Origin of the sequence: Pseudomonas sp. RIT-PI-o (assembly GCF_001297215.1) — a bacterium.
In the GTDB taxonomy this organism is placed as follows: domain Bacteria; phylum Pseudomonadota; class Gammaproteobacteria; order Pseudomonadales; family Pseudomonadaceae; genus Aquipseudomonas; species Aquipseudomonas moraviensis_A.
Genome location: NZ_LHPA01000048.1, coordinates 1 through 44,694, shown reverse-complemented (window position 1 = coordinate 44,694; position 44,694 = coordinate 1). Strand labels below are relative to the sequence as shown.

General features: G+C 59.6%; 32 protein-coding genes. 20 read left to right on the top strand and 12 right to left on the bottom strand.

The features are described 5' to 3' along the window. Positions 1-258: 258 nt before the first annotated feature. Positions 259-2,151: a penicillin-binding protein 2 gene (gene mrdA / locus AEQ63_RS26100; RefSeq protein ID WP_064365377.1), complete on the top strand. Its 1,893-nt coding sequence runs from the start codon at positions 259-261 to the stop codon at positions 2,149-2,151. 42 nt (positions 2,152-2,193) lie between these two features. On the opposite strand, the gene AEQ63_RS26095 is transcribed toward mrdA, so the two are convergent. Further along, a complete protein-coding gene (locus AEQ63_RS26095; RefSeq protein WP_064365376.1) occupies positions 2,194-2,598 on the bottom strand; it encodes a lysozyme inhibitor LprI family protein in 405 nt (134 codons plus the stop codon). Between the two features lie 42 nt (positions 2,599-2,640). Beyond that, a complete protein-coding gene (locus AEQ63_RS26090) occupies positions 2,641-3,561 on the bottom strand; it encodes an ADP-ribosylglycohydrolase family protein (RefSeq protein ID WP_064365375.1) in 921 nt (306 codons plus the stop codon). A gap of 175 nt (positions 3,562-3,736) precedes the next feature. Here AEQ63_RS26090 and AEQ63_RS26085 point away from each other — a divergent pair, with 175 nt between their 5' ends. After that, a complete protein-coding gene (locus AEQ63_RS26085) occupies positions 3,737-4,225 on the top strand; it encodes an SRPBCC family protein (RefSeq protein WP_064365374.1) in 489 nt (162 codons plus the stop codon). Positions 4,226-4,547: 322 nt separating this feature from the next. On the opposite strand, the gene acnA is transcribed toward AEQ63_RS26085, so the two are convergent. After that, positions 4,548-7,289 (bottom strand): aconitate hydratase AcnA, encoded by a 2,742-nt coding sequence (acnA, locus tag AEQ63_RS26075; RefSeq protein WP_064365373.1) that lies wholly within the window; start codon positions 7,287-7,289, stop codon positions 4,548-4,550. A gap of 222 nt (positions 7,290-7,511) precedes the next feature. Between acnA and rlmM the strand changes: the two genes are divergently transcribed. Together rlmM and tusA are read left to right on the top strand one after the other, a co-directional pair. Continuing rightward, positions 7,512-8,585: a 23S rRNA (cytidine(2498)-2'-O)-methyltransferase RlmM gene (gene rlmM, locus AEQ63_RS26070; RefSeq protein WP_064365372.1), complete on the top strand. Its 1,074-nt coding sequence runs from the start codon at positions 7,512-7,514 to the stop codon at positions 8,583-8,585. Positions 8,586-8,745: 160 nt separating this feature from the next. Next, the gene (gene tusA / locus AEQ63_RS26065) at positions 8,746-8,994 is read left to right on the top strand and encodes a sulfurtransferase TusA (RefSeq protein WP_042609023.1); all 249 of its coding nucleotides are present in this window, start codon (positions 8,746-8,748) and stop codon (positions 8,992-8,994) included. A 48-nt stretch (positions 8,995-9,042) separates the two neighbouring features. Here the strand turns inward: tusA and AEQ63_RS26060 are convergent, their stop codons facing one another. Beyond that, entirely contained in the window at positions 9,043-10,452 is a 1,410-nt protein-coding gene (locus tag AEQ63_RS26060) for an MATE family efflux transporter (RefSeq protein ID WP_064365378.1), read from the bottom strand. Between the two features lie 160 nt (positions 10,453-10,612). Between AEQ63_RS26060 and pdxB the strand changes: the two genes are divergently transcribed. Then, entirely contained in the window at positions 10,613-11,755 is a 1,143-nt protein-coding gene (pdxB, locus tag AEQ63_RS26055; RefSeq protein ID WP_064365371.1) for a 4-phosphoerythronate dehydrogenase PdxB, read from the top strand. Between the two features lie 167 nt (positions 11,756-11,922). Here the strand turns inward: pdxB and AEQ63_RS26050 are convergent, their stop codons facing one another. Beyond that, on the bottom strand, positions 11,923-12,102 hold the full coding sequence (locus tag AEQ63_RS26050) for a PA1571 family protein (RefSeq protein WP_042609025.1): 180 nt from the start codon (positions 12,100-12,102) through the stop codon (positions 11,923-11,925). 258 nt (positions 12,103-12,360) lie between these two features. Between AEQ63_RS26050 and AEQ63_RS26045 the strand changes: the two genes are divergently transcribed. Further along, on the top strand, positions 12,361-14,145 hold the full coding sequence (locus tag AEQ63_RS26045; protein ID WP_161806105.1) for an ABC transporter transmembrane domain-containing protein: 1,785 nt from the start codon (positions 12,361-12,363) through the stop codon (positions 14,143-14,145). Between the two features lie 56 nt (positions 14,146-14,201). Further along, positions 14,202-15,230, top strand: a complete 1,029-nt coding sequence (locus AEQ63_RS26040) for a Fic family protein (RefSeq protein ID WP_064365369.1) — start codon at positions 14,202-14,204, stop codon at positions 15,228-15,230. 103 nt (positions 15,231-15,333) lie between these two features. On the opposite strand, the gene AEQ63_RS26035 is transcribed toward AEQ63_RS26040, so the two are convergent. Further along, positions 15,334-17,262, bottom strand: a complete 1,929-nt coding sequence (locus AEQ63_RS26035; protein WP_064365368.1) for a transglycosylase SLT domain-containing protein — start codon at positions 17,260-17,262, stop codon at positions 15,334-15,336. A 214-nt stretch (positions 17,263-17,476) separates the two neighbouring features. Here AEQ63_RS26035 and AEQ63_RS26030 point away from each other — a divergent pair, with 214 nt between their 5' ends. Beyond that, positions 17,477-19,399, top strand: coding sequence for an ATP-binding cassette domain-containing protein (locus AEQ63_RS26030; RefSeq protein ID WP_064365367.1), 1,923 nt, complete (start codon positions 17,477-17,479; stop codon positions 19,397-19,399). A 190-nt stretch (positions 19,400-19,589) separates the two neighbouring features. Here the strand turns inward: AEQ63_RS26030 and AEQ63_RS26025 are convergent, their stop codons facing one another. Further along, the gene (locus tag AEQ63_RS26025) at positions 19,590-20,027 is read right to left on the bottom strand and encodes a universal stress protein (RefSeq protein ID WP_042609030.1); all 438 of its coding nucleotides are present in this window, start codon (positions 20,025-20,027) and stop codon (positions 19,590-19,592) included. A gap of 103 nt (positions 20,028-20,130) precedes the next feature. Between AEQ63_RS26025 and AEQ63_RS26020 the strand changes: the two genes are divergently transcribed. From AEQ63_RS26020 to AEQ63_RS25990, 7 genes are all read left to right on the top strand, one after another. Further along, on the top strand, positions 20,131-20,568 hold the full coding sequence (locus AEQ63_RS26020; RefSeq protein WP_064365366.1) for a hypothetical protein: 438 nt from the start codon (positions 20,131-20,133) through the stop codon (positions 20,566-20,568). A gap of 525 nt (positions 20,569-21,093) precedes the next feature. Next, positions 21,094-23,241, top strand: a complete 2,148-nt coding sequence (gene fadB / locus AEQ63_RS26015) for a fatty acid oxidation complex subunit alpha FadB (protein WP_064365365.1) — start codon at positions 21,094-21,096, stop codon at positions 23,239-23,241. A 29-nt stretch (positions 23,242-23,270) separates the two neighbouring features. Then, positions 23,271-24,446 (top strand): acetyl-CoA C-acyltransferase FadA, encoded by a 1,176-nt coding sequence (gene fadA / locus AEQ63_RS26010; RefSeq protein WP_064365364.1) that lies wholly within the window; start codon positions 23,271-23,273, stop codon positions 24,444-24,446. A 93-nt stretch (positions 24,447-24,539) separates the two neighbouring features. Continuing rightward, the gene (locus AEQ63_RS26005; RefSeq protein ID WP_042609033.1) at positions 24,540-24,776 is read left to right on the top strand and encodes a DUF1653 domain-containing protein; all 237 of its coding nucleotides are present in this window, start codon (positions 24,540-24,542) and stop codon (positions 24,774-24,776) included. A 114-nt stretch (positions 24,777-24,890) separates the two neighbouring features. Next, on the top strand, positions 24,891-27,524 hold the full coding sequence (topA, locus tag AEQ63_RS26000; RefSeq protein WP_042609034.1) for a type I DNA topoisomerase: 2,634 nt from the start codon (positions 24,891-24,893) through the stop codon (positions 27,522-27,524). A 144-nt stretch (positions 27,525-27,668) separates the two neighbouring features. Beyond that, positions 27,669-28,193 carry a DUF6586 family protein gene (locus tag AEQ63_RS25995; RefSeq protein WP_064365363.1) on the top strand — a complete coding sequence of 175 codons (525 nt, stop codon included), beginning with the start codon at positions 27,669-27,671 and terminating at the stop codon, positions 28,191-28,193. Between the two features lie 106 nt (positions 28,194-28,299). Continuing rightward, positions 28,300-28,533, top strand: a complete 234-nt coding sequence (locus AEQ63_RS25990; protein ID WP_003226592.1) for a hypothetical protein — start codon at positions 28,300-28,302, stop codon at positions 28,531-28,533. A 97-nt stretch (positions 28,534-28,630) separates the two neighbouring features. Here the strand turns inward: AEQ63_RS25990 and sulA are convergent, their stop codons facing one another. Next, on the bottom strand, positions 28,631-29,104 hold the full coding sequence (sulA, locus tag AEQ63_RS25985; RefSeq protein WP_064365362.1) for an SOS-induced cell division inhibitor SulA: 474 nt from the start codon (positions 29,102-29,104) through the stop codon (positions 28,631-28,633). 10 nt (positions 29,105-29,114) lie between these two features. Then, on the bottom strand, positions 29,115-29,723 hold the full coding sequence (gene lexA / locus AEQ63_RS25980; RefSeq protein ID WP_016775490.1) for a transcriptional repressor LexA: 609 nt from the start codon (positions 29,721-29,723) through the stop codon (positions 29,115-29,117). Positions 29,724-29,952: 229 nt separating this feature from the next. Between lexA and AEQ63_RS25975 the strand changes: the two genes are divergently transcribed. From AEQ63_RS25975 to AEQ63_RS25960, 4 genes are all read left to right on the top strand, one after another. Continuing rightward, entirely contained in the window at positions 29,953-30,660 is a 708-nt protein-coding gene (locus AEQ63_RS25975; protein WP_042609037.1) for a TetR/AcrR family transcriptional regulator, read from the top strand. 158 nt (positions 30,661-30,818) lie between these two features. Continuing rightward, positions 30,819-31,829: a beta-N-acetylhexosaminidase gene (gene nagZ / locus AEQ63_RS25970; RefSeq protein WP_064365361.1), complete on the top strand. Its 1,011-nt coding sequence runs from the start codon at positions 30,819-30,821 to the stop codon at positions 31,827-31,829. A gap of 12 nt (positions 31,830-31,841) precedes the next feature. Continuing rightward, positions 31,842-32,579, top strand: coding sequence for an S-methyl-5'-thioinosine phosphorylase (locus tag AEQ63_RS25965; RefSeq protein ID WP_064365360.1), 738 nt, complete (start codon positions 31,842-31,844; stop codon positions 32,577-32,579). Positions 32,580-32,588: 9 nt separating this feature from the next. Further along, the gene (locus AEQ63_RS25960) at positions 32,589-35,882 is read left to right on the top strand and encodes a DEAD/DEAH box helicase (protein ID WP_064365359.1); all 3,294 of its coding nucleotides are present in this window, start codon (positions 32,589-32,591) and stop codon (positions 35,880-35,882) included. Between the two features lie 126 nt (positions 35,883-36,008). On the opposite strand, the gene AEQ63_RS25955 is transcribed toward AEQ63_RS25960, so the two are convergent. From AEQ63_RS25955 to mfd, 3 genes are read right to left on the bottom strand one after another with little or no spacing between them, the layout of a single operon-like run. Next, the gene (locus tag AEQ63_RS25955; RefSeq protein WP_042609041.1) at positions 36,009-38,699 is read right to left on the bottom strand and encodes a DEAD/DEAH box helicase; all 2,691 of its coding nucleotides are present in this window, start codon (positions 38,697-38,699) and stop codon (positions 36,009-36,011) included. Positions 38,700-38,710: 11 nt separating this feature from the next. Further along, on the bottom strand, positions 38,711-39,292 hold the full coding sequence (locus AEQ63_RS25950; RefSeq protein WP_042609042.1) for a CsiV family protein: 582 nt from the start codon (positions 39,290-39,292) through the stop codon (positions 38,711-38,713). A 10-nt stretch (positions 39,293-39,302) separates the two neighbouring features. Beyond that, entirely contained in the window at positions 39,303-42,752 is a 3,450-nt protein-coding gene (mfd, locus tag AEQ63_RS25945) for a transcription-repair coupling factor (RefSeq protein ID WP_024013632.1), read from the bottom strand. Positions 42,753-43,106: 354 nt separating this feature from the next. Here mfd and AEQ63_RS25940 point away from each other — a divergent pair, with 354 nt between their 5' ends. Next, the gene (locus tag AEQ63_RS25940; protein WP_016775482.1) at positions 43,107-44,570 is read left to right on the top strand and encodes a glyceraldehyde-3-phosphate dehydrogenase; all 1,464 of its coding nucleotides are present in this window, start codon (positions 43,107-43,109) and stop codon (positions 44,568-44,570) included. The last annotated feature ends 124 nt before the right edge of the window (positions 44,571-44,694 follow it).

The window sequence follows — 44,694 nt, the reverse complement described above, 5'->3', positions numbered from 1 at the left end:
AGTGAAACGATGCATCGCCGATGGTAGTGTGGGGTTTCCCCATGTGAGAGTAGGTCATCGTCAAGATTAAATTCCGAAACTCCAATTGCGAAAGCAGTTGGGGTTTTGTTTTGCCTGCGAGAAAGTTTTTCACAGCGCCACCGGGGAAATACATCCTGAAGTGGACGGCCAGTTTTGGTATGGTGCAGCTCGTTTTTTAACGGACTGATGTCCTGCCCATGGATCGGCACTCATTTATGTCGAAGAGTTGCTGTAGAAATGCCTGAACCAATCCCGATCAAGGACCATGAAAAAGAGACGCGGCTGGTCAACAAACGCTTGATTGCCTGTGCTCTGTTCGTCTTTGCCATCAGCTGTGCTCTGGTGGTGCGTCTGTATATCCTTCAGGTGGTGGAATTCGACTACCACTCGACCATCTCCGAAAATAACCGTGTGCATGTCCTGCCGATTCCGCCGACGCGCGGATTGATCTATGACCGCAACGGTGTACTTCTCGCCGACAACCGTCCCAGCTACAACCTGACCATCACCCGTGAGCGTGCAACTGACGTCAATCAGGAATTGGAAGAAGTCATCAACTTGCTGCACTTGCCTGCTGAGGACCGCATGGTATTCGACAAGGCGATGAAGCAATCCCGGCATCCGTTCACACCGGTTACCCTGTTTTATGAGCTGACGGAAGAGCAGATTGCCGTCCTGGCGGTCAATGAGTTCCGCCTGCCGGGCCTCGATGTCGAACCGCAGTTTGTCCGGCACTATCCCCTTGGCGCGCATTTCGCCCATTCAATCGGTTATGTCGGTCGGATCAACGAGAAAGAATCGAAGGCTCTCGACTCCGTTGAATACCGTGGTACGCAATCCATCGGTAAAACCGGTATCGAGCGCTTCTATGAAGCGCAGCTGCATGGCCATGTCGGCTATGAAGAAGTCGAAACCAACGCTCAAGGAAGAGTGCTGCGGGTGCTCAAGCATACCGACCCGGTGCCAGGCAAAAACATCGTCCTCAGCCTCGATGTGAAACTGCAGGAGGCCGCCGAAGCTGCTTTGGGCGATCGTCGTGGATCCGTGGTTGCTCTTGATCCGTCCACGGGAGAAGTACTGGCGATGGTCAGCAACCCCAGCTTCGATCCGAATCTGTTCGTCACTGGCATCAGCTCAAAGGAATATTCGGCCCTGCGCGATTCCATCGACCGGCCGCTGTTCAACCGCGTATTGCGCGGCTTGTACGCCCCCGGTTCGACGATCAAGCCGGAAGTCGCCATCGCAGGTCTGGACGCAGGCGTCGTGACCCCGCAAACACGCGTATTCGATCCCGGCTATTACCAACTACCGGACTTCGATCACAAGTACCGCAACTGGAACCACAGTGGTGACGGCTGGGTGGATATGGACGCGGCGATCATGCGATCCAACGACACCTACTTTTACGATTTGGCGCACAAGCTTGGCATCGATCGCCTGCACGACTACATGGCGATGTTCGGTCTCGGTGAAAAGGTCTCGCTCGACATGTTTGAAGAGTCCCCCGGTCTGATGCCGTCGCAGGCTTGGAAACGCGCAACGCGGCGGCAGGCATGGTATCCCGGTGAAACCGTTATCCTGGGCATCGGCCAGGGCTACATGCAGGTCACACCCCTGCAATTGGCCCAAGCTACCGCACTGATCGCCAATAAAGGGATATGGAATCGGCCGCATCTGGCCAAATCGGTCGACGGCGTAGCGCCGGTTGACGAGCACCCGATGCCGAACATCCTGCTCAAGGATCCGCGTGATTGGGAGCAGGTCAACCACGGCATGCAGATGGTCATGCACGATGCTCGAGGCATTGCCCGAGCGGCCGCTGCGGGCGCGCAATACCGCATTGCCGGCAAAAGTGGTACGGCGCAAGTCGTGGCGATCAGGCAGGGGGAGCGCTACAACCGTGAGAAAACCCTTGAGCGCCACCGTGACAACGCCCTGTTCGTAGGATTCGCGCCGGCAGAGCATCCGAAAATCGCCATCTCGGTAATGATCGAGAACGGCGAGGCCGGGGGGCGGGTCGCAGGGCCGGTAGTCCGGCAGATCATGGATGCCTGGTTACTCGATCAGGATGGTCATCTCAAGCCGCAATACGCCGCGCCGAGCAAAGCCCCGGGCGACCCCCACGTCTAAAGCGTAATAGCTTCATGGCACAGGCTCCAGCGGAGCCTGTGATTACGCACCGGGTACCGGGCAACTCATGTCGCCTTCCTCACATTTCAAATATTGCTTGAGCGCCTCGACACGCGTCTTGGTCATGCCCGTCAGGCAATCGCTGTGAATCAATGGATAAACACTCCCGCCCGCCACTCCTGATGCCGAAAACTTGCATTCAGAGTCGCGGAATCCAATCCATGCCCGTTGCGCGCCCACCAGCAGCTTCTTGCCGTCCGGATTGTCTTTCAAGCGGCCGGTGATCTGCTGGTAAACCGCATTCAATTCCTTGTCTGCCGCTTTGAATGCTTGCCCCGCGCATTGATTCATTGTCGCTTGATCACTGGCGTTGGCGCAGTCAACGGCGGCGTGGACGAATGGGGAAAAAACAAAGGGCGCAAAGGCCAGAAGCAGTCGTACTGACATAAGGTTCTCGCTGTACCGAATGGAAAAGTGCAAACAGTGTAGCTAGGGTTGAGTGCGTAACCTGGAAGCTTCCAGCAGGCGATCCGCAGTGGCGGCGATTTCCTCGCGTTCATGCAGCCGCTCCAGCCAGTGCTCGGGAATCGCCCGAGTGCCGTAATAAGCACCTGCCAATTGACCCACGATAGCAGCGGTTGTATCCGCATCATCACCGAGATTGGCTGCTTGCAACACCGCGTCGGCGTAGGTCTGCGTGTGGTGGAAGCACCACAGCGCGGCTTCCAGCGATTGGACGCTATAGCCGCTGCCCTTGATTTCAGTTTCCCCTTTGTCGAGGTATTCACCCCGTGCGATCGCAGCCACCCCGGGCTGGGAAAGCGCTAGCAGTGGCGCCCGGCGAAGCTGGGTTTTCTCCGCACCCTCAAGGGCTCTTGCGATCAGATCAGCCAGCAATTGGCAGCACTCGATTGCCTCCGGCGCGGCATGGGTTGTGCGTGAGCTGTCGGCAGCGAACGTCTGTATCTGTCGAACATCGGGAAAATAAAACAGCACGACGGGGGCCAGTCGCATCAGCGACCCGTTGCCAGCAGTCAACGGATCAGTCGAGCCGGCAAAAGGCTCCCCGGTGCGCTGGTACTGTTGCAGCGCCTGGCTCACGGTCATACCGATGTCGAAACATTCACCGGTAGAACTCAGGTATCCCCATTTCCACCAATTGAGATAGCGGCCCATCTGATCAGCCGCATCGAAGCCGTTTTTGCTCAGCAGGCTCTCGGCCAGACACAGCGCCATTGAGGTGTCATCGGTCCATTGCCCCGGTTTGAGCTGAAACGGGCCACCGCCGACCATATCACTCATCGGCCGGAATGATCCTCGCGGTTGGAACTCGACCGTGGTGCCGACCGCGTCGCCGCAAGCCAGGCCTAGAAGGGCGCCGCGATAACGATCGGCTAGAGAGGGCTGCATGGTTCGTCCTTGTTTCTGCGAATTCGCTGGCAAGATAGCAGGTCAATCGGCGCTGATTACAGAGCGCAAACTACGGCAGAATGTGTCTGCACGAGTCAAAGCTGCAGCGCTTGGATACAACTTCCCATTGGACATGTGGTCATACAAGCCTAGTGTTCAGAACAGGAGGTGACGTATGAAACCAGTACCTAACAGTTTCGAACGCAAAATCAAGCTCAAGGCGTCGCGTTCCCACGTCTGGCGTGCATTAGTCGATGCCGAGGCGTTTGGACAATGGTTTGGCGTGGCGCTCGAGGGCCGGCGATTCATCGCTGGCGAATGGACGCAGGGCCAGGTCACGTACCCCGGTTATGAACACGTATTGTGGAACGTGCTGATCGAGCGGGTCGAGCCGCAGCAGTTGTTTTCTTTCCGCTGGCATCCGTATGCGGTCAACCCGAAGATCGACTATTCGCAAGAGCCCACCACCCTGGTCAAGTTCGAGCTGCAGGATTTCGAGGACGGTACGTTGCTCAAGGTTTCGGAATCCGGCTTCGCCCACATCCCCGATGTTCGCCAGAAAGAGGCGTATTACATGGACAGTCGCGGCTGGGAGGAACAATTGAGCAGGCTTGAACGGTTCCTCGCTGAAAGCGCCAAGGCCCGTGAAAGCGGTAGTGCCTGACAGGTCTAAGGGTTTTCGGAAGTGTTTGTATGGCGAATGTCTTACACGCGTTGGTAGCTTTTACGACTATTGCTGATTGGATCCACTGGGTAATCTACACACATCAACTGAGACACAGGGAGTGTTTCAGGATCATGGATGATCGACCATTTGCAAGGATCGCTACCGACAGGGAGTCGATAATGGTCTTGGGAAAAACCCGCTTCGGCGGGTTTTTTTTCGTCTGCACGTAGGAGCTGCCGAAGGCCGCGATCTTTTGATCTTGCTTTTAAAGCCCAATCTCAAAAGTCGCAGCCTTCTGCACTTACGCAAATGTCACCCGTTACGAAGCAATCAACTGCCGCAACACATAATGCAGAATCCCCCCGGATTTGAAGTACTCAACCTCGTTCAACGTATCAATCCGGCACAAGACCTCGACCTTCTCCTGACGCCCGTCCTCGCGAGTAATCACCAGAGGCAGATTCATCCGCGGCGTCAACTCGACACCGCTCAGCCCCTGAATCTCGAATGTTTCCTTGCCAGTCAGATTGAGACTCTTGCGATTCTGGTCAAGCTTGAACTGCAACGGCAGCACACCCATGCCCACCAGATTGGAGCGGTGAATGCGCTCGAAGCTTTCCGCAATGACCGCCTTGACCCCCAGCAGATTGGTACCTTTTGCCGCCCAGTCACGGCTTGACCCTGTGCCATATTCCTGTCCGGCAATCACCACCAGCGGAGTGCCCGAAGCCTGGTACTTCATGGCTGCATCATAAATGGCCATTTTTTCCCCGGTGGGAATGTAGAGGGTGTTGCCACCTTCCTCGCCCCCGAGCATCTCGTTGCGAATACGGATGTTGGCAAACGTGCCGCGCATCATCACTTCATGATTGCCGCGACGTGAACCGTAGGAGTTGAAGTCGCGAGGCTCGACGCCTTTTTCCTGCAGATAACGCCCGGCCGGGCTGTCGATCTTGATATTGCCGGCGGGGGAGATGTGGTCTGTGGTTACCGAATCACCGAGCAGGGCCAATACCCGTGCGCCTTTGACATCTTTGACCTCCGGCAGGGGGCCGGAAATGTCGTCGAAGAAAGGCGGATGCTGAATGTAGGTCGAATCGTCCTGCCACACGTAAGTGGCCGCTTGCGGCACCTCGATGGCTTGCCATTGCTCATCACCGGCAAACACTTCGGCGTATTCCTTGTGGAACATCGCCGTATTGACCTGATTCACCGCCTCGGCGATCTCTCGGCTGCTCGGCCAGATATCGCGCAGATACACCGGATTACCCTGCTGATCCTCACCCAGTGGTTCGCTGCTGATATCGGTGCGCACGCTACCCGCCAATGCATAGGCGACGACCAGCGGTGGCGAGGCCAGCCAATTGGTTTTCACCAGCGGATGCACGCGACCTTCGAAGTTGCGGTTGCCGGACAGGACCGACGCGACCGTAAGATCGGCTTTCTGAATGGCTTTTTCGATCGGCTCCGGCAGTGGCCCGGAGTTGCCGATGCAGGTGGTGCAGCCATAGCCGACCAGAGAAAACCCTAGTTGATCAAGGTATTGGGTCAGCCCGGCAGCCTTGTAGTAGTCGGTGACGACTTTCGACCCGGGAGCCAGCGAGCTTTTGACCCACGGTTTGCGCGTCAGGCCTTTTTCCACTGCTTTTTTCGCCAGCAACCCGGCCGCCATCATCACGCTCGGGTTGGAAGTGTTGGTGCAGGAGGTGATCGCGGCGATGACCACGGCGCCGTTTTTCAGGCGATAGGTTTTGCCCTCGTATTCATAATCCGCTTCGCCCACCAGATCGGCATTGCCCACGGCGACGCCGCCACCGCCCTCGGTTTCCAGGCGTCCTTCTTCTTTGCTGGTGGGTTTGAATTGCAGGTCGACAAAGTCACTGAAGGCCTGCGCAACGTTCGGCAGCGAGACGCGATCCTGCGGGCGCTTAGGTCCGGCCAGACTGGCTTCGACGCTGCCCATGTCCAGCGCCAGGCTGTCAGTGAACACCGGCTCCTGACCCGGAAGACGCCACAGACCTTGAGCCTTGGTGTACGCCTCGACCAGTTTCACCACTTCCGCTGGCCGGCCGGACAGGCGCAGGTATTCCAGGGTGACATCGTCCACCGGGAAGAAGCCGCATGTCGCCCCGTACTCGGGAGCCATGTTAGCGATGGTCGCGCGGTCGGCCAGTGGCAGGTCGGCGAGGCCGTCGCCATAGAACTCGACGAATTTGCCGACCACGCCTTTCTTGCGCAGCATCTGCGTCACGGTCAGCACCAGGTCGGTCGCGGTGATGCCTTCCTTGAGCTTGCCGGTGAGTTTGAAGCCGATCACTTCCGGAATCAGCATTGACACCGGTTGCCCAAGCATCGCCGCTTCCGCTTCGATCCCGCCGACGCCCCAGCCGAGTACGCCGAGGCCGTTGATCATGGTGGTGTGGGAGTCGGTCCCGACCAGCGTGTCGGGGAAAGCGTAGGTGCGGCCGTCCTCTTCTTTGGTCCACACGGTGCGACCGAGGTACTCGAGGTTGACCTGGTGGCAGATGCCGGTGCCCGGCGGTACCACGCTGAAGTTATCGAACGCACTCTGGCCCCAGCGCAGAAACGCATAGCGTTCGCCGTTGCGTTGCATTTCGATGTCGACGTTCTGTTCAAACGCACTGGCGCTGCCAAACTTGTCGACCATCACCGAGTGGTCGATTACCAGATCCACCGGTGATAACGGATTGATCCGTTGAGGATCACCGCCAGCCTTGGCCATCGCCGCACGCATGGCGGCGAGGTCGACCACGGCGGGGACACCGGTAAAATCCTGCATCAATACGCGCGCCGGGCGGTACTGGATTTCCCGATCGGAGCGGCGCTCCTTGAGCCAGGCAGCAAGGGCCTTGAGGTCGGCACCGGTCACGGTTTTTTCGTCTTCCCAGCGCAGCAGGTTTTCCAGCAGTACCTTTAATGACATCGGCAGCCTGTCGAGGTCGCCCAGGCTTTTGGCGGCTTCCGGCAGGCTGAAATAATGGTAGGTCGTGGCGTCGATTTGCAGGGTTTTCAGTGATTTCAGACTATCGAGGGACGGCATTACGATCACTCCTTTGAGTCCGCACGGCTACGGACTGAGGGGACGGGCAGAGCATTAAACCTAGCTCTGTTTTGAGTAGCTGGCTAATAACTGGACTCTATGGGCGGAACCAAGGTTCCGACTTCGGCTATCATGCGCCGGTTTTCGTGACAGGCATTGCGGCAACGCAAGGCTTGAGCATCGCGCAGCGGCCGAATCATCGAGCGCTGCCCAGGAGTAAGAATGAACACCCTATTCATGCATTGCCGGCCCGGCTTCGAAGGCGAAGTCTGTTCGGAAATTTCCGACCTCGCCGCCCGTCTCAACGTCGCCGGCTACGCCAAAGCCAAAACGGCCGCGGCCTGCGCCGAGTTTGTCTGCACCGAAGCCGACGGCGCCGAACGCCTGATGCGCGGTCAGCGTTTCGCCGAACTGATCTTCCCGCGGCAGTGGGCACGGGGCTTTTTCATCGATCTGCCGGAAAACGACCGGATCAGCGTGATCCTCGCGCACATGGCCGATTTCCCGGTGTTTGGCAGTCTGTGGCTGGAAGTGGTCGATACCAACGACGGCAAGGAGCTGTCGAACTTCTGCAAGAAGTTCGAAGGCCCGCTGCGCAAGGCACTGACCGCCGCCGGAAAACTGGTGGAAGACGCCAGCAAGCCGCGTCTGTTGCTGACCTTCAAAAGCGGTCGCGAGGTGTTTCTTGGCATGGCCGACGCCGGTAACTCGGCAATGTGGCCGATGGGCATTCCGCGCCTGAAGTTTCCCCGCGAAGCGCCCAGTCGTTCCACCTTGAAGCTGGAAGAGGCGTGGCACCACTTCATTCCGCGTGATCAGTGGGAAGATCGTCTGCACAGTGACATGACCGGCGTCGACCTCGGTGCCGCGCCGGGCGGCTGGACCTGGCAACTGGTCAACCGTGGCATGCTGGTCACCGCCATCGACAACGGCCCAATGGCAGAAAGCCTGATGGAAACCGGGCTGGTCCAGCATCTGATGGCGGATGGTTTTACCTTCAAGCCGAAACAGCCAGTTGACTGGATGGTCTGCGATATCGTCGAGAAACCGGCGCGCAACGCCGCGATGCTGGAAGAATGGATCGGCGAGGGACATTGCCGCGAGGCGGTGGTCAACCTGAAGCTGCCGATGAAACAGCGTTATGCCGAAGTGAAGCGTCTGCTGGAGCGTATTGCCGATGGTTTCAAGGCGCGCGGGATCAAGGTTGATATCGGCTGCAAGCAGCTGTATCACGACCGCGAAGAAGTGACCTGCCACTTGCGTCGGCACGACAGCAAAAAAGCCAAGTCCCGCTGAAGCAGCGCAAACCCTTGTGCGAGCGAGCCTGCTCGCGAAAGCGTCTTGTCAGCCGACACCAATGTTGGATGACAGCGTATTCGCAAGCAGGCTCGCTCCCACATGGGTTGGACGATATCCGGCAATGCGCGACAATGCCGGCCAGTTTCTGGAGTGAACCATGAGTGAAATGATCGATACCCCGGTCGACCGCACCCTCGACGCCACCGGCCTCAATTGCCCGGAACCGGTGATGATGCTGCACCAGTACATCCGCGATCTGCTGCCCGGCGGCCTGCTCAAGGTGATCGCCACCGATCCCTCGACCAAGCGCGATATCCCCAAGTTCTGCGTGTTTCTTGACCATGAGCTGGTCAGCCAGCACGAAGAGGCCGGCACCTATCTGTACTGGATTCGCAAGAAGTCCTGACTCAGGGCAAAAAAAGACCTGCTAATGCAGGTCTTTTTTTATGGGTGATCAACCCGCCGAGCGACTGATTCGAATCCGCTTGCGCGCACTGCGCGTCAGACGGATCGAGAGCATCAGCGCTGCGCAGCTCAGACCGACGATCAACCCCTGCCACAGGCCGCTCGGGCCACGTGGCGCGCCGAGCCAGTCGGTCAGGCCCAACGCGTAACCGACCGGCAAACCAATCCCCCAGTAAGCGAACAGGGTCAGGATCATCGTCACGCGAGTGTCCTGATAACCACGCAACGCGCCGGCAGCAGTCACCTGGATCGCATCGGAAAACTGGAACAGCGCCGAATACACGATCAGCATCGCCGCGATGTGAATCACCGTCGGATCGGCGGTATAGATCGCTGCAATTGGCTCGCGCAGCAACAGCATCAGACTCGCCGACAGGCAGGCGTAGGCCAGGGCGGTGCCCATGCCGACTCCGGCGGCAAAACGCGCCTCCCGCGGTTCTTCGCGGCCCAATGCCTGTCCGACACGCACGGTGACCGCCATGCCCAGCGAATACGGAATCATGAACACCAGCGAGCTGACGTTCAATGCAATCTGATGCCCGGCCACCACCGTCGCGCCGAGGCTGCCGATGAGCAGCGCGATCACCGCGAAGATGCTCGATTCGGCAAACACCGCGATGCCGATCGGCAAACCAATCGACAGCAAACGCTTGATTACCGTCCACTGCGGCCAGTCGAAGCGGCTGAACAGCTCGCTCGAACGATAGGCCGGCGCCCAGCGTTCGTAACCGGCCAGACCCAGCGCCATCACCCACATCACGATTGCCGTGGCCCAGCCGCAGCCAACGCCGCCCATGGCCGGCACGCCGAAGTGGCCATAGATGAAGATGTAGTTCAGCGGGATGTTCAGCGCCAGACCGCAAAGGCCCAACACCATGGCCGGGCGGGTGCGGCCAATGCCGTCACTGGTGCAACGCAACACGTGATAGAAGGCCACCGCCGGCAAGCCGCTGGCGATGCCGTGCAGGTATTGCATGCACGGGCCGATCAGCTCTGGGTCGACCTTCATCAGGTGCAACACCGGTTCAGCGGCGACCAGCATCGAGGTGGCGATCAGTCCCACCACCAATGCCAGCCACAGCGCCTGACGCACGATCGGGCCGATCTCGCTGTGCTTGCCGGCGCCGAAACGTTGCGCCACTTTCGGCGTGGTGGCGAGCAGAGTGCCGGTCATCAACAGAAACACCGGCACCCAGATCGAGTTGCCCAACGCCACCGCCGCCAGATCCTTAGGCCCGACGCGCCCGGCCATCACCGCATCGACGAAGCCCATGGCCGTGGTCGCCAGTTGCGCGATGATGATCGGCAGGGCCAGGGCGAGCAGGTTTTTCAACTCCAGGCGAATCCGCGCAGGGCGGGTCAGGGAGACGGCGACAGGTTGGTCAGTTACAGGGTTCACAGGCAAAGCGTCCAGAAAGTAGTGATGCGCGAGGCGGGGCATTCTACGCCGCTGACGCCCCGGTCAGGAAAAATCCTCTGTTGCGTATTTGTAAACGCAAAGCCTGCTGGCTGATCGACGCGTCTGCACCTAAACTGCCGATCCGCCCAAGGAGCCCGCCATGCTGATTGTTGCCGATGAAAATATCCCGCTGCTCGACGCTTTTTTTGCCGGTTTCGGTGAAATCCGCCGGGTCCCGGGCCGCTCCATTGACCGTGCGACGGTCGAGCATGCCGATGTGTTGCTGGTGCGTTCGGTGACCAACGTCAACCGCGCGCTGCTTGAGGGCAGCAAGGTGCGCTTCGTCGGCACCTGCACCATCGGCACCGACCACTTGGATCTCGATTACTTCAACGAGGCCGGGATTACCTGGTCGAGCGCGCCGGGATGCAACGCTCGGGGTGTGGTCGATTACGTACTGGGCAGTCTGATGACACTGGCCGAAATCGAAGGGGTGGATCTGACTCAGCGTACCTACGGCGTCGTTGGCGCCGGTGAAGTCGGTGGTCGCTTGATCAAGGTGCTGAAGGGCTTGGGCTGGAACGTCAAGGTGTGCGATCCGCCGCGTCAGGCTGCCGATGGCGGCGAATATGTCAGTCTCGAGCAGATCATCCAGCAGTGCGACGTGATCAGTCTGCATACGCCACTGACCCGTAGCGGCGACGATGCAACGTGGCATCTGTTCGATCAACAGCGTCTGCGGCAACTCAAGCAGGGTGCGTGGCTGATCAACGCGGCGCGCGGCCCTGTGGTGGACAACGCAGCGCTGCGTGAGGTGCTGCTCGAGCGCGAAGACCTGCAGGCAGTGCTCGATGTCTGGGAAAAGGAGCCTGAAGTCGATGTTGCGCTGGCCGAACTCTGTGTATTGGCCACGCCACATATTGCCGGTTACAGCCTCGATGGCAAGCAACGCGGGACTGCGCAAATCTATCAGGCTTACTGCGCGTTCATCGGGCAGCCCGCAGATATCCAGCTCAGTGATCTTTTGCCGGCAGCGTGGCTGTCGGAAGTTTCCCTGCACGGCGGCAGTGACCCGGCGTGGGCGCTGGCGATGTTGTGCCGGGGCGTGTACGACCCGCGCCGCGACGACGCGGATTTCCGCCGTAGTCTGGTGGGAAATGTCGCTGAACAGCGTGCGGCGTTTGATGTGTTGCGCAAGCAGTATCCGGTGCGACGCGAGATCGAAGGGCTGAAGGTGCGGATTGAAGGGGATGCGCCGGCGTTGCGCCAGATTGTCGAGGCGCTGGGGGCTGTGGCTGTCTAGAAACCGAAGCGGCTCATTCGCGAGCAGGCTCGCTCCCACAGGAATCTTCAATGAACATCCGATTTGTGTGGGAGCGAACCTGCTCGCGAAAGCGGCACCCCCGATCCTGAATTGCAGACAGAAAAAACCCGGCCAATCAGGGCCGGGTCAGGAAGACGGTGGCTATATCACTCTTGTTCGGCAGGCTTGACCAATCGCTTCTCCAGTTCGCGGCAAGCGTCCTGGATCATGTTTTCAGTGATCGGTACTTCGCGGCCCTGTTCATCGATAATCGAGCAACCCAGCGACTGGTCGGGTTGGGTGCGGATCACTTCAATCTTGTCTTCGCTGCTGTGTTGCAAGGACATGGCCTGTCTCCTCATCAGGTTGTGTGCCTAAGTTAAAACCGCCACGTGACCAGGCTGTGACAACTCCCTGCGGTCTGTCGGCGGGCGGCATCTCTACTCAAACAGAAATGACCGCTCGTCTCAACCGCAACCTTAGACCAATCGTTTCTAGCATCCGGACATCCCGGGCATATTTAACCTGACTCATTGTGATTTACAGAGTTCCACCCCATGTGAGTCTGTAGGCTGGCCCGATCCATTTGCGCAGACGTGAACTCCATGATCTCCATGCTTTCTTCCCGACACCGGCGCGCCCTGCGCCTGACCAGTCATTTTCTCCTTCCATATCGCTGGCATGCCTTCGGCGCGTTACTCGCGCTGATCGTCACGGCCGGCATCACCTTGTCGATGGGGCAGGGCATCAAGTTGTTGGTGGATCAGGGCTTCATGACCCGATCGCCGCATCTGCTCAATCAGTCCATCGGCATTTTCATGCTGCTGGTGCTCGGGCTGGCGCTGGGAACGTTCGCCCGTTTCTATCTGGTGTCGTGGATCGGCGAGCGGGTGGTCGCCGATATTCGTCGCCAGGTTTTCAACCATCTGGTGTATCTGCATCCGGGCTTTTATGAGGACAACCGCAGCTCGGAAATCCAGTCGCGCCTGACCGCCGACACCACGCTGCTGCAATCGGTAATCGGCTCGTCGCTCTCGCTGTTCCTGCGCAATTTGCTGATGGTGATCGGCGGTGTGGTGTTGCTGTTCATTACCAACCCCAAACTCACCAGCATTGTCGTGATTGCGCTGCCGCTGGTGATCGCGCCGATCCTGATTTTCGGCCGCCGCGTGCGCAATCTGTCGCGCCAGAGCCAGGACCGCATCGCTGATATTGGCAGCTACGTGTCGGAAACCCTTGGCCAGATCAAAACCGTGCAGGCCTACAACCACCAGGTGCAGGATGAACAGCGCTTCGCCGCGACCGTCGAGCAGGCGTTCGACACTGCGCGCAAACGGATTTTTCAGCGGGCGTGGTTGATCACCTTGGTGATCGTGCTGGTGTTGGGCGCGGTGGCAGTGATGTTGTGGGTCGGCGGCATGGACGTCATGGCCGGGCGGATTTCCGCCGGAGAACTGGCGGCATTCGTTTTTTACAGCCTGATCGTCGGCAGTGCGTTCGGCACATTGAGCGAAGTGATCGGTGAGCTGCAACGCGCTGCGGGCGCCGCCGAACGCATCGCAGAATTGCTGCGTTCGGAAAGCATCATCCAGCCACCGGTGACCGGACTGGTCACTTTGCCAGCGCGAGTCAAAGGTGAGCTTGAACTGCGCGATGTACGCTTTTCCTACCCGTCGCGTCCGCAAAGCTACGCAGTCGATGGCTTGAATCTGACGGTCAGGGCGGGCGAAACCCTGGCGTTGGTGGGACCGTCCGGCGCGGGCAAGTCCACGGTCTACGACCTGTTGCTGCGCTTCTACGATCCGCGCGAGGGCCAGATTCTGCTGGATGGCGTGCCGCTCACCAGCCTCGATCCGTTGGATCTGCGCCGCTGTTTCGCACTGGTCTCGCAAACCCCCGCGCTGTTCTTCGGCAGTGTGGAGGAGAACATTCGCTACGGCTGCCCAACCGCCACGCTGGAGCAGGTCAAGGAAGCTGCGCGAATCGCCCACGCCCACGATTTCATCGAGCAAATGCCTGATGGTTATCAGACTCATCTGGGCGATGGCGGTCTCGGGCTGTCAGGCGGTCAGCGCCAGCGCCTGGCCATTGCTCGCGCCCTGCTGGTGGACGCGCCGATCCTGCTGCTGGACGAAGCCACCAGCGCCCTCGACGCACAGAGCGAGCATCTGATCCAGCAAGCCTTGCCAACGCTGATGGAAAACCGCACGACGCTGGTCATCGCCCACCGGCTGGCCACCGTGAAGAACGCTGATCGAATTGCAGTGATGGATCAAGGCAAGCTGGTCGCGGTGGGGACGCACCAGGAATTGATCGCCAGCAACCCGCTGTACGCGCGCCTGGCGGCGTTGCAGTTCAATGATGGCGATGAGACGAGCAAACGGGACTGATACATCGCGCCTACATCGGGCATCATGACGAACTGCATGATTGCTGGGATGAGGATATGAGTCGTTATCAGCCGCCGCTGACCCTGACTGCACGAATGATTACCTTGATCGCTGACATCAGCGAACAGATAGGTCAGCTCTTGGCTGTAGACGACAGCAGGCAGACGCCTCACCTCCGTCGAAGCAATCGAATCCGCACGATTCAGGCGTCGCTGGCTATCGAAAACAATACACTGAGCGTTGAGCAGGTCACCGCGGTCATTGCCGGACGCAGAGTCCTGGGGCTGCCCAAAGAGATACAGGAGGTCCACAACGCTTTCGCGGCTTATGAGTTGTTGGCCGCTTGGAATCCGGCCAGCAAGGCTGATCTTTTGCGGGCCCACGAGCTATTGATGAAAGGTTTGATCGAAGAATGCGGGCAACTTCGCCGTACAGGCGTTGGCATCTATCGAGGCGATCAGTTGGTGCACATGGCGCCGCCCCCGAGCCGGATTGCGGATCTGGTCGATGACCTCTTGGCATGGCTTGGCTCATCTGATTGGCATCCGTTGATCATCAGTTGTGTCTTCCATTACGAATTCGAGTTTATTCATCCTTTCGCGGATGGAAATGGGAGGATGGGGCGTCTCTGGCAAACGCTGATTCTCAGTCAGTGGCGACCGGTGCTTGCCTACCTGCCAGTTGAGGCGGTTATCCGAGATCAACAGGACGCCTATTACGCTGCGCTCTCGACAGCGGACCGGATGGCAGAATCGACGCCGTTTGTTGAATACATGCTGCAGGCGTTGAGCCTTGCACTGCGCGAAGCCGTCGAAAGCGAGTCTGTGACCGACCCAGTAAACGACCTAGTAACCGACCCAGTAAAGAGGCTGTTGCTAACGTTGGAAAACCGAGCGCTGAAAACCAGCGAGCTAATGGGCGAGTTGGGCCTTAGACATAAAGCAACGTTTCGATCCAACTACCTTAAACCCGCGCTGGTAGCGGGATTTGTAAAGATGTCGGATCCTCAAAACCCGAACAGTCCAGTTCAGAAGTATTTGCTCACCGAAACGGGCAGGCTCAAGATTGGGCTGGCGAAAAGATAGATCTGCAGCAAAAAAAATGCCCGCATCGCGTGCGGGCATTTTTTGAAAAGCCAGATCAAAAGATCGCAGCCTTCGGCAACTCCCGCCTGACCGGGATTACCGGTTATTGATCATCAAAGTACCGCTCATGCCAATCCACCAGCGGTTGCGGCGAGTTGAGCTTTTGACCGTAGATCACCGAGTACGACAGCACGTTCTGCACGTATTGCCGGGTTTCGTCGAACGGGATGCTTTCCACCCAGACGTCGAAGCTCAGGTGATCGGCGCCGCGCAGCCACTGACGCACGCGGCCGGGGCCGGCGTTGTAAGCGGCGGAGGCGAGCACGCGGTTGCCGTTGAACTGGCTGTGTACCTGGCTGAGGTAGGCCGCGCCGAGCTGGATGTTCTTGTCTGGATCGAGCACTTGCTGGGGCGAGGCCAGTGGAATGCTGAACTTGCGTGCGGTCTCCTTGGCGGTGCCGGGCATCAATTGCATCAGACCGCTGGCGCCGACGCCGGAGCGTGCATCGTCCATGAAGGCGCTTTCCTGCCGGGTGATAGCGAACACCCAGCTCGAATGCAGCCCACGCACCTTGGCTTCGCGCACGAGGGTATCGCGGTGAGCCATCGGGAAGCGGATGTCCAGATCGTCCCAGTACTGCGCCTGACTGATGGTGCGAATCGCCGGGAAGTACCACTTCAGGTCGTAGGCCAGTTTGGCCTGGGCGACCATTTCATCGCGGTTGAAATGACGGCTGACGTGATACCACTCGCGACGCCCGTCGACGATCTGGCCGCGTGCATGAAACTCCAGCGCGCGGCGTACGCCCGGGGTGTTACGCACTTTATTGATCAGCGCCTGGCTGAGCACCAGTGGCTTGTTGTTCAGCGAGTAAGGCGACTGCGAGCGGTCTGCGGCGAGGAAGCCATAGAAGTCCCGTTCCCGCGCCAGATTCTTGTACAGGGTCAGCGCTTGCGGGTTCTGCGGCTGGGCCAGTTCCAGGCTGCGCGCCTGCCAGTAGCGCCAACGGTTGGTGGTAGCCAGATCTTGCGGCAGGCGTTTGGTCAGTTCGTAGGCATCGTTCCAGCGTGCCAGACGCAGCAGCAGGCGCAGGCGCCATTCCGAGACGGTGTTGTCGCGCAGCTCGGGATCGTATTTGGTCATTACGTCCAATGCGCGGCTGTCGAAACGGCGGGCCAGGGTCAGACCGATCTCTCGGGCGATCGCGACTTTTTCATCACGAGAAAAATGCATGCTGCTGGCGTAACCGTCGAGCAATGCCATGGCCTTGTCCGGGTCCTGCCTGGCGAGGCGACGCAGGCCGAGGCTGACCACGTCGGACATCGGCTCGTCGGCCGGTGTAAAGCGCGACGGCTGATTGAGCAGTTCGGGTTTCTGCGCCACGTCGACCAGCAAACGACCGCGCGGGGCGAGGGTGGTCAGGCCGTTGATCAGACTGTTGGCCAGCGGATAATTGCGTGCTTGCGCGGCGAGCTTGGTGCGCTCCCAGCGTTTCTGCTCAGTGAGCTGGCCGTCGGCAGCCCAGATGCCGAACAAGGCATCACAGGCGGCCGGTTGCGATTTGCCGGTGAGCCAGAGCTTTTCCGCGCTGGCATAGCCTTCGGCTTTCTTGTCGTGGCTGATCTGGTACTGCGCGTTGAGGCAGTCGAGCTCGGTGAAATTCAGCTTCGGATCGTAGTACTTGACGAAGGTCGCCCAGTCGCCGCGGTCCGCGAGCCAGCGCAACCAGCGCAGTTTCATCCAGTTGGCTTGCGGCAGGTCGCCGTGTTCGGCAAGGAATTTCTCGATCTCCGCATTGCTCGCCGTCTTCAGGCGCGCTGTCAGTTCGTCGTAGGCCAGGTACGGTTCCAACGGATAATCGGCTAGCGCCTGGCTGTAGCGGAAATACGGGCCGGTATCACCCTTGGCAAGGGCGCGTTTGGCTTCATCGTAATACTGGCGCTGGGTGGAAAGGTCCACCGCCTGGACGGATTGAGCGGCAGCGGCGGTGAGTAACAAGCAGGACAAAACACTGAAAAGGCGACTGCGCATGAGACATCCGGGCAGAGAAATCATGACAAGTGCTGACCGAAATCCGCACTGAATTGCCTGTAGCTTAGCCTTTTGCCAGCAAGCGGCGAAAGCTTTGCGAGCCTCGCTGCACAAGTTCGCAACAAATGTTGTGCAGAGTGCTTCGACCGACAAATTGCCGGCCTGCTGAAGCCCCAAGTCGGGTAGAATGCGCCCCCGGTTTTTGGAGAAGCTCATGACCCTGCTCAAATTCAGCGATGTGTCCCTTGCGTTCGGCGCTATGCCGTTGTTGGACAAGGTATCCTGGCAGATCGCCCGTGGAGAGCGGGTGTGCATCATCGGCCGCAACGGCACTGGCAAATCCAGCATGATGAAACTGGTCAAGGGCGATCAGAAGCCCGATGACGGCTCGGTTTGGCGTGCCCCCGGTCTGAAAATCGGCGAATTGCCGCAAGAATTGCCGGTGGCCGACGACCGGACGGTATTCGATGTGGTGGCTGAAGGCCTCGACGGCGTCGGCGCGTTGCTCGCCGAATATCATCACCTGAGTCAGAACATCGTCACCGACGCCGATCTGGACAAGCTGATGCACGTCCAGCACGACCTCGAAGCCCGTGACGGCTGGCGCTTGCAGACCCTGGTCGACAGCACCCTGAGTCGCCTGCAACTGCCGGCCGACAAGACCCTCGCCGAGTTGTCCGGCGGCTGGCGTCGTCGGGTGCTGCTTGCGCAGGCCTTGGTGTCCGAGCCGGACCTGCTGCTGCTCGACGAACCGACCAACCACCTGGACATCGGCGCGATCGCCTGGCTCGAAGAGGCACTGAAGGATTTCCAGGGCGCCGTGCTGTTCATCACGCACGACCGTTCCTTCCTGCAAAACCTCGCCACGCGCATTCTCGAACTGGATCGCGGCGGCCTGATCGACTGGAACGGCGACTACGCCAGTTTCCTCGTGCACAAAGAGGCGGCGCTGGCCGCTGAAGAAACCGCCAACGCGCTGTTCGACAAGCGTCTGGCTCAGGAAGAAGTGTGGATCCGTCAGGGCATCAAGGCCCGGCGTACCCGTAACGAAGGCCGCGTGCGTGCGCTTAAAGCCCTGCGCGTCGAGCGCAGTGAGCGTCGCGAGCGTACCGGTAAAGCCAACATCCAGCTGGAAACCGCCGACAAGTCCGGCAAGCAGGTGATGGTGCTCGAGAACGTGAGCTTCGCGCATCCGGGCGGGCCGTTCCTGATCAAGGATTTCTCCATGGTCCTGCAGCGCGGCGACCGTATCGGTCTGCTCGGCGCCAACGGTACCGGCAAGACCACACTGCTGAAGCTGATGCTCAGCGGTCTGCAACCCACCAGCGGCAAAGTCGAAGAGGGCACGCGCATCGACGTGGCCTACTTCGACCAGTTGCGCCATCAGCTGGATCTGGAAAAAACCGTGATCGACAACGTCGCCGAAGGTCGCGACTTCATCGACATTGACGGGCAGAGCCGCCACGTGCTGAGTTACCTCGGCGACTTCCTGTTCAGCCCGCAGCGTGCGCGCACGCCGGTCAAGGCGTTGTCGGGTGGTGAGCGAGCGCGTCTGTTGCTGGCGAAGCTGTTCAGCAAACCGGCCAACCTGCTGGTACTCGACGAACCAACCAACGACCTCGATGTGGAAACCCTTGAACTGCTCGAAGAAGTGCTGCTGACCTTCAACGGTACCGTGCTGATGGTCAGCCACGACCGGGCATTCCTCGACAACGTGGTGACCAGCACTCTGGTTTTCGAAGGTGAAGGCAAGGTTCGCGAATATGTCGGCGGCTACCAGGACTGGATCCGTCAAGGCGGTTCGCCGCGCCTGCTGGGCGTGACTGAAAGCAAGTCGGGCAAGGCGGATCTCAACTCGGCAGTGGTTACCGCGGAACCTGCTGTGGTTGCTGCGCCAGCCGCTGCTGCACCGGCTGCCAAGAAGAAGCTGAGCTACAAGCTCCAGCGTGAGCTGGAAGCCTTACCGGGCGACATCGACGCCAAGGAACAGCAGATTGCGGCGGTTGAGGCGGAAATGGCTGAAGCCGGTTTCTATCAGCGTCCGTCGGCGGAAACGGCCAAGGTGATAGCTTCGCTGGAGCAACTGCAGGCTGAGCTGGATGCGTTGGTGGAGCGTTGGGCCGAGCTGGATGCCTGATTGATCCTGATATGAAAAAGCCCGGCGCTTAGTAATGAGCGCCGGGCTTTTCATATGTAATGCGATAAAGGATGAATCAAATTACCTGTGGGAGCGAGCCTGCTCGCGAAAGCGGTGTGTCAGGCAGCACTCATTTTGAATGCGCCGACGTATTCGCGAGCAGGCTCGCTCCCACAATGAGCAAGACAAGTCAGCGTTTGACCAGGTGCACCGCCAGTACATCGCAAGGCGCACCGTGCAGCACGTCATTCGCAGTCGAGCCGAGCAATAGCGCCAAACCATGACGGCCGTGGCTGCCAACCACAATCAGATCGCACGCCTGGTCTTTGGCGAAGTGGTGGATTTCCTGGCGTGGCTGGCCGTAGGTCAGGTGGCAATTGGCGCCTTCGAGTTCGGGATATTTTGATTTCAGTTTTTCCAGGCGCTCCTTGGCCTGATCGAACTGCTGTTGTTGCAGTTGTGACAGGTCCATCGGCACGTCGCCACCGAAGGCCATGGCCATCGGTTCAACGATGTGCACCAGCGACAACTTGGCACCGTTGCTCACCGACAGCTCGCGGGCGCGGTGGATCACAGGGTCGCACTCTTCGGTCAGATCTACAGCGACCAGTATGTGGTGGTAGGGCATGAGGTGCTCCTCCTGAGGGTTCGATATTGGTAAGTATGGCTGGTTTCAAGCGCATTGGTTCGCTAGTGACACAATGGGCTCATCAAAAATCGGGAGTACAGATATGACGGTCTGGCTGGTGGTGTCAATCCTGCTGGTAGTTTTAAGTCCGCTGGCATGGTTGCGCCCATCGCGTACACAGAGCGGGCGCATGGCCCTGCGCATGGAAGCGCGGCGCATCGGCCTGGCCATGCAGCTGGCGCCGCAGGAGTGGCCGCACTGGCTGTTGCCTGAGCCGCCGAATCCCTGCGCCCAGTACCACCGGCCGCGGCGTGGCAGTCAGCCGGCGTGCTGGACCTACTGGCAGAAGGCTCCCGGAGTCTGGGTCAATCAGTGGCAGGAAGTCTGTGATGAGCGGACGCTGCTGGATTATTTCGAAAAATTGCCGGGCAATGTTTTCAAGATCGAAGCGGACAGGCAGATGATCGCCTTGTACTGGGGCGAGAAGGGCGAAGCGACGGTTTTGCAGGATATTGACGCGACGCTGAAAGCGCTCGCGTGACGTGGCGATTTTTCTCACTGCAACGGTGTGATGCGTCCGGCAGACGCGCATTAAAAAGCCCGACATGATTCGTCGGGCGGGTTGGCCAGGCAGGCCGGTAAACTTTTTCGCGGCAGACGCTTGGTTCGCCTCGGCAAATTCTCTGAAGTCCACCTAGCGTAGCCTTCTGAACAGGGCACGGCGGGAATTAGGGCGACTTTTCTAACTATTGATTCTATGAATAGCTGACCATGCGGGCGCGTGTTGCTGCTCATCATGGTGCAGAAATGACTGCAAAGTCGCGTTTCAGCCCGAATTTAGGGCGATTGACAATTGTCAGAAATTCCGTGAATGTGACGTACCCGAATCAAACGGGCGTATGAATTGAGCGTTTGTCTTACAGACTGCTCCTACAGAATCCCGACTATCGCGTTGGCGGGTGTGCCAGGCGGACAGGTATCAGCATCGACGAACAAAGCGTCCTTCTGAGCCATATGCCTGCGTCCGACGTGTACTGTTCAGCTTCCATATCGTGGAGATCAGTTGATGATTTACGAAGGTAAAGCCATCACGGTTAAAGCTCTTGAAAGTGGCATCGTCGAATTGAAATTCGACCTCAAGGGTGAGTCCGTCAACAAGTTCAACCGTCTAACCCTGAACGAACTGCGTCAGGCCGTAGACACCATCAAGGCAGATGCTTCGATCAAGGGTGTGATCGTCAGCAGCGGCAAGGACGTGTTCATCGTCGGCGCCGACATCACCGAATTTGTCGACAACTTCAAGCTGCCGGATGCCGAGCTGGTTGCTGGCAATCTCGAAGCCAACAAGATCTTCAGCGATTTCGAAGACCTCAACGTGCCAACCGTCGCGGCCATCAACGGCATCGCCCTCGGTGGCGGTCTGGAAATGTGCCTGGCTGCCGACTATCGCGTCATGTCCACCAAGGCCAAGATCGGCCTGCCGGAAGTCAAACTGGGCATCTACCCGGGCTTCGGCGGTACCGTACGTCTGCCACGCCTGATCGGCGTCGATAACGCCATCGAATGGATTGCCGCCGGCAAGGAAAACCGCCCTGAAGACGCGCTGAAAGTCAGCGCCGTCGACGCCGTGGTTGCTCCCGAGAAGCTGCAGGAAGCTGCCCTCGAGCTGATCAAGCGCGCCATTTCCGGTGAGTTCGACTACAAGGCCAAGCGTCAGCCGAAACTTGAAAAACTCAAGTTGAACGCCATTGAGCAGATGATGGCTTTCGAAACCGCCAAAGGTTTCGTCGCCGGTCAAGCGGGTCCGAACTACCCGGCGCCGGTCGAAGCGATCAAGACCATCCAGAAAGCCGCGAACTTCGGGCGCGACAAAGCTCTGGAAGTGGAGGCTGCAGGCTTCGTCAAACTGGCCAAGACTTCTGCTGCGCAGAGCCTGATCGGTCTGTTCCTGAACGATCAGGAACTGAAGAAAAAGGCCAAGGCCTACGACGAAATCGCCAAAGACGTGAAGCAGGCCGCCGTACTCGGCGCTGGCATCATGGGTGGCGGTATCGCCTATCAGTCGGCCTCCAAAGGCACGCCGATCCTGATGAAGGACATCAACGAGCACGGTATCGAACAGGGTCTGGCCGAAGCCGCCAAGCTGCTGGTTGGTCGCGTTGACAAAGGTCGCATGACCGCCGCGAAGATGGCTGAAGTGCTCAACGCCATTCGTCCGACCCTGTCCTACGGCGACTTCGGTCACGTCGATCTGGTCGTCGAAGCTGTGGTGGAGAACCCGAAGGTCAAGCAAGCGGTACTGGCTGAAGTCGAAGGTCAGGTCAAAGAGGACACCATCCTCGCCTCCAACACTTCGACCATTTCCATCAGCCTGCTGGCCAAGGCCCTCAAGCGTCCGGAAAACTTCGTCGGCATGCACTTCTTCAACCCGGTGCACATGATGCCGCTGGTGGAAGTGATCCGTGGCGAAAAGTCGAGTGAACTGGCTGTTGCCACCACCGTTGCCTACGCCAAGAAAATGGGCAAGAACCCGATCGTCGTCAACGACTGCCCGGGCTTCCTCGTTAACCGCGTACTGTTTCCGTACTTCGGCGGTTTCGCCAAGCTGGTCAGCGCCGGTGTCGACTTCGTCCGTATCGACAAGGTCATGGAGAAGTTCGGCTGGCCAATGGGCCCGGCATACCTGATGGACGTGGTCGGCATCGACACCGGTCACCACGGTCGTGACGTCATGGCTGAAGGTTTCCCGGATCGCATGAAGGATGACCGTCGTTCGGCCATCGACGTGCTGTACGAAGCCAAGCGCCTGGGCCAGAAGAACGGCAAGGGTTTCTACGCCTACGAGGCCGACAAGAAAGGCAAGCAGAAGAAAGTCGCCGATCCGTCGGTGCTGGAAGTGCTCAAGCCGATCGTTTACGAGCAGCGCGAAGTCACGGACGAAGACATCATCAACTGGATGATGATCCCGCTGTGCTTGGAAACCGTGCGCTGCCTGGAAGACGGCATCGTCGAAACCGCCGCCGAAGCCGACATGGGTCTGGTCTACGGTATCGGTTTCCCTCCATTCCGTGGCGGTGCGCTGCGCTACATCGATTCGATCGGTGTTGCCGAGTTCGTTGCCCTGGCTGACCAGTACGCTGATTTGGGCGCGCTGTACCACCCGACCGCGAAGCTGCGCGAAATGGCCAAAAACGGCCAGAGCTTCTTCGGTTAAGCGCCCCCAACTAGAGTGAGAGTGAACTTATGAGCTTGAATCCTAGAGACGTCGTGATTGTCGACTTCGGTCGTACTCCGATGGGCCGCTCCAAGGGCGGCATGCACCGCAACACCCGCGCTGAAGACATGTCGGCGCACCTGATCAGCAAACTGCTGGAACGTAACAGCAAGGTCGACCCGGCGGAAGTCGAGGACGTGATCTGGGGCTGCGTCAACCAGACCCTGGAACAGGGCTGGAACATCGCGCGCATGGCGTCGCTGATGACCCAGATTCCGCACACCTCGGCCGGCCAGACCGTCAGCCGTCTGTGTGGCTCGTCGATGAGTGCACTGCACACTGCTGCGCAAGCGATCATGACCGGCAACGGTGACGTGTTCGTGGTCGGCGGCGTCGAGCACATGGGCCACGTGAGCATGATGCACGGTGTCGATCCGAACCCGCATATGTCGCTGTACGCGGCGAAAGCCTCGGGCATGATGGGCCTGACCGCTGAAATGCTCGGCAAGATGCACGGCATCACCCGCGAACAGCAGGATGCTTTTGGCGTGCGTTCTCACCAGTTGGCCCACAAGGCAACTGTGGAAGGCAAGTTCAAAGATGAAATCATCCCGATGCAGGGTTACGACGAGAACGGTTTCCTGAAACTGTACGACTACGACGAAACCATTCGTCCGGAAACTACCCTGGAAAGTCTGGCGGCGCTCAAACCGGCATTCAATCCGAAGGGCGGTACCGTGACTGCTGGTACCTCGTCGCAGATCACTGATGGTGCTTCGTGCATGATCGTGATGTCGGCGCAGCGTGCACAGGATCTGGGCATCCAGCCAATGGCGGTTATCCGTTCGATGGCAGGGGCGGGTGTGGATCCGGCAATCATGGGCTATGGTCCAGTTCCGGCAACACAAAAAGCCCTGAAGCGTGCGGGCCTTGGCATCAACGATATCGACTTCTTCGAGCTCAACGAAGCTTTCGCTGCACAGGCCCTGCCAGTGCTGAAAGATCTGAAAGTGCTCGACAAGATGAACGAGAAGGTTAACCTGCACGGCGGCGCGATCGCCCTGGGTCACCCGTTCGGTTGCTCCGGTGCGCGTATTTCCGGCACCCTGCTGAACGTGATGAAGCAGAATAGCGGTACCTTCGGGGTGGCCACTATGTGCATTGGTCTCGGCCAAGGTATCTCCACCGTCTTCGAACGCGTTTAAGCGTCTCGTCGATGGAAGCCGGGGCCCAGTGCCCCGGTTTTTGTTTTTGGGTTTTTTATTTATTTTTGAAAAGATTTCAGTGAGGGCCGAAGCATGCCGATACAACCTGGGCTCTATCAACATTACAAAGGTCCGCAATACCGTGTATTCAGTATTGCGCGGCATTCCGAGACCGAAGAAGAAGTGGTCTTTTACCAAGCCCTGTATGGCGATTACGGCTTTTGGGTGCGCCCGCTGAGCATGTTTGTCGAGTCGGTCGAGGTTGACGGCGAGCAGGTGCCGCGCTTTGCTTTGGTGCAAGCCGAACCGAGCCTTTTTCCCAAGGTTTGAGGCGACTGCGCAGAGAACCCTGCGCTTGACCTCACCTTGTATCAACTATATATAGCGGTGCCGCGTCAGGCGCCAACCGCCTTTCACTTCTAGAATTCAGGAATTTTCTGATCCATGGGCAAATCGCTGGTCATTGTGGAATCCCCGGCTAAGGCCAAGACCATCAACAAGTATCTGGGTAACCAATACGTGGTGAAGTCGAGTATCGGCCATATCCGAGACCTGCCCACCAGCGGTTCGGCTAGCGCCAGCAAAGAGCCAGCCGCCAAGCGTGGCAAGGCGGCTGCGGGCGAAGGTCCGGTGCTCTCGCCGAAAGACAAAGCGCGCAAGCAGCTGGTCTCGCGTATGGGCGTCGATCCCGAGCACGGCTGGAAAGCCAAGTACGAGATCCTTCCGGGTAAAGAGAAGGTCATCGAAGAGCTGCGCCGGCTCGCCAAGGATGCTGACACCATCTATCTCGCAACCGACTTGGATCGCGAGGGGGAAGCCATTGCCTGGCACCTGCGCGAAGCCATCGGTGGTGATGACAGCCGCTACAAGCGCGTGGTGTTCAACGAAATCACCAAGAAGGCGATTCAGGAAGCCTTCTCCGAGCCGGGCGAGCTGGACATCGATCGTGTCAACGCCCAGCAGGCGCGTCGCTTCCTCGATCGCGTTGTCGGCTACATGGTGTCGCCGCTGCTGTGGGCCAAGATCGCCCGTGGTCTGTCCGCCGGTCGTGTGCAATCGGTAGCGGTGAAACTGGTGGTCGAGCGTGAGCGCGAAATTCGTGCGTTCATCCCGGAAGAATACTGGGAAGTGCATGCCGATCTCGGCACTGCCAAAGGCTCGACCGTGCGTTTTGAAGTGGCTCGCGAAAAAGGCGAAGCCTTCAAGCCGCTCAACGAAGCCCAAGCCATGGCTGCGCTGGAGAAGCTCAAATCCTCCAGCTACAGCATCGTCAAGCGCGAAGACAAGCCGACCAGCAGCAAGCCGTCGGCGCCTTTCATCACCTCGACCTTGCAGCAGGCCGCGAGCAACCGCCTCGGTTTCGGCGTGAAGAAAACCATGATGATGGCCCAGCGTCTGTACGAAGCCGGCTACATCACTTACATGCGTACCGACTCGACCAATCTCTCGGCCGACGCCGTAGCGATGGCGCGCACTTACATCGAAGACGAGTTCGGCAAGAAATACCTGCCGGAATCGCCAAACGTCTACAGCAGCAAGGAAGGTGCGCAAGAGGCTCACGAAGCGATTCGTCCCTCCGACGCCAACACCACACCGAGCAAACTGGCGGGGATGGAGCGCGACGCCGAGCGTCTGTATGAGCTGATCTGGCGTCAGTTCCTCGCCTGCCAGATGCTGCCGGCGCAGTACCTGTCGACCACCGTCAGCGTTGGCGCTGGCGACTTCGAACTGCGCGCCAAGGGCCGGATCCTCAAGTTCGACGGTTACACCCGCGTGATGCCGCAAATTGCCAAGCCCGGCGATGACGACGTGCTGCCGGATATGGCGCAGGGCGATGTGATGAAGCTGATCAAGCTCGATCCGTCGCAGCATTTCACCAAGCCACCGGCGCGTTACTCCGAAGCCAGTCTGGTCAAGGAAATGGAAAAGCGCGGCATCGGTCGTCCTTCGACCTACGCTGCGATCATTTCGACCATTCAGGATCGCGGTTACGTGACGCTGCACAACCGCCGTTTCTATTCGGAGAAGATGGGCGACATCGTCACCGAGCGTCTTTCCGAGAGTTTCTCCAATCTCATGGACTACGGCTTCACCGCCGGCATGGAAGAGAACCTTGATGACGTGGCGCAAGGCGAGCGCGACTGGAAAAACGTACTGGACGAGTTCTACGGCGACTTCAAGAAGAAACTCGAAGTAGCGGAAAACCCGGACAGCGGGATGCGCGCCAACCAGCCGGTCATGACCGACATTCCGTGCACCACCTGCGGCCGCCCGATGCAGATTCGTACTGCCTCGACTGGCGTGTTCCTCGGCTGCTCGGGCTACAGCCTGCCGCCGAAAGAGCGCTGCAAGGCCACGGTCAACCTGGTGCCGGGCGATGAAATTGCAGCGGACGACGAGGGTGAATCGGAATCGCTGGTACTGCGTGGCAAGCATCGTTGCCCGATCTGCAGCACGGCGATGGACGCCTACCTGCTGGACGAAAAGCGCAAGTTGCACATCTGCGGCAACAACCCGGATTGCGCCGGTTATGAAATCGAAGAGGGCAGCTATCGCATCAAGGGCTATGAAGGTCCTAGTCTGGAGTGCGACAAGTGCGGCAGCGAGATGCAGCTCAAGACCGGTCGTTTCGGCAAGTTCTTCGGTTGCACCAACCCGGAGTGCAAAAACACCCGCAAACTGCTGAAGAGCGGTGACGCAGCGCCACCGAAGATGGATCCGGTGAAGATGCCTGAGCTGAAATGCGAAAAGGTCAACGACACCTACATCCTGCGCGACGGCGCATCCGGTCTGTTCCTGGCCGCCAGTCAGTTCCCGAAAAACCGCGAGACCCGTGCTCCGCTGGTAATCGAGATTCTGCCGCACAAGGACGAGATCGATCCGAAGTACCACTTCCTGTGCGAAGCTCCGCAGAAGGATCCTGACGGTCTGCCGGCGGTCATCCGCTACAGCCGCAAGACCAAGGAGCAATACGTGCAGACCGAAGTCGACGGCAAGCCTACAGGCTGGAAAGCGTATTACGACGGTGGCAAGTGGACAGTTGAAGACAAGCGCAGCGCGAAGGCCAAGGCTGAGTAAGCGTTAGTCTGAACAGCGAAAAGGCCGCATGAAACCTTAAGGATTTCATGCGGCCTTTTTGTTTTGTGCTTGCGGTGGCATTGGCTGATCCACGACACTGTCCGGCCTGTGTGAAGCAATTATTTCGTTGTGGAGGCTGCCGTCATGGCCCACGAACTCTATACCCGCACCAACCAGAAAATCTATTTCGCCGGCCTGTCACTGGAAGCTCTGGCTCGTGCAGAAGAAGGGCGGGCGATGAATTCTCTGGCGCTGATTCAGGCCGGGCGTGAGTCGGCGCTGTTCCACCTCTACGGCGCACTGCTGGGTCTGTGTCATGAGATTGCCGGTTTTTACCGGCTACCGCAGGCCAATTCGCCGAGGGCGGAGGAGTTGCTGAAGCAGGAAGTCCTGGAATCGATCGCTATCCCGGAGCTGGCAGAAATGGTCGAGCTGGCCGGGAACCCGGAAACCTGGCTGGCCAAACTGCTGGCGGCGCACGCGGCACTGTTTCAACCTCCCAGGGTGCCACGCAAGCCGAAAGGCGACGTGACACAGCCGCTGATTCAGGCCGTCAACCTGGATGAAGAAGAGGCGCCAGAAGAGCTGAGTCGAGAGGAGCTGGAGAGCTGGCGACAGAGCCTCAAAGGCTTGGCCATTAGATTCCGTGAAGGCTTGAACGAGTGCTGACGGGGTTTGATGCAGTGGCAATCAGAAACATGCTGCTGGTCAAGATCCCGAGCGAAGCTCGAATGATGTCTATATAATCGCTGCCTTTCGTGGAGAACAGACTTATATGCCAACGTCCTTTCTAGAAATTGTCGAGTTACCAGACGGCCGAATCGAACTGCGCAGGGCTGAGGACGAAGGTTCCCTGGTGACGCTGGATTTCTCCGAGGATGCCAAGGCGTTCCTGCAAGGCCAGCACGTCGAAATTGCCAAAGCGATGCTGAGCGTCGGCGTGCAGATGGCAGGGCGTATGGTTGAAGGCGAGTTTGATAAGGAAGAGGGGCCGCGGGTTCTTCATTGATCCACGCCTTGAGCTTTTCTCGATCGCTTGCGCTTCAGATCGGCTTCTCTATCCATGGAGAAGCCCTGCGCTTCACACAGCGCGCACCGCAAGGCAATTACCCCAAACGAATGTTCAGACTCTGAGCTTCGCCCGTACGCGCGGCGCTGATCAGTTGTTGCCGCGAGTTGGCGTTCAACGGGTTGAGCCAGGTCACCACGGTATGGCTGCGGCCCAGGCGCAACGCTTCGCACGCCAGTTGCTGCGCGCTTTGAGTGCCCCGCGGTTGCAGCAGCAGAATGCGTTCGCGATTCAGTCCGGCATCGCGCAGCCAGGTTTGCGTCAGGCTGGCGGGCGGAGCGATCAGCGTCAGCCAGCGAGCATCCTGATCCTCGCTGAGCTCGCGCAGGATCGGTGCGAGCAGGTTCAGGCAGTTCCCGGCAGCACCACGCAGTGACAGTTCACTGAAGGCATCGGGTTTGGCATTCCAATCACGCTCGACCACGTCTTTCAGAATCGGCGCCATAGGCTGGGCCAGAAACGCTTCGAATAAAGGCAGTTGTGTTTGCTGAGGTGTGTGTGGGAACTGCATGGAGCCTCCTTTAGCGGCGAATGACGCCGACACTCAAGCCTTCAATCACCAGTTCCTGATCTTTCAGGTCGACTTCGATAGGGGCAAACTCGGGGTTTTCGGCGATCAGCCAGACTTTGCTGCCTTCCCGCTTGAAGCGCTTGACCGTGACTTCGTCGCCGATACGGGCAACCACGACCTGGCCGTTACGTGCTTCACGGGTGGTATGTACGGCCAATAGATCACCGTCGAAAATGCCGATGTCCTTCATGCTCATGCCGTGCACACGCAACAGGTAGTCGGCGCGAGGATGGAAGAAGGTCGGGTTGATGTTGCAGGATTCTTCGATGTGCTGCTGGGCGAGGATCGGCGCGCCGGCAGCCACTCGGCCAATGATCGGCAGGGTGGAGTCGTCGGCCTTGGCTTCGAATCCGGGAATACGGATGCCGCGGGAAGCGCCGGGCGTCATCTCGATCGCGCCCTTGCGGGCCAGGGCCTTGAGATGTTCTTCCGCCGCATTGGGCGATTTGAAACCCAGTTCCTGAGCGATTTCCGCACGGGTGGGCGGATAGCCGTTGTCTTCTAGGCAACGTTTGATAAAGGCCAGAATCTCGGCTTGGCGTGGCGTCAGCTTTAGCATATTGATCGCTCTGTCTTTTTATACAGTGACTGGGATTATATACAGTGAAGCGCTCTTGGCAATGGTCGTTTTTTTGCCGCCCGCCGAGCGGTCGCCAAGGGCACTTATTAATGCTGTGGTCTTGTGTGGTTAAATAGCTGACCGACCATTCCCAAAACGAACCGGCAGGCTTGACAAGGCACAGGCTGAAACGTATGTTTCAAACAAGTGTTTGTCAGGCGGAGTAGCCATGGCCCAGTCGGAAACCGTTGAACGCATTCTTGATGCTGCCGAGCAGTTGTTCGCGGAGAAAGGATTCGCTGAAACCTCATTGCGTTTGATCACCAGCAAGGCTGGCGTCAATCTGGCTGCGGTGAATTATCACTTCGGCTCTAAGAAGGCGCTGATCCAGGCGGTGTTTTCGCGTTTTCTCGGACCATTCTGCGTCAGTCTCGACAAAGAGCTCGAGCGCCGTCAGGCCAAGCCGGAAAACAAGCCGACGCTCGAAGAGTTGCTGGAAATCCTCGTCGAGCAAGCGCTCGTCGTGCAGCCTCGCAGCGGCAACGACCTGTCTATTTTCATGCGCTTGCTCGGCCTCGCATTCAGCCAGAGCCAGGGCCACTTGCGGCGTTATCTGGAAGACATGTACGGCAAGGTGTTCCGCCGCTACATGCTCTTGGTCAACGAAGCGGCGCCCCGCATTCCGCCGATCGAGCTGTTCTGGCGCGTGCACTTCATGCTTGGCGCCGCCGCGTTCAGCATGTCCGGGATCAAGGCCTTGCGCGCGATTGCCGAAACCGATTTCGGCGTCAACACGTCCATTGAGCAAGTGATGCGCCTGATGGTGCCGTTCCTCGCCGCCGGCATGCGCGCCGAAACCGGCGTTACCGATACAGCCATGGCCAGTGCGCAATTGCGGCCGCGCAGCAAATCCACGCCGGTCGCCGCCAAGGTTTGACCGCGCACGGGTGGGCGCGGCAGCGGGGATCCGCTAAGCTAGCCGGCCATGCCGACTCTCGTACTGAACCCGATCTGCATGAGTTCTGCTGACCGTCCGGGCGCTGCCCACGGTAGCGAACACAGGCAGGTCGGGTTTTTCGTTTTCAAGGAATCTCTATGACTGCTGGCCTGCAAGGCTCGTTGATGGTGGACGTCGCCGGTACCTGGCTGACGGCCGAAGATCGCCAATTGTTGCGTCAGCCCGAAGTGGGCGGCCTGATCATTTTCGCCCGTAACATCGAGCACCCGCGCCAGGTGCGTGAACTCAGCGCGGCTATCCGTGCGATTCGTCCGGATCTGTTGCTGGCGGTGGATCAGGAGGGCGGGCGCGTGCAGCGCCTGCGTCAGGGTTTCGTCCGTCTGCCGGCCATGCGCGCCATCGCCGACAACCCGAACGCCGAATACCTCGCCGAGCAATGCGGCTGGATCATGGCCACCGAAGTGCTGGCGGTCGGGCTCGACCTGAGTTTCGCCCCGGTGCTGGATCTGGACTATCAGCGCAGCGCCGTGGTCGGAACCCGTTCTTTCGAAGGCGATCCCGAGCGTGCTGCCTTGCTCGCAGGCGCATTCATTCGCGGCATGAACAGCGCCGGCATGGCCGCCACCGGCAAACATTTCCCCGGCCACGGTTGGGCCGAAGCCGACTCCCACGTGGCGATCCCGAACGACGAGCGCAGCCTCGACGAGATCCGCGCCAACGATCTCGTGCCGTTTGCCAAACTCAGCAAACACCTGGCCGCCGTCATGCCGGCCCACGTCATCTATCCGCAAGTTGACTCACAGCCCGCCGGCTTTTCCCGGCGCTGGCTACAGGAGATCCTGCGCGGCGAGTTGCAGTTCGATGGCGTTATCTTCAGTGATGATCTGTCGATGGCCGGCGCCCATGTGGTCGGGGACGCCGCCAGTCGCATCGAAGCTGCGCTCACTGCTGGCTGCGACATGGGCCTGGTGTGCAACGACCGCGCCGCTGCCGAACTGGCCCTCAGCGCCGCCCAGCGCATGAAGGTCAAGCCGTCCGCGCGTATCGCGAAGATGCGCGGTCAGGCTTTCGCCAGCACCGATTATCGTCAGGACCCCCGTTGGCTCACCGCCCTCGGCGCGCTCAAAGACGCCCAACTGATCGATTAAGGATTTTTCGTTATGACCGTTTACGCAATCATCGGTGGCACCGGCCTGACTCAGCTCGAAGGTTTGAGCATCCGCCAGTCGCTGGCAGTCGACACTCCTTACGGTGCGCCTTCGGCCGAAGTGCAGATTGGTGAGTACGCTGGCAAGGAAGTGCTGTTCCTCGCCCGTCACGGTCACCCGCACCGCTTTCCGCCACACAAGGTCAACTACCGCGCCAACCTCTGGGCATTGAAGCAGGCCGGTGCCGAAGCGATCATCGCAGTGAATGCGGTCGGCGGGATTCATTCGGCCATGGGCACCGGGCATTTCTGCGTGCCGCATCAGATCGTCGACTACACCAGCGGGCGCGAGCACACCTATTTCGCCGATGATCTGGAACACGTCACTCATATCGATTTCAGCTTTCCCTACAGCGAGCCGTTGCGTCAGCAACTGATTGCCGCGGTCGCCGCTGAAGGCTGCGAATACAGCGATCAGGGCGTGTACGCCTGCACCCAGGGCCCACGTCTGGAAACGGTCGCGGAGATCGTCCGACTGGAACGTGACGGCTGCGACATCGTTGGCATGACCGGCATGCCGGAAGCCGCCCTGGCCCGTGAGCTGGATCTGGATTACGCCTGTCTCGCACTGGTGGTGAATCCAGCCGCGGGCAAGACCACAGAAGTGATCACCATGGCCGAAATCGAGCAGGCACTGCACGATGGCATGGGCAAGGTGAAATCTACGTTGGCACGGGTGCTGGCCAGCTAAGGACTGTCCGTGAGCATTTTCATCGAGCGGCTTAAAGGGCTGATATGGACCCACGCATTCACTAGCAAGGCGTTGGCCAAAGCCCGCGCTTATGCTGCCGATGACCGGGTCGAGATCATCGAAATCGATGACAAAAAGATCGAGGCGTTCTGTGTCGGTTCGGAACTTCAGGCGTATGAGCAAAGCATCTACCTGTCCGAAGATCGCCTGGGAACGGTTAATTTGCGGTGCTTGTGTACCTGTCCCGTTGCGATCGATTGCAAGCATTGTGCAGCGGTGCTCTATCACCTGCAGGGCACTGACGACGATACGTCTGAAAGTGACGCAGCGGTCCCCTTGGGCCGGGCCCTGGAGCATTGGCTGTCGACAATTCCCGTGCCGGCCAAGCCTGCTGAAGAGAGTGCGCAAACCGCAGGCACGCGTCTGTTTTACAAGCTCAAACCGACGCCTGCGAACGGCAAGTGGCTGCTCGATATTTTCAAGGTCTATCAGCTCAAGAGCGGCGAGTTGCGCGAAGTAAAACCGATGTATTCGCTCTCGGACATGCTCATGCGCCAGCCCGGCTACCTGTCCGAGCTGGATCTGCGCGTCGCCAGGCTGCTGGTCGCCATGCACTCCCATCACGCCTATTACAGCGGCTATCCGCTGGAAGGCAGCAGTGGCGCCGAACTGCTGGAAATGCTCCTGCGCACCTCGCGCCTGTTCCTCGACTTCGAAGACTTGCAGCCCCTGACGCCGGGCGCGAAACGCGTGGGCCAGTTCTCTTGGGCCGAGCGGGCCGACGGCGGCTTCCGCGCGCAGTGGAGCAGTGCCGAAGCCGTACAGGAAACCGTGCTGGCGCTGGAGCCGCTTTATTACCTCGATCGCGAGCAGCGCCAGGTTGGCCCGCTGTTCACTGAGCTGGAAGAAAAACTAGCCTGCCACTTGACCCTGGCTCCTGACATTCCGGCGCGTCAGGCCATGCAGTTCAGTCATCGCATGAGCGCGACGAGCAGAATCCCGCCGCCGCACAAGCTCACCGAACGAATCATCGATGACGTGCTCCCGCAGCCGCTACTGACACTGGTCAGCGGCCGGGAGCGTTCGCGCTGGGAATACGTTCTGGAGCACCGCGCCGCTCTGGTGTTTACCTACAACGGTCAGCCGGCGGTGGATCGTAATCCGGAAGTGATGATCCTCAATGGCAGTGAAACCCAGCGCATTCAACGCCAGCCTGCGCTGGAAAAGAAGCTGCGCCAGAGCCTGCAAAAGCACGGCTTCAAAAAAGCCACGCGCAAGAGCGCCATGGATCGTCCCGGCGAGATGTTTACCTTGGCGGATGATTCCGCCTGGCTCGGATTCATGCACGAAGGGCTTGCCACACTGCGCGCCGCAGACTGGAAAATCGAGATCAGTCCCGGCTTCCATTTCAATGTGCAACCGGTTGAACAGTGGTACGCCGAGGTCGAAGAAGAGGCCGGACATCAGTGGTTTGATTTGCAGTTGGGCATCGTCGTCAATGGCGAGCGCTACAGCTTGCTGCCGATCCTTCTGCATCTGCTGCGCACCCAGCCGCGCTTGCTCGACCCGGTCAATCTGGCGCAACGCAGCGATGACGAAAAACTCCTGATCGAACTCAAGCCCAACGGTTTTGGCGACCAGGCGGGTGCCAAGGTCGCGTTGCCGCTGAGTCGGGTCAAACCGCTGATGGCGACGCTGGGCGAGCTGTACCTGGGCGGACATCAGGGCGATGCACTGCGCTTGACCGCTCCAGACGCCGCGCGCCTGAGTATGCTCGATGGCGTGCCGCTGGATTGGCAGGGCGGCGAACGCCTGCGGACTTTTGCCAGGCGCCTGCAGAATTCCAGTCACGCCCACGTTGCTGCGCCGGCCGGTCTCAATGCGCAACTGCGCCCGTATCAGCTCGAAGGCTTGAACTGGATGCAAACCCTGCGCGAGCTGGAGGTCGGCGGCATTCTTGGCGATGACATGGGCCTGGGCAAAACCCTGCAGACCCTGGCGCACCTGCTCACGGAAAAGCACGCCGGGCGCCTCGATTGCCCGGCACTGGCGGTGATGCCGACCAGCCTGATTCCCAACTGGCTTGATGAAGCCGAGCGCTTCACGCCGCAGTTGAAAGTCCTGGCGCTGCACGGCACCGGGCGGCAAAAAGACTTCGCCAATCTCGCCGAATACGACCTTGTGCTGACCACTTACGCATTGCTGCCCAGGGATCTGGAAACGTTGCAGCCGCAGGCGTGGAGCGTACTGATTCTCGACGAAGCGCAGAACATCAAGAACCCGCTGAGCAAAGCCGCACAGGCCGCACGTGACTTGCAGGCCCGTCAGCGCTTGTGTCTGAGCGGTACGCCACTGGAAAACCACCTCGGGGAGCTGTGGTCGCAGTTCCATTTCCTCATGCCCGGCTGGCTCGGCGACAGCAAGTCGTTCAACCGCGATTACCGCACACCGATCGAGAAGCACGGCAACGTGCAGCGCATGCAGCACCTGACGGCGCGGATCAAGCCGTTTTTGCTGCGGCGCAAGAAGGATCAGGTCGCTACCGAGTTGCCGCCGAAAACCGAGATCATTCACTGGGTCGAACTCAGCGATGGTCAGCGCGACGTCTATGAAACGGTGCGCGTGGCGATGGACAAAAAGGTCCGCGACGAAATCGCCCGCAGCGGCGTGGCGCGCAGTCAGATCATCATTCTCGATGCGCTGCTCAAGCTGCGTCAGGTCTGCTGCGATCTGCGCTTGATCAACATGCCGCTCACGGCGAAGGCGTTGCGCTCGGGCAGCGGCAAGCTGACCAGCCTGATGGAGATGCTTGAAGAATTGCTCGGTGAAGGTCGCAGAATTCTGCTGTTCTCCCAGTTCACCTCGATGCTGGCGCTGATCGAGGAGGAGTTGCAGCAGCGTGGGCTCGGTTATTCGTTGCTGACCGGCGACACCACCGACCGGCGCACGCCAGTCAAGAATTTTCAGGGCGGCAAGGTGCCGTTGTTCCTCATCAGTCTCAAGGCCGGCGGTACCGGTCTGAACCTGACGGCGGCGGACACGGTGATTCACTTCGACCCGTGGTGGAACCCGGCCGTGGAGAATCAGGCGACTGATCGGGCTTATCGTATCGGCCAGAACAATCCGGTGTTCGTCTACAAATTGATTGCCAAAGGCACCGTCGAGGAGAAGATCCAGGCGTTGCAGCAGGAGAAGGCTGCGCTGGCCGGGGCGGTGCTTGAGGGGGGCACGACGGGGGGATTCAAACTCGAACAGAGTGATATCGAAGCGTTGTTTGCGCCGTTGCCGGTTTCCAGGGATTGAGCTTCGGTTTCAATCGTTTGACCGAGGTGATGCCTTTCGCGAGCAGGCTCACTCCTACAGGGGAACGCATTTCAAACTGTAGGAGTGAGCCTGCTCGCAATAACTATCCAACCGGCGACGACGATTTCAACGCTTGTCGATCTTGTCCGGCAACGGCGCAAACAGCGCTTCGATGTCATCGCTCTGCAACTTCCAGTCTCCGGCCTTGCGCCCATCGAGCACGCCCGCGGCGAGGTCGGACTTTTCCTTCTGCAGGTGCTGAATCTTCTCTTCTACCGTTCCCCGGGCAATCATCTTGTACACGAACACCGGTTTTTCCTGGCCAATGCGATAGGCCCGATCGGTGGCCTGGTTCTCGGTCGCCGGGTTCCACCACGGGTCGTAGTGAATCACCGTATCGGCTTCGGTCAGGTTCAGACCGACACCGCCAGCCTTCAGGCTGATCAGAAAGATCTGACGCTTGCCGCTCTGGAATTCCTTTACCGGGGTGCGCCGGTCACGGGTCTGGCCGGTGAGCAGGGCATAGGCGACCTTGCGTTTTTTCAGTTCGTCCTCGATCAACGACAGCATCGAAGTGAATTGCGAGAACAGCAGAATCCGCCGACCTTCTTCGAACAATTCCTCAAGCATTTCCATCAGGCTGTCGAGTTTGCCCGAGGTGCTGCCGCGTGCGGGCAGGGTGGCGTCGTTGACCAGACGCAGGTCGCAGCAGACCTGACGCAGCTTGAGCAGTGCTTCGAGAATGATGATCTGGCTGCGCGCCACACCTTTGCGGGTGATCTCGTCGCGGACTTTCTTGTCCATCGCCAGGCGCATGGTTTCGTACACATCGCGCTGCGCTTCGTTGAGTTCGACCCAATGGATGATTTCGGTTTTCGGCGGCAGCTCAGTGGCGACCTGCTCTTTGGTGCGGCGCAGCAGAAACGGTTTAATCCGACCGTTGAGGTGTTGCAGTCTGACTTCGCTGCCGCGCTTTTCGATCGGCACGCGGTAGTCGGCATTGAAGCTCTTCACGTCGCCGAGCCAGCCCGGCAGCAGGAAGTGAAACAGCGACCACAGCTCACCCAAGTGGTTTTCCAGCGGCGTACCGCTGAGGCACAGGCGCTGGCGCGCATTCAGCTCGCGCGCGGCCTGGGCGGCTTTGCTGTTGGGATTCTTGATGTACTGCGCTTCGTCCAGCACCAGTACGTGCAGCGGCTGTTTGGCCAGACGCTCGACGTCCTTGGGCAGCAGGGCGTAGGTGGTCAGGATCAGATCGAAGTCGGCGAGATTGTCGAAATGCTTTTTGCGGCTGGCGCCGTACAGCGCGAGTACTTTCAGTTGCGGAGTAAAGTGCGCGGCCTCGTCGAGCCAGTTGGGGATCAGGCTGGTCGGCATCACCACCATGCACGGGCGATCGAGGCGTCCGGCGTTCTTCTCGGTGAGAATATGCGCCAGGGTCTGTAGGGTTTTGCCCAGACCCATGTCATCCGCAAGAATCCCGCCGACTTCCAGTTGCCGCAGCGATTGCATCCAGCTCAAGCCTTCGAGCTGGTAGGGGCGCAGCGTTGCGTTCAAGCCTTGCGGCGCTTCGGCGCTGAAATCGCGGATGTCGCGCAGGCGCTGAGCGAAGGTGCGGATCTGCTCGCCGCCTTCCCACAGCAGCGGTAGCCCTTCCAGCGAATTGAGTCGGGTGGCATCAGCCTTGCTCAGGCGCAGGGTGGTTTCGCCCGGCTCCTGCAAATAGAACTCGCCCAGCGTCATCAATACCGGCTTCAAGCGGCCGAGCGGCAGCGCCACCTGCAACGGGCCGTGCTCGCTGGTGCGTTGCGGAATGTTTACCAGAATCAATTCGTCATCGCGACGACGGGCGAGGCGTTCCGGGTTGAGGATCTCGGTGTGCGAGCGCATCAGATTGAGCAGGATCGGCAGCAGGCTCAGGCGTTCGCCGTTGACGATAATGCCCAGTTCCAGATCGAACCAGTCGCGCTCCGGCGCCTGTTCGACGGTGGCGTACCAGTCGTCGACGGCGGTCAGGTCGAAGCCGAATTCTTCATCGATCTGCAACTCCCAGCCCTGGCTGCGCAACTTCGGCAGATCGTTGAGGGTGAAGGTCAGCCAGGCGCTGTCGTTGACCATTTCGTAGAGTTCGCCGGCGCTTTCCGGCAGAGCTTTGCTCTGCCTTGTGGCGATGCGAAACCCGAGGATTCTTAACTGCTCGCGGTAGGACTGTTCAACATCCGGGTGGCGTTTTATCCGCAAGGTCTGGGCTTCCTGACGGATCAGGATATCGCTGTGCTTTTGCCCGCTGACGTATTCGTCCAGATAGCTGAACGACAGCGCCGCGCGGTGTTGAATGTAGCGCTGCATCTTGCCATTACGCGGCTCGAAAGCGCTGAACTCGACACTGGCCAGCCACAGGCGCGGCACCGGCTGCACGTTGTCCACCAGCACTTGCGGCGGCGCTTTCGGGCTGCGGTTTTCCAGCACCGCCTGGAGTTTCTCCAGCAGTTCGGCATCTTTCGCGGCGGCGGGGTAGTCGAGGGTTTCCTGGATTTTCAGCAGCACCGCAGCGCAGTGTTTGCAGTTGCTGCGCACCGGACAGGTGCAGGTGGCGTCGACCAGCAGCAGGGTGGCTTTGGCTGACTCGCGCAGATGGATAGTCTGCCGGTAGACACTGCCGCCAGAACCTTCGCAACTGGCGGTGATGGTCGCATCGCCGACCTGGGCGATGCGCACCCGATTCTCCAAAGCGTAGCGACGGCCGCGCTCCAGACTCTGTTCTTTGAATCGGCTGACCCACGACGGGGCCAGCGGTTTGCTCAGGGGCGGCGGCATAAGGACTTCGATCAGTCCGGCACGACTTCAGGCGCTTCCCGCGGCGCTGGCGCGGTGAGGGAAGTGATCTTGATCAGCAAGGCCAGATGACCGTTGTCGAGGTAGTTGAGCTGGCCGTTCTTGGTGTGGCTGTCCTGGCGCAGACGCTCACTGGCGGTGACCAGGCCATTGGCGTCGATCTGATTGACCCAGAAGTCGGCGGTCACGTCGGTGAAGCGGCCGAGTTTCATTTCCAGCGTGCCCTCGATGGGGAACTGGCCGAACTGCTCCTGACCTTCACTGACTGCGACTTTCGCTGGCGCTTCGCCGAGGCTCTGCTGCCAGGCTTTGTGCATCAGCACCGTGTACTCGCCACTGGCCGTGAGTTTGGTTACCACATCATTGAGCGCCGGCGTGCGCTGGCTGTCGTTGCCCAAACGCTGGGCGCCAGCGGCCCAGTCTTCCGGCGCTGCGCGGCTGACGATTGCGGGCACGGCATTCTGGCGCACCAGAATCATTTCGACCTGATACGTGTCATCGGCAAACGCCGCTGGTGCTGCCACTGTCATCAAGAGCGAGGCAAGCAACAAAGTCAGAGAGCGGAACAGGCGCATCGGGCGTCCTTCAAGCGGATTTCGGGATGAGGCGCTCAAACAGCGCCTCGACAGTATTGAAACGTTCTTCCGGGCGCTCCATCGGCACCTGGAATTTGAACATCGTTGCGCCTTCGAACTTGTAGCGTTTGGGCTGCGTCTGGATCAGCTTGATCAGGGTCATCGGGTCAACCGGCGTCTGCGCTTCGAACTCGATGCGTCCGCCTTGCGGCCCGCCATCGACCTTCTTGATGCCGAGCTTTTCCGCCTGCAGTTTCAACGCGGTGATCCGCACCAGGTTCTTGGTCGGCTCCGGCAGCAGGCCGAAGCGGTCGATCATCTCGACCTGCAGATCCTTGAGCCCTTCCTCATCGGTGGCCGAGGCGATGCGTTTATACAGAATCAGCCGCGCGTGCACATCCGGCAGATAATCTTCCGGAATCAGCGCCGGCACCCGCAGATTGACTTCCGGGCCGCCGCCAAGCGGTTGATCGAGGTTGGGTTGCTCGCCTTTGCGGATCGACTTCACCGCGCGCTCGAGCATCTCCATATACAGGGTGAAACCGACCGCCTGAATCTGCCCGCTCTGACCATCGCCGAGCAGTTCGCCGGCGCCACGGATTTCCAGGTCGTTGGTGGCCAGGACGAAACCGGCGCCGAGGTCCTGGGTGTTGGCGATCGCCTCCAGACGCTTTTCCGCATCCGAGGTAATCTGCTGGCGCGGCGGCGTCAGCAGGTAGGCGTAAGCCTGGTGGTGACTGCGACCGACGCGACCACGCAACTGGTGCAACTGCGCCAGACCGAACTTGTCGGCGCGCTCGATGATGATGGTGTTGGCGCTCGGCACGTCGATGCCGGTCTCGATGATGGTCGAGGCGATCAGCACGTTGAAGCGCTTGTGGTAGAAATCGCTCATCACCTGTTCGAGTTCACGCTCGCGCATCTGCCCGTGGCCGATACCGATACGCGCTTCCGGCACCAGTTCGGCGAGGTCGGCGGCGCATTTCTCGATGGTCTTCACATCGTTGTGCAGGTAGTAAACCTGACCGCCACGCAGCAGTTCACGCAGCAACGCCTCTTTGACCGTGCTCTTGTTCTGTTCCATGACGAAAGTGCGCACCGACAGGCGTCGAGCCGGCGGAGTGGCGATGATTGACAGGTCGCGCATGCCCGACACTGCCATGTTCAGCGTGCGCGGGATCGGCGTAGCGGTCAGGGTGAGGATGTCGACTTCGCTGCGCAGGGCCTTGAGCTGTTCCTTCTGGCGCACGCCGAAACGGTGTTCTTCGTCGATGATCACCAGCCCGAGGTTTTTGATCTTCACGTCGTCGGACAGCAGCTTGTGCGTGCCGATAACGATGTCGATCTTGCCTTCCGCCAGATCGGCGATTGCCGCGTTGACTTCCTTGGCCGACTTGAAGCGGCTCATCACTTCGACCGTCACCGGCCAGTCGGCGAAGCGGTCGCGGAAGCTGTTGTAATGCTGCTGGGCGAGCAGCGTGGTCGGCACCAGAATCGCCACCTGACGACCGCCGTGCACAGCAATGAACGCGGCGCGCATGGCCACTTCGGTCTTGCCGAAACCGACGTCGCCACAGACCAGGCGATCCATCGGTTTTGGCGCGAGCATATCCTCGCGCACGGCCTCGATGGTGGCTTGCTGGTCGGGAGTTTCTTCGAACGGGAAACCGGCGCTGAACGTAGCGTAATCGGCCTTCGGGTCGGCGAAGGCATAACCTTCACGGGCGGCGCGACGGGCATAAATGTCGAGCAGTTCAGCGGCGACGTCGCGCACCTGCTCGGCGGCTTTGCGCTTGGCTTTCTGCCAGGTTTCCGAGCCGAGGCGATGCAGCGGCGCGAGCGAATCGTCGCTGCCGGTGTAGCGTGCGATCAGGTGCAGGTTGGCGACCGGCACGTAGAGCTTGGCGTTCTCGGCGTATTCGAGGGTGAGGAATTCGGCGGCCTGATTGTCGATTTCCAGAATCGTCAGGCCCAGGTAGCGGCCGACGCCGTGATCGATATGCACCACCGGCGCGCCTTCGCGCAGCTCCGTGAGGTTCTTGATCACCGCATCGTTGCTGACGTCGCTGCGCTTCTCGCGGCGACGACGTTGCATGACGCGCTGACCGAACAGCGGACTTTCCGCGACCAGCGCCAGTGCCGGGTCGTCGAGCAGCAGACCTTCGTCGAGCGGAGCGATAGTGATCGCCAGACGATCCTTGCTGGCGACGAAGTCCGGCCAGCTGTCGACGGTTTTCGGCCGCAGCTTCAGACGTTCCAGCAGTTCCAGCAGGACTTCGCGACGACCCGCCGATTCAGCGGTGAACAGCACGCGCCCGGGGAATTCTTCGAGGAAACCTGCCAGCGCCGCCAGCGGTTGCGTGGCCTTGGCTTCGATGGCCAGATCCGGCAGCGCGTGCGCCGGGAAGCGTTCACGGCCCACGCCGCTTTCAACATCCTGCTGACTGGCGACGACCCGCGGCCAGTTCTTCAGGCGCGCAAAGCAGTCTTCCACCGGCAGGAACAGTTCGGCCGGTGGCAATAAAGGACGCGAAGGATCGACGCGGCGTTCTTCATAACGGTTGCGCACGTCGTTCCAGAAATTTTCCGCCGCTTGCTCGATGCCCGGCAGCGAGAACACCTGAGTGTCCTGGGGCAGGTAATCGAACAAGGTCGAGGTTTCGTCGAAGAACAGCGGCAGGTAGTACTCGATACCGGCCGGGGTGATGCCGCTGCTCAGGTCCTGAAAGATCGGGCAGCGGCGGAAGTCGACGTCGAAGCGCTCGCGAAAGCGTGCCTTGAAGCGGGTGACTGCGTCTTTCTGCAGTGGGAACTCACGAGCCGGCAGCAGCTTGACCGACTCGACCTTGTCGATCGAACGCTGGGTTTCCGGATCGAAGGTGCGCAGGGTTTCGATTTCGTCATCGAACAGGTCGATGCGATAGGGCAGCTTGCTGCCCATAGGGAACAGGTCGATCAGCGCGCCGCGTACGGTGAACTCGCCGTGCTCATACACCGTGTCGACATAGCGATAGCCGCTGGCTTCGAGCCGCGCGCGCATCTGTTCGACGTCGAGCTTCTGGCCGATGTCCAGCACCAGGCTGCTGCCGAGCAGGAATTTGGTCGGCGCCAAACGGTGCAGGGCGGTGGTGATCGGCACCACCAGCACACCGTGGGCCAGTTCCGGCAGGCGATAGAGGCTGGCGATGCGCTGGGAAATGATGTCCTGGTGCGGCGAGAACAGGTCGTAGGGCAGGGTTTCCCAGTCGGGGAAATGCAGCACGGGCAAATCCGGGGCGAAGAAACTCAGCTCCTGTTCCAGCCGTTCGGCACTTTGGCTGTCGGCGGTCAGCAGCAGGGTGAAGCGCTTGGCAGCGCTGGCAGCCTCGGCAATCGCCAGGCTGAGGGCGGCACCGGGCAGATTGCCCCAATGCTGTTTACCTGCTTCGGCAGGGAGTAGCGGTAGACGCAGAACAGGCACGGAAGGTTGAGCTCCAGGCGTTGCGACAAAGTCGGTAATTGTAGCGGCCTCCGGTGCCGCCTGTCAGTTGCAGACTGCGTCTATCTTCACGGTTTGGACGAAATGTAGTGGTAACCATAAAAACGGGCACTTTTTTCGTGGTTATGTAGTGCCGAAACCGGGCGGTGTTACGGAGGGTTACAGACATCGTCTAACAGTCGTCGAAAAATTGACTGCGCTGAAAGCCCCGGTTTTACTGGGCTGGAGAAAGGCGTAAATTTTTTGAACGGGATTTTGTTACCGATTGCGCGACAAGCGCGCATTGCTGAAAGGGCTTGTCGGCGGCATAATGTAGCCCCTTTTTTCTGCCCCTACATGTGGAAGGTTACCGTGACTCAGAAGCCCGACCAGTGTCTTGGTGAATGGATCGACCGTGAAGCACTCGCAGAAGCGATGATCCCGCTTATCGGTCAGCTCTACCGCAATAACAACGTGGTTAGCTCGATCTATGGCCGCAGCCTGATCAACCAGTCTGTCATCGCGATTCTCAAAGCTCACCGCTTTGCTCGCCACCGTTCTTCCGACGACAGCGAACTCTCCGTCCACGAAACATTCCCACTGCTCAAGGCCATGAGCGAGCTCAAGCTCGGCGCGGCGTCGGTGGATCTGGGCAAGCTGGCGTTCAAATTCCGCAATGAAGGCAACGGCCGCAGCGCCGAGCAATTCGTGCGTGAAGAGATGGCTGACGTGGTTGGTCAGCAAAACGCCTCGGCCCGCAAAGGCACTGACGTTGTTCTTTACGGCTTCGGTCGTATCGGCCGTCTGCTGGCGCGCATCCTGATCGAGAAAACCGGTGGTGGCGACGGTCTGCGTCTGCGTGCCATCGTCGTGCGCAAAGGCGCCGAGAACGACCTGACCAAACGCGCCAGCCTGCTGCGCCGCGATTCGGTACACGGTTCGTTCAACGGCACCATTACCATCGACGAAGAAAACAACACCATCACCGCCAACGGTAACCTGATCCAGGTGATCTACGCGAAGAACCCGACCGAGGTGGATTACACCCAGTACGGCATCAAAGACGCGCTGCTGGTGGACAACACCGGTGTATGGCGTGACGCCGACGGCCTGGGTCAGCACCTGGCCTGCCCGGGTATCGACCGCGTTGTTCTGACCGCGCCTGGCAAGGGCAAGCTGAAGAACATCGTTCACGGCATCAACCACGGTGAAATCACCGCTGACGACAAGATCGTGTCCGCCGCTTCCTGCACCACCAACGCCATCGTGCCGGTGCTGAAGGCTGTGAACGACAAGTTCGGCATCATCAACGGTCACGTCGAAACCGTTCACTCGTACACCAACGACCAGAACCTGATCGACAACTTCCACAAGGGCGATCGCCGTGGTCGCAGCGCCGCGCTGAACATGGTGATCACCGAAACCGGCGCCGCCACCGCTGCGGCCAAGGCGCTGCCAGAGCTGGCCGGCAAGCTGACCGGCAACGCGATTCGTGTGCCGACGCCGAACGTGTCGATGGCCATTCTCAACCTCAACCTTGAGAAAGCCGCCACCCGTGAAGAGATGAACGAGTACCTGCGCTACATGGCGCTGCACTCCGAGCTGCACAAGCAGATCGACTTCGTCAATTCGCAGGAAGTTGTGTCGACTGACTTCGTCGGCTCGCGTCACGCCGGTGTGGTCGATGCTGAAGCGACCATCGTGCAGGACAACCGCGTTGTTCTGTACGTCTGGTACGACAACGAGTTCGGCTACAGCTGCCAGGTGGTTCGCGTGATGGAAGACATGGCTGATGTGAATCCGCCAGCGTTCCCGCGCTAAGCCTCAGGCTTGAATGAAAACGCCCCGGCATTTTGTCGGGGCGTTTTTGTTTGTCTGCTTTATAGAGTTGTGTTGCCTGCGTAGGCCTCATCGCGAGCAGGCTCACTCCTACAGGGAATTGTGA

Coding starts and splice junctions, on each gene's coding strand:
- mrdA (WP_064365377.1), top strand. CDS start 259: ATGCCTGAACCAATCCCGATCAAGGACCATGAAAAAGAGACGCGGCTG.
- AEQ63_RS26095 (WP_064365376.1), bottom strand. CDS start 2,598: ATGTCAGTACGACTGCTTCTGGCCTTTGCGCCCTTTGTTTTTTCCCCA.
- AEQ63_RS26090 (WP_064365375.1), bottom strand. CDS start 3,561: ATGCAGCCCTCTCTAGCCGATCGTTATCGCGGCGCCCTTCTAGGCCTG.
- AEQ63_RS26085 (WP_064365374.1), top strand. CDS start 3,737: ATGAAACCAGTACCTAACAGTTTCGAACGCAAAATCAAGCTCAAGGCG.
- acnA (WP_064365373.1), bottom strand. CDS start 7,289: ATGCCGTCCCTCGATAGTCTGAAATCACTGAAAACCCTGCAAATCGAC.
- rlmM (WP_064365372.1), top strand. CDS start 7,512: ATGAACACCCTATTCATGCATTGCCGGCCCGGCTTCGAAGGCGAAGTC.
- tusA (WP_042609023.1), top strand. CDS start 8,746: ATGAGTGAAATGATCGATACCCCGGTCGACCGCACCCTCGACGCCACC.
- pdxB (WP_064365371.1), top strand. CDS start 10,613: ATGCTGATTGTTGCCGATGAAAATATCCCGCTGCTCGACGCTTTTTTT.
- AEQ63_RS26050 (WP_042609025.1), bottom strand. CDS start 12,102: ATGTCCTTGCAACACAGCAGCGAAGACAAGATTGAAGTGATCCGCACC.
- AEQ63_RS26045 (WP_161806105.1), top strand. CDS start 12,361: ATGATCTCCATGCTTTCTTCCCGACACCGGCGCGCCCTGCGCCTGACC.
- AEQ63_RS26040 (WP_064365369.1), top strand. CDS start 14,202: ATGAGTCGTTATCAGCCGCCGCTGACCCTGACTGCACGAATGATTACC.
- AEQ63_RS26035 (WP_064365368.1), bottom strand. CDS start 17,262: ATGCGCAGTCGCCTTTTCAGTGTTTTGTCCTGCTTGTTACTCACCGCC.
- AEQ63_RS26030 (WP_064365367.1), top strand. CDS start 17,477: ATGACCCTGCTCAAATTCAGCGATGTGTCCCTTGCGTTCGGCGCTATG.
- AEQ63_RS26025 (WP_042609030.1), bottom strand. CDS start 20,027: ATGCCCTACCACCACATACTGGTCGCTGTAGATCTGACCGAAGAGTGC.
- AEQ63_RS26020 (WP_064365366.1), top strand. CDS start 20,131: ATGACGGTCTGGCTGGTGGTGTCAATCCTGCTGGTAGTTTTAAGTCCG.
- fadB (WP_064365365.1), top strand. CDS start 21,094: ATGATTTACGAAGGTAAAGCCATCACGGTTAAAGCTCTTGAAAGTGGC.
- fadA (WP_064365364.1), top strand. CDS start 23,271: ATGAGCTTGAATCCTAGAGACGTCGTGATTGTCGACTTCGGTCGTACT.
- AEQ63_RS26005 (WP_042609033.1), top strand. CDS start 24,540: ATGCCGATACAACCTGGGCTCTATCAACATTACAAAGGTCCGCAATAC.
- topA (WP_042609034.1), top strand. CDS start 24,891: ATGGGCAAATCGCTGGTCATTGTGGAATCCCCGGCTAAGGCCAAGACC.
- AEQ63_RS25995 (WP_064365363.1), top strand. CDS start 27,669: ATGGCCCACGAACTCTATACCCGCACCAACCAGAAAATCTATTTCGCC.
- AEQ63_RS25990 (WP_003226592.1), top strand. CDS start 28,300: ATGCCAACGTCCTTTCTAGAAATTGTCGAGTTACCAGACGGCCGAATC.
- sulA (WP_064365362.1), bottom strand. CDS start 29,104: ATGCAGTTCCCACACACACCTCAGCAAACACAACTGCCTTTATTCGAA.
- lexA (WP_016775490.1), bottom strand. CDS start 29,723: ATGCTAAAGCTGACGCCACGCCAAGCCGAGATTCTGGCCTTTATCAAA.
- AEQ63_RS25975 (WP_042609037.1), top strand. CDS start 29,953: ATGGCCCAGTCGGAAACCGTTGAACGCATTCTTGATGCTGCCGAGCAG.
- nagZ (WP_064365361.1), top strand. CDS start 30,819: ATGACTGCTGGCCTGCAAGGCTCGTTGATGGTGGACGTCGCCGGTACC.
- AEQ63_RS25965 (WP_064365360.1), top strand. CDS start 31,842: ATGACCGTTTACGCAATCATCGGTGGCACCGGCCTGACTCAGCTCGAA.
- AEQ63_RS25955 (WP_042609041.1), bottom strand. CDS start 38,699: ATGCCGCCGCCCCTGAGCAAACCGCTGGCCCCGTCGTGGGTCAGCCGA.
- AEQ63_RS25950 (WP_042609042.1), bottom strand. CDS start 39,292: ATGCGCCTGTTCCGCTCTCTGACTTTGTTGCTTGCCTCGCTCTTGATG.
- AEQ63_RS25940 (WP_016775482.1), top strand. CDS start 43,107: ATGTGGAAGGTTACCGTGACTCAGAAGCCCGACCAGTGTCTTGGTGAA.